Below are 55,770 nucleotides of genomic sequence, written 5' to 3' on the forward strand. Positions count from 1 at the left end.
TGTGCAGTGGGTGTCGACAAGCCGGGGAAGGAGTGTATCGAAGGCTTGCTGCCAGACTCCATACTTAAAGCCGTCTATTCGGAGAATGTAGATGATGTTGCAGCACTTGGGTCAACACATAGCGGCGCAAAAAAATCGGCAAAGAGCAACCTGAAGAAAGCCGCTCTTGCGAAGTTTCGCGCCACTGATTTGGAGGAAGCCGACCTTGCTGAAATGAAAAAGCTAATGAGCAAGATTGCTAAAGCGTTCACGCGATCTTGAACTTATCAATCGCTGCCTTGAGTTGTACCAAAGTGTAGCCCTCTCGGAAATAGACTTCCTGCGTCACGCCTGAGCGTTCATGGCCGACAATGCACTTCACAAGCGGTTCGGCTTCCCCGGCTTGGCTCAGGCGGGTCACCATCGTATGGCGGAAGCTATGGAACACCAATTCCCGGCTCTTGATCCCCAGCTTTGGAAGGAACGTGTTTTCGTTGAACCACCGGCTCAGGCTGCGCCCATAACCGCCATTGCGGTTATACTCGAAGTCGAAAAATAGGCGGTCATGTTGAGCGCGGCTTTCGACAAAGTCTAGAAAGCCAAGGTGAATCAGCTCCGGGTGTATCGGCACCTTGCGCTTGCTGGCCCGTGTTTTAACCCGCTTCCGTTCATCGCCTTCGTCGTCAATGTTCAAGAAATGTATGCCTTGGTCCTGTTGAATGTCGGAAACCAACAGTTGGCAAATCTCGTTCAAGCGAGCCCCGGTGAACATGCCGAGCAAAGCGCCCCACCTGTGGCTATCCTTGCGCACAAGGCCAGAGGTGTTTTCCGTCAACTCCCGATACATGAGTTGGGTTTGCGCCGGGCTGAACGGCTTTCTGTTGGTCTCGCTTGCCTTGGCCTTTGCCATCTTCATGCCCTCAAACAAAGCGTGGGGCGTGTAGTCATTGTTCTTCGCCCACTTAAAGAAGCGTATGAAGTTCGAGATGTGGTTGTTGACGGTTGTAATCGAAATCTTGGGGTGCCCAGCGACCTGTATCACTTCGCACAAAGAAAGGCTTTTCAGTTCGGGTTTGACATGCCGGTTCTGTGGCAATGCTCGAACAACTTTCTTGATTTCCTGCGCGTCTTGCTTGGTGATCGTCGCAAGCTGGCGATCTGCCCCGCAGTATTCGATAAGAATATTCAGGAAGGCCTGTATCTGGTCGGTGTATTTTTCGTCCCAGCGGTGGGCGTGCTCGTCCATGTAATCCGCGATAGCTTGCTCTAGCGTGACGCTGGGAGCGGCTGGAAGCGCCTCTAGAGCGGCAGGAGCAATGGCCGGGGCGTCGTCATAGGAATAACGCTCAAGGCCCTCAGCGGCTTCCAGAACGCGCCTGAGCATGTCCCGGCGGCCTTTGCGTAGCTGGTAGGTGATGCGGGGCTGGCTTGCGTCCCATTGTTCGTCTGACACGTCCATGACCCGCTTGAACCGGGAGATCGGCAACCACATCGGGGAGGTTGTTTCCAACTCAAGCAGGCTTTCATGGTCTAGCATTTCTTCGCGGGCATCGGTCAGGGCGTTCTTCGACAGTCCGCGCTGGTCCAGCCAGTCTAGGTACTGGTCCAGTTGGGCCTTGAAGTAAGCCTGCACCTTCTCGCGTATCTCGGTTTGCCTAAGTCCAGCCAAGGCGTTGCTATCCCTTACTATTCTACCATGTGCAGCCAAGCATCTTGCTAAGTCAGCCGCCCGATGTGGGCATCTTGTTCTTAACGATACCTTAACCGTGCTTCGCTTTTCCCGCCCGGAATGGGGCAGAGGCCAACGAAAGTAGAATATACCGTGTCTTGAGGGACTTAGGTAGGCTGACAACTTCATGGATGTGTTCCACCGTCGTGTCCCACTTGGTAGCCATGAAGCTAAGTCACTGATTTAGAATGAAATGGAGGCGAGTACCGGAATCGAACCGGTGTACACGGATTTGCAATCCGATACCCATGAATGTCATGGGTGAACATACGATCAACTAACACATTAAAATTATTGAGTTTAGACGAAAATCCGTGTATAGATGAACATACCAGCGCGTCCTTATGCGCAAGATTTCTGAGCCTAAAATGAGCCTAAGATGCGAGTTCGACTGACAGACTTGGCCGTAAAAAAGCTGCCCCTTTCCGAGAACGGGCAGGTCACCTATTGGGACGAGTTGACCCCCAATTTCGGTATCCGGTGTTCCACGCGTAGCAAGTCATACATCGTGCTCCTGGGTGAAAAACGGCGTCGGAAAACGCTTGGGCGCTATCCGGACCTTTCCCTTGCTGATGCGAGGAAACAAGCCAAGCAATTGCTTTCCGCCAATGCTATGGGTGAGGGGCAGGTTACGCCTCATGCTCCAGTGGTGGCCTTTGAAGAAGCCAAGGCTCGCTTTCTCAAGGACTGCGAAGGTCGCAACAAGCCCCGCACTGTTGCCGACTATCGCCGATTGCTCAACAGGCATTTCAACTTCAAAGGCGATGTTCGAGAAGTCTATCGCCAGCAGGTGATGAGGGTTGTTTCAGGCCTTTCCGCAACACCTTCGGAACAGTCCCATGCCTATGTTGCCATACGAACTATGATGAACTGGTGTGTCCGCCACGGTTTGGTTGATCACTCTGTCGTCCCGCCGATGAAGCAGAAGACCAGTGAGCGAGACCGGGTATTATCCGAAGACGAATTGCGGAAAGTCTATCTGCGAGCACAAGAAACACCGTTTGCATTCGGACCCATTGTCCAACTCCTGATTTTGACCGGGCAGCGTCGGACCGAGATCGGCCAGATGCGCCGGTCTTGGATATCACATGGCGAAGTCGCCTTTCCGAAAGGTTTCGCCAAAAACAAGCGCGAGCATCGGTTTCCACTGTCACCTCTATCCCAGCAAGTCGTGGCAGACTTGCCCAACACCGGCGACTTGCTTTTCCCGGCTGCAACGGATTTCGAGAAAGCGTTCACCACTTGGGCGTGGCACAAAAAGCGGTTCGATGAAGGGCTTGAAGCGGTCGAGCCGTACACACTGCATGATCTAAGGCGGACGTTCGCGACCATCCATGCCAAGATCGGAACACCAATCCACGTCACCGAGAAGCTATTGAACCACGTTTCAGGGACGATCAGCGGCGTGGCGGCAGTTTACAACCGGCATTCCTACGCAGATGAGATGCGTCATGCGGCTTCGCAATTTGACACATACTTGACAGAGTTGGCTCTTACACCAACCTAGGATCCGGTAGAGAGAAAAGAAGTATTGAGCACGCCAGGCAGCAGAAACTGAAACAGGCAGGTCTTCAGAAAACTGGGTCACGTCACTCGGCACGCCCAGCCTTTCTTGTTCTCCCCGCTGCAACAACCTTGACATCCATGACATTATTCACATTCACAACATTCTCGTCAAAAGACCAAACTTTGACCTCAAAAGGCTTGAGGAACTCAAAAATGTCGACTTCCTTGACCAAGTCTCCAACCACAATGATCTTGTGAACGAACACTTCTTGGCTGCTCTGCGAATATGCAGTTAGTGTCAATCTCTTCGCACTCGAATGTGAGTCAAAGTCATAAACAAACTTGGCCCGGCGGTACACGCTACGGATGAAAACAAATGTTGACAGAAGAGCGGCGTAAAGTGCTACTGCTAGCCTGAAGTCGATATCAGGAATATGCATCGAATGAACCCTCTAAGTGACAAACGCAGGTACCGTCTTTCTGACAGACTCTCTGGAACACTTCCAGCGAAATTCGAGGGGCTTTTAGACCGACGCTTCTACCCATACTTCGACTACCTTCTCGATTCTCAGCACTCTCCAGAGGAACAGTCCGACTTCTATGAAGTGTACGTTAACAACCCGGAGATTGAGGAAAAACTGCGTCGCCGCGTCTCTTCACCGACAACCCACATAACCGCCCTAACAGGCGCACGCGGAATCGGGAAGAGTACTACGCTCCGATACTTCTTTGGCGTTAGCACACAGCCAAAACTTAAATCTCTAAAAGAGATCTTTCCTGGACAAACCGGCCGTGGTGTTAAAACAGTGATTGTTCCCTTTTACCTGGACACCTACGGTGTGCCGGAAGGTGGTAAACTTTCTGATGCCAAAATAAGATCAATACTGACGTCTCAAATTCAGGCGGCAGCGGAGCTCATTTATCGGACCTACAACGTTGAGGTGTCCGATGAGGAGCTTTTTGATTTTATCAACACACACAAAAGCCAACTCGTGACTTTTCCAGAGCTCGGTCTGAAACCAACACCCAGAGCACGAATTGAACGGTTCCGAAGTGCCGATGTGTACGCTTACACGACCGAATTACTGAAATTCGGATTGCATAATTCGGATATAGAAAGAGTCATCCTAATTGTTGATGATATCGAGAGTTGTTCTTTTGAATCTCAGAAGAACATCGTAAAAGGAATAATGCGACTAAGAGATTGTCTAAAGAATTTCGGCGATCTCCCGCGGACGTATGTGCCAGACTATATCTTCACATGCCGTCCTGCGACGTTTAATCTTTTGAAGTCGCATCCAGAAGTTGATGGTTACAGTATTGGCCACTCTATCAATTTCAACAAACCCGCGTCCATCGCAGAGGTTGTAAGCCGCCGATTCGACTACGCGAAAAAGGTTCTGGGTGAAGGGCGCGCTCCAAACGCCATGGGTACTTTAGGGAACGTAAAGAACCTCGAGACATGGCGAGAAGCTTATCGCGCGTTTGAGGCTATCATCAACAGCGTGGCTAGCGTTAACGAGGCCTTCATAGCCAACCTTTGTAATCATGATCTCAGAAGAGCGCTCATCGATTTGCAAGGCGCGCTAAGAAACTCTCGATGGTACGAGAGAGAAACCCATAGTCAGGGTGCCTTCAAAATCACTGAGGACAAATACAACTTTTCTACCGCAGGGATAATTCGTGCGTTCGTATTAAGGGAAAATGAGTATTACTCCGAAGAGGTTGATACCGTCCTTCCAAATCTGTTTTTCAATCATGAGCGAGACGAAATCGACCTAATGGTTCTTCATATTTTGAAGTTCTGCTTTGAACAAACACGTTCCAAAAGAATCACAGCGATTCCTCTTTCCAGAATATCAGATGCGCTGAAAATACCATACCGAGTAGAAGTTGTTAAAAACCATTTCGACGAAGTCTTGGACTATATGATTTCAACGGAAATAGTTCGGCAGGAAATGGTAAAAATGCCCGGTGACCGCACTAGAATGCGGTATATCATTCCGATGAACAAGGGCTTTGCCCTTTGGCGAGCTTGTAGGAGTACGAGTGTCTTTCTTGAGTTTTTCCGGGACAACACATTCATGTTTCACAATTCGGTAGGCACTTTCCAAAAGGGGAGAACGATCGGAACTTCTAGACTTGATAGCGAGCACAAGTTTATTTTTACCGCGGAATTCATCTCCGAGGTTGCCGGGTCTGAGAGTAAGATTTATCGCTTCATAAATAAATATCGTGATATGCAGAAATACAGGGAGGTTTTTGGAACTAGGTTTATCTCCAGGCCTTTGCTCTGGGGCTTTCGCGATTCCTTGCGTCGTCACTATGGTTTGGCGAGGTACAATAGCGATCTACCCACGGACGTGAAGATCGCACTGTCTCGAGCCGAGCGCGACGTGAGCCGAGTGAAAAGATAGTATGCTCAAAAAAGCAGAGCCAAAACGTGACTGGACGCATGGCTCAAAGTCTGGCTTCCTTCATTTGTCAAACTATTTGAGGCTCTGCAGACACGCCAGTCGCGATCTATATTCTTCAACGCGCCCGAAGAGCTGTGACGGCAACACAAGGAACTTATTTTTGCAGCCAGTGCACGTTTTTTCTTTTGGCCAGCTTACACCGTTTTCCCAACCACAGTGAGGGCAATCCGCCCATAGACCGTCGTGCGTTTCGTCTTCTCGAGGCAAGACACCTTTCGTCATTTTGGTTATCTCCCGCAACCCCCAACCAGCCCATTGCTGATTCATCGAAGGGTTCACGAGAGACAAAGAATCTGACTTTTCCGGTTGCGAGATCATGTTGCCATTGTGCTTTTGCACGAAACTGAAACCTCAAACAGCGACCTCTCGAGAGCCTGAAGCCCAGCAGACTGAGATCACTTGCGGAAGTAAACCATACATTGGAGGGAATTGCAAATATTGCAGCTGGAAACCTTTGGAGGTGAGCTGGTAGTTGCTGGTGCGCATGATGTTGCCTAACATGTTTGTTACGCTGTGAATTGGAAACACATTCTGCGGCAAATCAAGATACCCTCCATTCCAGATGCTGCATATTGTTCGAAGAGTTGTTCGGGTAAGCCCGCCTTATGGGACGGGCAGTCTCAAAATCGCGATTATACGGCTCTGTTGAGCCGTGTTTTGCGGTTCGAACTTGGTGTTTTCGGCTTGCTGTCGAATTTCGTCGAAACCAAGAGAAAACGGCTCCGCTGAGCCGTATTACAAAGTTCGAATTCTTGTTTGGTTATGTGCTGGATTATCCCGTCGAAAGAGGGTCAGGGCATAACATCCACTACAGCATGCATGACGCGAACACCCTCCAGAATTGCCTGTGGTGCGCTGTGGCTTTTCTCATCGGTCTTGGGGCTTTTTCGCAGCGAGACCAGCCAATCAGCAGGATGCGAGACCAATTGCCCATCCATGACACAAGGCGCGACGAGGCAATTTCTGATCAATTCGCGCTTCTTGGGTGGCGGCGCCGCGTCGTACAAGGATGAAAGATCGGCAGCCAATGCAAGCAGCGCTTTCAGATCCTTCTCCTCTGCGCGGCTGCGCTCCAATGCGTCGAGTTCTTCGCGCAGCTGCTGTTTCTCGAATTCCACGTTCTGCTTGCGCAGTTCGTAGGCGGGTTTGTCGATTGCCCCATCGACCAGCAAGTCAGTCAGTCTATCCAGACGGGCAGTTGCATCCGATATTCTAAGCCGCAACGACTTTTCGATGTCTTTGACACCATCCTTGTTAAGCCACGCGCGGATGTCGGATTCGAGTGTGACTTGATCCTCTGGAGAGATTTCCAGTCTGGCCAGTTTCTCTCGCAAGGTTTCTTCCAGGCGGTCTTCTCGGATAGCACCGCGTCCACATCTCGGAGTATGGCAGCGGTAATAGACATGGGCTTTCTGGCGCTCACCGGTCAAGACTTGACCGCAGGCACCACAGGTGAACAGACCTCGGAACAACAGCTCGTGCTTGGTCGATTTCTTGACGAAACGCTGTGCTTTGATTGCGGCGACGCGTCGATACTGGGCCGTTGAAATCAGCGGCTCATGCGCTCCGTCGTAAAGTTTGCCGCGAACGAGCATCTTGCCACAATAAAAGGGATTACGGAGGATGCTTTCGATGTTGCGCCTGACCACCGGTCGCTCGCCGACGCCTTTGAGACCGCGCCGCTGCATTTCCTCGGTTAGACTGGTGATCGAATAGTCGCCGCTGCAATAAAGTTCAAAGACCTGGCTCACCAAGGGTGCCTTGATCGGATCGATGGCTTTGACATTGCCACCGCCGGTATCGAGGTATCCGAGTGGTGCGCGGAACGGATAGACGCCGTTCTTGATACGCCCGTAGATGCCTTTTTTCACTTCCTGGCTGAGGTTGCGGCTGTAGTCGGCAGCAAGGGCCATCTGAATGTCGGCCAGCAATTGCCCGCCGCGCGTGCCAAAATCCAGACTGTCTGCGGCGAAGTACACATCTATGCCCAACTTGGCCACTTCGTGCAGTCGGGACCAATCCGAGAAGTTGCGGGCGGTCCTGTCTACCTTATGAAGAATTAGCCCTTCGGCAGCTCCCGACACCAAGGCATTCATCATCTCGCCGAAAATCGGACGACCGGTTTTCGAGGCCGTTTCCCGCTCTTCGAACCACCGGACGATCTCTAGGTTGTTCTGACTCGCAAAGCCCGTGATTGCGTCTTTCTGGGCTTCGAGAGAGGCACCGTCACCTTGCCGCTCCGTTGAAACCCGGATGTATCCGAAACAGGGCTTCATGGGTTTTCTTTGTTATCATCCGACTCTACCAAATCCTCAGGAAATTGCGAATCCGGCCATGGCCATTGGCCGGTTTTCTTGAGGTGCTCATAGACTGCCTTGCAGAGGTTGAGATGTCGTTGAAGATGTTCGTCCTTGTTCATGTTCCCATTCTACGAGCCATGGAACGCAGGCATAGACGGTGGCAAAACCTGTCAACCAATACCGTATCGCCATCGAAAATGCGGCCCAGGGATGGGCCGCATAGAGTGCGCATTATTGCGCCGCCAGTTCAGCGCTGACTGTAGCATTGCCATTGAGGCACGTCGCATCGATCACATCGTGCAACCGGCTCGTGAGCGCCGGTTGTTCGGCAATCCTGCCCTCCAACGCGTGCGTCACACAGTTGAAGAGCCGCCAAGCTGTCTTCACGCCCCAATCGTGAGGCGGGTTCTCCCAGCGTTCCATAACAGCTGCGATGCGCGTCACAGTGATGACCTCGGCGCGGTAGAGCTCCAGAACTGCGTGATCGACCAGCGACTGCGACAGGTTCGCCGCGCGGTAGCGCGAGATCACCCGATGTTGAGCTTCACGCTGATCCGCCAGTGGTTCGATCAGATCGCCGACAAGGCCCGGAAGATCACGTTTGGCTTGCGCCGTGTGTTTGCGACGCACGACATGATCGGCGATGAAGGCTAGGTTGTCGCATACGAAAACCCGTGAACCGAACGAGATGCCGATCGGAAAGGTCTTGTCGTGGCTGTTCCGCAGGCCCACCGTGTCGGTGTAGTCGCCGTAGGTACTCCGAAGCGACAGAACCCCGAAATACCGCATCCCGTCGGGTGTCACCCCGTGGTGTTCTTCTTCCACGGTGTGGCCGTAGAAGCCGAGGGTGAGCCGGACCACGTCCACCAGGCGGTGGTGTGGGATCGGCACATGGGTTGATGTTGCCTCCGGGGTTTCCAACTGGCGAAGGCCGTCATAGTCGAGCGGGCTTGCGCCCGCGTGCAGCATGAGCGTCATGGCTTGTCTCCATTGATGTTTGGGAAAGGAACGATGTCCGGAACCCATTCTACGCCTGTGCCGCCACGGTCCTAGGCGCATGGATATCGCTGCATCCGATTATTGCAGTGGCGGATCCATCGTGGCCGAGAAAGTGCCGACCCGCTCACCGCGCACCATCAGTTGAATGAAGGCGCGATAATTTGGGAGATTGACTAAGTCAGGGATTTCCACGGTTCCAAGTTGCCGGTGGAATGTCGGGGCGTCCTGCGCGCCAACACGAAACACAACCAAGCTCCCGGCGTTGCCGATGACTGCCTCGAAAACCTCTCGATCGGTTTGCACGATATGCTGATGCGCCAGGACAAGGCCGAGCCCATACTTCCGGGCTTCGGCCAGCATCCCGGCAAAGACCGATGTGGTGAAAGAATGGAACTCGTCGATGTACAGGAAGAAGGGGCGACGCTCATGCTCCGGAACGGTGTGCCGGGTAAAGGCGGCGTTGAGGACGCTGCTGACGATCAAGCCACCCATGACATTGGCGTTGTCGCTTCCAAGGCGCCCTTTGGCAAGGTTGACGATCAGGCACTGCCCGTCATCCATGATCCGGCGAAAACGCAGCGGTTCCTCCGGCTCGCAAATCGCCCGGCGCAGGGTCGGATTGGCCAGGAATGCCCCGAGCTTGTTGGCAATCGGAGCGACGCCATCGACGGCGGTCTGGTAGTTCATATTGGGGTATTCCTTGGTCCAGAAAGCAAAGACCTGCGGATCGGTGACGCGCGCCACCACCGAGCGGCGGAAATCCTTCTCGACGAAAAGCCGGACGATATCGCGGATATCGGCCGAGGGCTGTTCCAAGAGCGCCAGGACAGCATAGCGCAGCAGGTGCTCCATGCGGGCGCCCCAGGCATCCTTCCACTGCTTCTTCAGGCTCTCGATGAAACCTGACGCCACAAGAGGCCGGTGATCAGTGCCGACGCGGGTCAGCGGATTGTATCCGTAGGGGCTGACGGGATCAGCGACGTTCCAGTAGATGCCCGGGGTATCGAGCATTTCTACTAGCCCTGCGGCCAAGTCGCCGTGGGGATCGACAAGGCAGAAGCCGATGCCGTTCTTGGCGTCCTGCCGCGCCAGATTGGCAAGTAGGGTGGATTTACCGGTGCCGGTCTGGCCGATGATGTACAGGTGCATGAGCCGATCGGCGAGGCGGATGCCAAAGGGAAAATCGCCATAGCGGTAGTGCGCCTGGCCGAGCGTGGTGACGTGATCCGGATGGAAATGCATCCGCTCATTGTCCGATGCGAAGTCATGCGACCCTAGTTCACCAACCAGCTCTCATCCGGATATCGCTTCCCCCGATGCCCCGGCTCCTAGCTGGAAATCCGTGCCGGACTATCATGACACCAGATTGTTCTTTCCCGGATCGCCTCTCTCCGGGTGGCGCGGGTCATCCCGACCTGCGCACCCGAAAAGGAGGTGATCATGGGAATTCTGCAAGATGATGATGTCGGCGATATCGGCGCTGTACCGGTCTGCAAGAGCTGTGGCTCGGAACGGGTGGCGCTGGATGCCTGGGCCTGCTGGAACCCGGACTCCGGGCTCTGGGAGTTGGAGAACGTCTTCGACGACGCGCATTGCCACGCCTGCGAGGGCGAGACGACGATGGTCTGGAAACGTCTCGACGGGGCTGCGCCGCGCCAGGCAATCCGCGAGCTCAACGACCGGTTCCGGCGCGAAGGGCTGGGCAACGGCTCGGTCATGGTGACAAGCGGGGTGCAGGCAATCGGCGCGGAGTTCGTGCTGAAAGCCGTCCAGACGGTCCGGACCTTTGACCAGTTTTCCGAGGACAACGATCCCTGGGGTGAGCACGACTTCGGTGCGGTTGAAGTCGACGGCGAGCGGGTGTTCTGGAAGGTCGATTGCTACGACCCGACGCTGACGCAAGGGTCCGAGAACCCCGCGAACGAAGCCGTGACCCATCGCGTGCTCACTATCATGCTTGCTGGTGAATACTGATCCAGCCGCCCTACGGGGCGGCTTCTCTACTGGACAGTCCCGGCGGTTAAGTTCTTTGGGCGTACAACTTTTTGTGGTAAAGAAAAGTTAGAAGAACGTTTATCGCAATAGGAGCTTCAACTTGTTTCGTTCGATTGCATTGTTTTCCTTTTTTATGGCGTTGGTTACGACGCAAGGGTGTTCTGAGGATATCTCAAACTCGGAAACGCACAATTCCGCGTCTCCTATGTCAAACAGCCAATCCGGAAAGTTCTCTTTGAGCAACAACGGCAAAGTCGGCTGCACTATTGAATTCAACGGCGAAATTGAGCTCGGTGAAACCGATCGAATGATGGCATTTTTCAAAAGCCTTGCTGACGATAACCCCTTCGATGCGTCGTTCTTTAACGGCGCGGGTTTTTCTAACCCTAGCCGCTACTCAGAGATGAAGACGGAATATGGGTTCGAGTTTTTCTGGGAAGACGGCGAGCTAACACTACTAAATCAGTCAGGTTTGAGTATCTGCCTCAATAGTTCGGGCGGCAGCTTTTCTGAGGCGGTGCAGATGTATGACGCAATAAAGGGGCTGGGGTTAGGAACCGTTGTTCCCGAACGCGCCCGATGCCTATCAGCGTGCGCGGTTGTGTTTCTAGGTGGGCGAATGAAACACTGGACGACCATGGGTGGAAACTTAGTCACTCAGAAGCGACGGAGCTTGCACGCCACTGCCGAACTAGGTGTGCACGCTCCTAGTATCGAATTTGAACTGGATGAGCTGGATGAAGCCTTGCCGCCGGAAGTCCTTTCAGAGTTGATAACATCCTCGTATTCTGCCGCCGTCAACGAGAACGCTCAGTTGATCAGCAGGCTAAGCGATAACGAGCTACCTATTTTGCGACGGATTTTGGCTACTTCACCTGAAACAATGTATCTTTTCAATACAGTGGAAAGGACTCTTGAAGTAGAAATGGAAATCCTAGGGATACGGGTCCCCAAATCTGTTGTTGCCAATCATGTGAAATCGTCATGTGAGAATGCCGCTCTAGCCTTTATCGGTATTGCATCAAACTATGAGCAACTCGGGCACCCAAGAAATGTTGGGCCTTGGCATTGGCAATGTGAGAAACCTAGCCTCGACACATATTCCGTTAAGAGTGCGAGGGTTCTAGAAACCGCTCGTACGAATTCCGGGCTAATTGCAGGAATAATGGATATGCCCTCGATCGAATGCTGGGAGCCTGGCCACAGGAACTATTGTATTGCGGTGTATTCAGAAATCCTGAACGAAGAATCACCCCCGGCGCTTGAAGGTTATGGCGTTTCGGTTGGTTTCTGGTTTCAAGAGAATGGAAGGCCAACGTCATTGGCAGATTTCGTAGAAAGTTCGCAGGCGGAATCCGAGGACACTGCCGCCCCGTTTTTTGTTTGGGATGGTGGCAGTGAATTACTCTATTCGCCAAGCACCCAATTGAGAAAAGTTTCGGAGTAGAGAGGATGAAGTATTGGATGAGTGCAGTAACAGTAACGTTCGCCTTTTTGGTTTCCCAGTTTGTTTTTTCATCTCAGGTTGCTGCCGTTGAATTGAAGGCCACACGGGCAGAGTTGAACTGCCTTCTGACCCACAGACAACAAATAGATCGCGTTTCCACGCCTTTGGTTATTGTGGCGCCGAGCTTATGCCCTGAAATTCCCTTCAAGAACTATGACCCAGTTTTGCTTTCGAAAAACTCAACTGGCAGAATGAGAGGAGTGCGTGTTTACACGAAAAGCCGTGCGAGCTGTATTGTTTCTAAAATCCCGCATGTCTCTGGAGGCGAACGAAGTGGTGGTCCCTCCGAAGTTTTGGAGCTGAAAATTGACTGTTGACTGGCGCAAAGACTTTGAGCTCGCCCTAAAGACGATTGGCGCTTTAGCGGTGATTTGGGGTGTTGTTAAGTACTTTTGGGAGGTTGATGCTGCAAGCCTACGAACTGCACAAGAAGCAGCGATGTCCGTCGTGAACATGTATGACCACGATATTGCAGAAAGCGTCGAGGATGTTGAGTTCTTTCTCAATCCAATCGTTTCTGCAAAAGTTGGAGGACAAAGAGACAGGTTTGCGGCAAGCCTAGAACCCGAAGAAGTGGACGACATTTTTTCCACGTATTTCCTAGGCGAGAACTGGGAAAACGCGCATCCCATTGCCCCCAAATGGCTAGACATCCTCCGCTACTACGAAAATGCGACACTGTGCGTCGAAAGCGGCGTCTGTGACGCCGATTACTTGGAAAAATACCTTTGCCGTCGTGCTGTTCGGTTTTCCGAAGTGAACACACCTTTTATAGTAAAGTACGATTTGCTGTTCCAACCAGGTGGAAGTTCGTCAGACAGCATCGGGTTTGGATTGGCTAGTTTTGTTAGACAGTGCCAATCTTAACGATTAATCGATCTGAAAGATTTATCTTGGTTCCCCGTCATCACCAATAACGGTCAGATATCCTTAGCCTGGATCGCTCACCGTCTAGCATTCAGTATGGAGAATTCGATATCCTGGGTTCCGACATGAACAGCATAGAAAACCACCCTAGACGCACCACCAGAGCGGTATGGCGATCACCGGAAAGGTTTCACCTTTCCGGCGTTGAGCACGGCTATACCGCTCTGGTGGTTTTGTTGTCTATGAAGGTGGTGAAATATAGAAAATGGGGATACTGCGCCTCCTAGTTGGGGGCGCGCATCTTTCCTAGACTGAGGCTCTATCAGTAACCAAGTAATTCATATGACAACAGAATTCGCACTCGACCTCAGCCTGGCGCGGCGCAAGGCGGGGTTTGTGCAGAGCGATATCGCTCATTTAATGGCGTCGCATCAATCACGGGTTTCCGAGCTGGAGCATGGTGGCAAGCTGCCGACCCTGACGGAGATCGTGACATTGTCTCTGATCTATGGCCGGTCGTTCGAGAGCCTGTTCTCGATGATCATGGCGGATGCACGACAAGATCTTCAAAAACGGGTTGGGACGCTGCCCAAGGATGTCCGGAATTTCGTGGGGACGTTCAACCGGTCGGCATCGATCGAACGCTTGCGGGATCGTTTAGCAGCTGAAGAAACCGAACATGGCGGGCCTTAGGATGCTGTCGGTGGCGGCAGCATCCGGGCGGGTTGGATATGTCTATCTGGTCGGTGGCAGTCTCATGGATTGGCGGACGTCCAGCAAGGCGGCGGAATCGCCGAGCGCAGCAGCCGAGCAGACCCAGAAATGGATCAACCGCCTGAAGCCTGAAGTGGTCGTCACCGAGAAGCCCGAGGCAGCGGCCAAGAAGGGCGAGAAGACCAAGGAGATCATCGGGGCCATCGCCCGCACCGCCGAACACAACTATGTGCTCGATGTGTCCGTAAAGCGGGAGCACGATTTTGCCAACAAATACGAGGAAGCCGAAGCTCTGGCAGAACGCTACCCCGAGATCGAGGCATGGCTGCCCAAACGGCGGAGGTTCTTCGACAACGAACCGCGCAATACCGTTCTTTTCGAAGCTCTTTCCCTGGCAGACGCCGTCATGCGCGGCGGTCCAACTGCACTTGGACGGGCTATGGGCTAGATGGCTCAGCTCTAGCGCACCAGCCGCAACGATATGTTGCGGCTTTCTTGGTTTCCTACCGATGATTGAGCGGGTCGTCACACAGCGCTCTGAAAAGTTGACAGGCCACAACCCTTACCTGCAAGCTGCCCGTAAAAGCTATTGGAGGGGGAAATGCGAAACTACGAAACCGCACGAGGTATTTTTTCGTTTATGGAACTCGTTGGTTGGGCGACGGTCATTGGTGGTATCATTCTTGCAGTCTCGATGGGAAACGCTGTAAGCAGATATGCGCGGCCGGATGCATTGGTTTCAGCGATATTGCCGGGACTGATAGTAGCTCTGGCTGGGCTCTTGTTCGTCGGTGCGGTGCAAGCGTGGCGCGCATCCGTAGATACCGCTGAATACACCCAGCAAATGCTCAAGATTGCGCGTGATCAGTTGGAAGTATCGCGCCAGGGGTTAACTGGCAGAAAGATCGATGTGCCAACTTTCGCGTCTCAAACCGATGCCGACGAAAGCCAGCCCGGTGCTAGTTTTGCGGATGCCGCCTCTTCAGAAGCAGGCGCGTCGTACACTTTGAGGCCTTCTAATGAAACCTCGGCAGAAAAACCGATGATCCCGCTTCGAACGGACGAAAACGGTTTTTCTATTCTCAACGAGCAAGGCACGCTCCTAGAATTTCGCGGGCGTCAGTTCGCTTTTGATGGAAAAAAATATGATTACGAGGGGCAAGGATTTGCCAGCGCCAAAATGATCAAACGGCACCTCACGAACTTGAAAGATCTGAGTTAATGCAACCCATACGCGACCCCCAAGCTGACCCCCAACCTCTATGGGTATCCGGTATGGGGAAACATAGCTGAACATCCGGCTTCATCGCAGAAGAAAAAAGGCACATTCGAACCCGTGACTTTAAAGCTATTTCAAATAGAGAAACGCACCCCTCCGACAAGCTACGGGGATGCAACAGGCTATCGAGTCTGATCGGCCATGCGGGCTGCGATCTCTCATCATACAGTTCGTAAAGGTCTTCTGTTGAAGACGACCTATTACGAAGTTCATCTGTCGGTTGCCTTTACCCATGAAGAAAAGCAAATCATCCGACAGAGAGGCCTCTTGAAGACCAAGCTCCTTGATCGAAGGCCAGCCAATGCAAAGAACGATGCGAGAGACGACAAGTTCGAGCTCCGCGTCGGCCACTTGATGGATGAAAGAACCGACCGATTTCTTTGTGCGACGCCAAGCCAGGCCAAGATCTACGAGGAAAACTTGCTCGATGTACTTGGCCAGATGAAGGTCTGGCTTGATGATAACGCCGAGACCGGCACGCGCACCGTGGTTGAATTCTGATGGTGCGCGGACCGGTCGAAGAGTTCGGCGGGCTGTTTCTCGTCTTCGCAATTGTCGGCACGCTCTTGATGATCACGGTGTTCGTGACGCCGATTGCGATTGCGGGCATCGTCGCTTACGTCGGCTATCGCCTCTACACAGAAAGCCCCGCGCGGCTCGAACGGATCGCCCGCCAGGAAACAGAAACGCTGTACAATCACGCGCTCGCAGGCACTGTGCAGCTTTCGGATGCAGAGATCGACGCCGCGCTCGGGCAGCACTGGCCGGTCGATCTTCCTGCCTCGCTTCGCATCCAGCTTCTCGATGTCGGTCGTGCGATCTTCGAACAGGAAGGCCTGATGCCGGACGTGCCGCCACCTCCGGCGCTCTGCAACACCGTCGAGGGCGCGCGCTATCGCGACATGCTGGCGAGGGCTGGCCAGGCCCGGTCGGATCGAGTGATGGTCATGACGGCGCTGGAGATCGTCTCGGCCGCGCTGGCGCCGATCGCGAACGCCGTTCCGCCGATCGAGGGCGATGTGCTCGTCGAGGTTACGCAGTTCACCCATCCGCTCGGACAGGCCGTGCAGAACGTCATCGCACCGTTCTTCCGGGACAACGACTACATGCACTTCAAGGCGCTCCGCCAACGGCTCGACGCCAACCTGACCGCCACCCATCGGACCAATCCGGTTTTCCCGGTCGACTACAAGGGCGATGACATCGTCGACACCTATCTGCGCGGCACCTACCTGAAGGAGCTCTTCAGCCTCAAGACCCCCTTTACCATCCCCGAGGACCGGCGCTTCGAGCACACCCACATCGTCGCCGGGTCCGGCCACGGCAAGACCCAGACACTGCAATACTTCATTGCCAAGGACCTGGAAGCGGTTAGCCGGGGCGACAAATCGGTTGTTGTCATCGACAGCCAGGGCGATCTTCTGAGCACGATCCTGATGGCGAAAACCCTGCCACCGGACCGGATCGTGCTGATCGACCCTGAAGACATCCAGTTTCCGGTTAGTCTGAACCTGTTCTCGGTCGGTCAGGACCGGTTGGAGAATTACGATCCCCTCGAACGCGAGCGACTGACCAACTCAATCATCGAGCTCTACGATTTCGTGCTGGGCTCGCTCTTGTCTGCCGGGATGACCGCAAAGCAGAGCGTCGTCTTCCGCTATGTCACCCGGCTGATGTTCCATATCCCGGACGCCACCATCCATACCCTGCGCGAGTTGCTGGAACCGGACGGCACCGACACATACCGCAAGCATATCGAAAAGCTAGAAGGCACGCCGCGGCGGTTCTTCGAGACCGAGTTCGACAGCAAGGAGTTTGCCAACACCAAAACCCAGGTTCTGCGCCGCCTCTACGGCGTCCTCGAAAACCAGACGTTTGAGCGGATGTTCTCCCACCCGGTCTCGAAGTTCGACATGTTCACCGAGATGAACGCGGGCAAGCTCATCCTGGTCAACACCTCGAAAAGCCTCCTCAAGGAACAAGGCACCGAAATATTCGGGCGGTTCTTCATTGCCCTCATAGCCCAGGCCGCGCAGGAGCGGGCCACGTTGCCCGACTATGACCGCCTGCCGGTGATGGTCTATGTCGACGAGGCCCAGGATTACTTCGACCAGAATATCGGCATCATCCTGAGCCAGGCCCGCAAGTACAAGGTCGGCATGGTGATGGCACACCAATATCTCGGCCAACTCACCCAAGGCCTGCAGGAGGCCTTCGAGGCCAATACCTCGATCAAGCTGGCCGGGGGCGTTTCGGCGCGCGATGCTCGCGCCTTGGCCGGGCAGATGTCCTGCGACCCGGATACGATCCAGCGCCAACCCAAGGGCACGTTTGCCACCTATGTGCGCGGCTTGACCGAACGCGCCGTGCCGATCAGCTTCCCGTTCTTCGTGCTCGAAAAGATGAAGAAGCGCTCTTCGGAGGAACTTGGTGCGATCCGCGATGCCAGCCGCGCCGCCTATGCCGAACCGGTAAGCGGAACCAAATCCCGGGATCAGGATGCCCCCGGTGATGATGGCGACGGCTATGGACCGGGCGCGGAGCCAATGTCCAATGCGCAGGAAGACGACGTTGGAGATGAGACGGAGTACAACCCTTCCTACGGCACCCTGGGAGGCACCGATCCTCAAAATCGGAAACCCGAGCAATCCTCGCAGAACGAGGACGACGGGGACCAAGGTGACATCGGCTGGGATGAGCTCAGAAAGGCCATGGGACCGAGCTTTGGCAAACCGAACGACAAAAGTGGCCTGAAAACGGCGCCGCTCGATCCGGATGACCCCGCAAATCCAGTTGACAAACTCTGAGCCCGAGAACCCAGGTTCGGACGTTTCCAGCCCGCGAATACGATGTGGCCCAGCCGTTGCATACGCATGAATCGCTTGTCTGTGGTATCAGTGCAACTCGGTCTTTTCGGCTCTGTCGACACATGGCTGCGCATCGGTTTTCGCCGCTGAACACGCGCCTAAGCACACAGGTTCGCGCGCTGCGAAAAATGTCTGCCCGGGCGGTAGCTTGCTCGCGACAGGGTATTTGAACCTGTACCTTCGCAGTCATGGTACAGCCTGCAACAGACCGCCTTGGACGCGCGACTTTCCGCCACATCGCCCCGAAGGAAGATGTGCGACCCAACACTCGCGAGGTTCGCTGGCTCAAGCATATCGAGCGCCACGGGCCGCAGGGCTCGCACTATCTTTACGAGCTCACCCGCGACACGCATCGCTGCAAGGACACGACGCTGCGGCAGATGCAAAAGCTTCGGGCAGGCGGATATTTATCGCTGCCGCATCAGCAACGGGCTACCGAACGCGCCGAATTCAACCCATACATCTACGATCTCACCCAGAAAGCGGAAGACCATCTCTTCGATCTCGGCATCGATGAGCCGACCGTTCGCCCGACCGGACACTGGTGGCACAGCTACATGACGTCCTGCGTCACCAGCGCAATCGACATCGCCGCCCTTCGCGCAGGCGTCCGCTTCATCCCGGCCCATGAAATCCTGGCGATCAAGGATGTTGATCTCGCCATTCCGATCGGACGTGCCCACCTGATCCCAGACCAGCTATTCGCGCTGGACTACGGGGGCCGCTACCGTGCCTTCGCGCTGGAGGTAGATCGCGGCACGGAACCGAAAACCTCGCCTGCGAAACGCAAGAGCTGGAAACGCTCAATCGAGCAGTACCGGCAAATCATCGAAAAGCAGCGCTACAAACGCCACTATGGGCTAAACACCAATTTGTTGGTGCTCTGGGTGTTCAACAGCAGGACGAAGGAAGCGAGGTTTCTGGAGCTCATGCATCAAAAGCCTTGCGCTGCGGATCGGGCGTTCTTGACGCAATCCATTTACGACGACACCGGCCCGTCAACCGAGCGCAATTTGCCAACGCATTTGTTCGACCGCCCATGGAAACGTGCGGATGGATCGGCGGTATCGATTAGGGGCGTGTAACGGAGCGCGGCGGCAGTCGCTTTAGGCGGCAGGAGTGCCACTCTTGATTTCCAGATCGTCCAGGGTCCTACCGGCTTCGAGGGCTTCCACCACCCACACCGGGCGGCGTCCGCGTCCCGTCCAGGTTTGCGATTTGTCCGCCGGGTTGGCGTATTTCGGCGGTACCTTCTTGCGTGGCTTCTGCTGTTTCGCAGGCTTGGCGACCGCCCCGGTCAACTCGCTCAGCGAAAACCCCAGCTTTTTCGCCTGGGCCTTCAGTGCGACCAAAGCCTGCTTCTTCTCAAGCTCCTCGAATTTCGCGATGGCCCTGGCCACCTTCTTTTCGAGAGACTTGAGCTCAGCGAGGGACATCGAGTTGAGATTGGACATCGAGACTTTGGTAGGTTTGGCCAAGGTATGTTCCTTTTCTGTATCGTTTCCAGCATACTAAACGCGCAGGAGGTAGCTATTCGTTTTCAGGGATTCCTTGTGCGCGCTCCTTGCTGACGACAAAGAACAAAGTCGGCCCTTACTTGCCTTTGACATAAGAGCTATTGCCGCTGCGCAGCATTCCCAATCCAGACATTCGATCAGACGGCATGCGGATGCGCCAAATTCCATTGTCCAAAGAAGCCAGCTAAGAAAGCTACAACTGAGGTTCTTTTCAGAACGAGAAACAAGTCGGCGTTTCTAATCGAGGCCCAAAGAATTTTACCTGTCTGACTTAGCATGCCAGCCCTGCTGGATAAAGATCGGTGCACATATTGAGGTATTGCCAGACTCGCCTTGTAGTAGCAGTGTACAATCTAGAGCTCCGCATTGATTGGCTTCCAATTGTTCTCGTTACCAAATTGGCTGCGCGCCAAACCAAGGCAGATACCTGAACCGGAAACACATGGGTCCGATGCCTCGTCGCAAAGGACAGCTTCTGACTTCGCGACCAACATTGATCGGCCGGTGATCGACCTCTACCGACCGCACATTTTGTCCGGCAATTGTTTGATCGTCACTGGCTATCAAGATTTCCTGTCGTCGCTAGCCATCTTGATGAATGAAGTGCCTGAGCTGAGGACCGCAGAGGCCGCTAGCGAAACTCGAATCCGGATTGCATTTGGGATCGATACGGGAAATGCAAAACGCCTCGGCAAACCGAGCCCTGTTTCCGAAGAGATGAAGCTGTTCTGGCTCGAGCGTTCGGGACTTCAGGTGGATGACGACGAAGATCTGCTTGCAGTTCTCGCACAGCACGCGATCTCTGAAGGAAACATCCAGCTAAGGGTTTTCGATCCAGGCCTTGCTCAGGAGAAACTGGGCATTTCAGGCGAGCGTCGGCTTCATTCAAAAATCGTGAGCTCTCCTAAAGGAGCAGTTGCTGGCTCTGCCAACTTTTCAAAATCAGGCCTCTATCGAAACATCGAATATGCGGACGGTCTAGATACGGGTAGCCATGATCTTCAGCTGGAAAGGACCCAAGCGGCTGAGCAGGTCTGGGATGTTTCTGTTGATTGGAACACAGAAGCACTGGAGATACTCGACAAGCTCATCAAACCGGTCACTGCTGAAGATGCGATGGCGCGGATGATCTCCGAGCAAAAGGGATTTGAGCCCTGGCTCACCGGACAACGACAATCGATTACAGGCCACACCCTCTTTGGCTACCAACAAGAGCTGACCTACGAAGCCTGCTCCATAGCCTACGACCACGGCATCGCATTCGTCGAGGCACCAACGGGATCAGGAAAGACAGAAATCGGATGTCATCTAGCCGAGGCCCTGTCCGAAACCTTTTCGAGGGTCATTCCGAAGTCGCCAGTTCACGGTGTCTCAAGGAAAAACACTGCGGTGATTGCACCGCCAAAAGTGATCCCCAGTTGGGAAAGGCATTCAACCAACTCACTGACGGCGATTGCGAACAGCAAGCTATCAAAACAGAAGCTCAGAGGAGCCGGAGATCACGCGAGATCAGGTCTCCGCCTCGATCAGTTTGGTGTTCTGATCATTGATGAAAGTCACACGGTCACACCTGGGTTTGAACAGGCTTCGCAAATGGCGGCTGCGATTGAGCTGGCTCCGCCAAGCTGGAACGTGTGTCTTTCAGCAACGCTGCTTGGCAATCGTGACGTCGACTGGCTCGCGCATATGCAAGAGAAACGCGCATCTATCTTCATGACCCCAGACTATATCCAGGACATGGGCGAGCTCTTTCAAAGAGAGATGCAAAAGCCTATGGACATCTTTGATCACGGCGCTCCGCTAGCTGTCCTCACGGAGCCAGATACAGCCCTCTCAAGGGAGGCGAGGTCAGAGCTAGCCGCACTGATTTCACCATTCCTAACGCGTCGGCAGCGTCACTGCATCGGAGAAAGTCAGGATCGGACCAAACACGGCTATCCAGTGCTAGCCAACCACGGACGCCCAACCTCGCTCAAAGTGACGAAGAGGCATGAACAGCTGCTGGAAGACATCGTCGAACTCTGCCGTGAGCTTGCACCAGGAGGAAGAGTAACTGCTGTTGAGAAGAGCCGGTTCGGACACGTGCGAACCCAGCAGAGCACCCAAGATCAGCTCCACATCCGGAATTTGTTGAACATCCTTCGTGTCAATTCGGCACAAGCAAGCTGGGAGATGTCCCACGGTGTCATCGGCAAATGGTTGCGGGAGTTCGAAGGTGGCTCAAGAGCGCGCAAGAGCAAGTCACACGCGAACCAGTCAGACATGTTCTCGCTCTTGGGCATCGACCAACCTGGACCAACGAACACATGTGATGCGCTTGGCAAGAAGCTCGAAGCAAAACCGTTCAAAGAGTTGGACGAGCGCCGTTATCAAGCTTGCCTCGACATACAAGCAACCAAAGATCGGGTCGTGTTCTTAGCGGAGCGAACCGACACGCTCGAGATTTTTGCAGAGGCGCTTTCTCGCAAAGGCCAACACACGAACTTCGTCGTTGGAAACCAAACGAAGGGTGAAGATCGCGCGGTGAAGGCCATCTTTGGCGATGGCCCTGATGGCTTCAAGCGTATCGTGACCGGTAAGTCGGTTGAGCAGTTCTTTCGGCCGGGAGGAAGAAAGGCACCAAAGGGACCGGCCTCTGTCTTCATGACCTACAAGATGGCCGAAGGCATCAACCTGCAATCAGCAGATACACTGGTGCTACTCGGAGTAACCTCCAACCTCAAGGAACTCATCCAGGGCCTAGGCAGGATAGACAGGATCGACAGCCAGTTTGAGATAGTGAACTACCACCTCGTTGACGTGCCTGTTGGACAGTTTGCGTCCGATGAGAAGATTGCACAAAGGATTGAGAACTACAAAACCCTTTCTGGTGAGGAGTTGATCGACGCGGTTCAGGAAGAAGGCTCGGAGGACGCCGAGGTGATCTTGGAAAGCGTGGTTGAATACCTTAGAGCGCCCCGGCGGCTTCGCAGCAATAACCTCCATGACGTTCTCTCTCGCACAAGGCTGGCGATCACCCCGGCAAGGTATGAACTGATCACCAAAGCAAGGATCGAGGGCACGTGGGGCGCGGAGCTGGCGCTGTTATCTGCAAGGGAAAGCTTCACTGCTCTGCATCTGAAGGGCACTGACAAACCAACCAGTTTTTTGCCCCCTCGCCTTATCATACTTGAGCACGACAAAGATGGTATCCAGCTAGTAAGGGGACAGGTGCGCTGTGCACGGACGTTGAACGCAGCATATGAGCGGACGAAAAGCCTCTGCCAGGAAAACGCTCACATGTCCATGGATCAGCTCACCGACGCATTAGAAGTCGTATCTAGCCAGCTCGGAGAGCTAACGGAATGGGACCTTCGACCTGCGCGAGTGGAAAGCCTAATGAAGGCTTGTGCTGAGTTCATGAACCGGTTGGATCGAACCGGTCTTGACGATCAACAGCGTTTTGGGCATCTCTCGTTGCCCGCTATCGAGATGATCTGCGAGAGCTGGAGTAGGCTTCTGGACCCATACTGGGAGCAAGCTAAGCAAGAGGTGCGTGATAGTTTCGCCTACGAGGACTTACCCAAGGGGTACATTGCACTCCAAGAGGTCCTCACCAAGCTTGAGCAAGACAGCCTTCGCTCGCCCAAGGTTCATGACCTGATGTCCGACGTGATTAAGGAGGCGGAACTTTTATCGCGAGACCACGAGTACGAAATTGGTCGGCGTGTATCTGTGGTGTTCTTTTCGAAAGGCAGCGGCGAACACTAGCAACGGTAAGAAGGACAAAGCCTAACGGCCCATATCGGACGCTCAACACCTCGCTCTAATGCTGCAACTGCGGCCCGCTTTGCCGACATTCGCTGCAATCTCGTCATACGGAATCGGGTGAAGGTGCAACCGTGAACGAAGCAGTATTATGGCGCTGACCAAAAAGATTGCGGTGGTGGCTCGAGCCGCGAATCCGTTACCTAAACCATGATCTGCAGAAAACAGACGCATGTTGTAGAGGTTGCGAGGCACAACCCAAAGTAGGAGTTCCTCCTCGGCAATCGCCAAAACCAAGCATTGCATTTGGCGCGCGCCGAAGGCTAAAGATAACCAAGAGGAGAGGCGGTACATTTGCTCGTTTACCATGACATGTCCGATGACCAGTTTGAGCAAGTAGCCGTTGCGTTGGGCCAGCGCTTGTTTGGCCCGGGTCTAATTGGCTTTGCCAAGGGTAAGGATGGTGGACGCGATGCGAAGTTTCGCGGGACCGCTCAGGCCTACCCATCAACGGCATCACCATGGAATGGTGGCACCATCATCCAAGCTAAGCATACTACCGGGATCAATGCTTCGTTTAGTGACAAAGCGTTCTTCAATCCTGAGACAGAAACCGGCATCCTGGCGGACGAACTTGCGCGTATTAAAGCCCTGATCGCTTCGGGCGAACTTGACAATTACCTTGTGATTTCAAACAGGAAGCTAACTGGTATCACTCAGGGCAAATTGGAAACGTACCTGCACAAAGAAACGGGGTTAAAAAAGGACCAATTAGGCTTTCTTGGAACAAGTCAGCTCGACGACCTCTTTAAACTCTACCCGGATGCTCTTAAGAGCCTGGACTTTCGGCCATTGGAGCGTCCGCTCATCGTCCGGTCTGATGAGTTGGCCGAGACCATTGAGGCCTTCGGTGACGCCTTAGGCGATTTGGAAGTCCCAGAGACGAAGGACCTACCCGAGCCGCGAACCCCGTTAGACAAAAAGAACCGTCTCAATAACATGAGTGACGAGTACGCAAAGAAGCTACGCAGTTTATACCTCCCGGTGACAAGACAAATTGACGTTTTCCTTGGCGACCCCAAAAATGATCAGTTTTTAGAGAAGTACCATGACGCAACCGAAGAATTCTCACTAAAGATAATTGAGTTCCAAGGCGCCGAAGACACCTTTGACAGTGTCTTTAACTATCTACTCGATATGCTTATCGACCGTTCGTCAGTTTTGAGGGGCAACAAACGCCTTACACGGGCGATGTTGTTTTATATGTACTGGACTTGCGACATCGGGAAGAATGCCGATGCTTAGGCCGTCCAAACACTCCCATCCAGACCTCACCGTTATGAACATGGCTTACCTTCTGCTCGCTCGGCTGAAGAAGACCCGAAGTGAGGAGTATTCTGCTCTTCTGCGATATGCGACTAGATCGTACAAAGGTGGCGAGGCGCTGTTCCTTCCTTCGTTGAGCTTTCTGTTTCTGCTTGGGTTGGTGAAGTATCATGCCAAAGGTGACCGGTTTGAATACGTAGGTGCGACATGAAGCTTGAGCGCCTCTATTCTAACCTCGACCACTATTTTACGCCGATTGAATTCAATTCTGGCTTCAACGCAATCGTTGCAGAAATCCGGCTACCTGAGAACCGTAGCAAAAGCTCCCATAACCTTGGGAAATCCACACTGGCCCGAGTTATTGATTTCTGTTTGTTGGGCAAAGTCGACAAGAACCACTTCTTCAAGAAGCGCGAAGACCTGTTTTCAGAGTTCGTTTTTTTCCTCGAGGTCCAATTGTTCGACGATAATTATCTGACCATTAGGCGGGCTGTTGACACCCCGACGAAGATTTCTTTTCGGAGATCTGACCTGGACGAACCTGATCTGACATCTCTAGAAGACGAGGATTGGACGCACGCGAACCTACCCCTTTCCAAAGCCCAAGGACTCCTTGATGGCTATTTGAATTTTTCCGATATTAGCCCATGGAAATACCGCGAAGCGCTGGGGTATTTCCTCCGCCGTCAGTCAGATTACGACGATGTCTTCAAGCTACAGCGCCATCTGGGGCCGGACATCTATTGGAAGCCAGTCCTTGCCCGCGTGCTCGGCCTTGATGCGGAGCTGTTCCAAAAGCGCTATACGATGCGCAACGACATCGATCAAAAAGAAGCAGATCTGCAAACGTTTGAACGCCAAAGCGGCGCCTCAGACGAACAACTTGAAAACGCCGATGCTTTGCTGCAACTCCGTGAAGCCGACGTCGAACGCATGCAAGCCGAGCTTGATCAGTTTGACTTTGCGGGCGCCGACACCGACGTGACTGAACGACTGGTCGAAGACATCGATCGGGCAATTGCTGAACTAAATGAGCGTCGCTACACGCTAACTTACAACTTGAGCGAGATAAGAAATGCGCTGAAAGACGACAAGATCAGGTTTGACCCGAATAAGGCAAAGTCCTTATTCGAAGAGGCTGGCATCTTGTTCCCCGATCAAATTGTGGCCGACTTTGAGCAGCTGATTGCATTTAACCGTGCGATTACCGAAGAACGTCAGCAGTATCTGCTAGAAGAACTGCAGGAAATCAGCGCCGAGTCGGCTTCCATTGGTCGCGAGTTGGCGCGGTTGAATTTGCAACGACGCTCCGCGCTGGCGTTTTTGCGATCAGAGGATGTTTTTGCGAAATACAAAGAGATGTCAGCACGTATTTCCGAGATCAACGCCGAAATCAGGATATTGCGGAAACAACAAGAATTCAGAACCAGCCTCCAAGACAAACGGGAAGAGCTCCGTGCGCTGAAGTCCGACTATTCTATCCAGCAGGGAACGGCAGAACGACACGTTCGGTCCGTTAGTCTCGATTCCCAGAGCCTTTTGGCGGAAACCCGTAAGCACTTCAGTTCAATTATCGAACGAGTATTGGGGCGCAAGGCGCTGTTGATTGTCCGCGTGAACTCGGAGGGCAATCTCGAATTTCGTGCCGATTTCGTTGACGCGAATGAGCTGTCGACCAGTGAAGGTGAAGGTACTTCGTACCGCAAACTCATGTGTGTTGCATTCGATCTGGCAGTTCTCCGAGCCCACCTGAAAGGGAACTTCCCCCGCTTTGTTTGCCACGATGGAGTATTCGAGTCCTTAGACCCGCGCCCCAAGCAGAACCTATTGGACGTCATCCGCGAGTACAGCGACCTGGGCATCCAAACGGTGATCACACTAATCAGTTCGGATGCACCCCCGCCAGAAGACGGTAAGACGAGCGCATTCGAGCCTGGCGAAGTGATCGTTGAGCTTCATGACGACGGTGCTGACGGGCGGCTCTTCAAGTTCGAAAGCTGGTGAACTTAAGTCCGACTTCCTGATTTGACTGCATCAGTTTGTTTCGGGGTTGCAAGGCTTTGATGACTTGACCGCCCCCAACGGCATCTTTGTGCCAAGGTGGGTTTGTATAGATCCACGAAGGAGAGCGGTCATGTCGGAGATTATTACGGTCGGGCTCGATCTTTACCAAGGGTCGTAACAGCAAACGATGTTTTCAGTTTGCGTCAAAAATTGAAAGGACACGTCTTGATTATTCGAAGTGCCGTTGCATGCGAAACCTGCAGTCAGGTTACGACTGTCAGAATTGGAATGGGACAAGGTATTCGTCAGGAGCACACGATACAATGCTCCAAGTGTAGCGAACCAATTTCGTTCGGAATGAACGTTGATTACGAAAACCTAGGTACGGAAGTCTTTGCCATCGAAAACTGCAGCATTGTCCCAAGTCCGGCTCCGGGTACAGGGCCGGTGGTAAACGTCGACGCGAATTTCGCTATTCCCGAAAACATGGCGGATCAGGACTTCACGTTTCACCGTCTTAATCAGATGCAGGAGATGGTTGAAGCGGCAAAAGCATTTGGTCCTCTTCCGACGGCCAAGTTCGACCCAAACGCCCCGAGACGCCCGTACAGCGATTTTTCTTCGGAATGGAAGCAACTGAAGAAAGCGGCATCACTCATGGCAAACGGGCACAGCAAGTTGGCGCTTCGCAGAATGAAGGAAGCCAGCGAAGAACATTACTCTAATCAACCGCTCGACAGTGTTTCCGATTGGTTCATCCGCTTCACAATGAAACTGCTCGGTAGGAAATACCAATCCCGGTTCAAGGCAGTTCTGAAAGAGTTTAGCGAGATTCGGGAAAATCACGATGTCGGACCGCTATTTGAGCACTACGAAGCCAACATGGTCGAGGACAGATTCGTCCGATATCGTGAAATTTTCACAGACTTCTTTTCCAGATATGAGCAATTCTCCCAAGTGATCTTCCGAGCGGCATTGGATCTCAAGCTATCGGATGACTTAGTCGCGAGTTCGGTCCAATTCGATGCTGTGAAGTCCTTCTACGGGGACGCGTTTGAGGTATTTGCCGGAAACGTCGACCTACTGGCGATGATGAATAACGTGAAGAGCGGGAGAGACTATGACCAATTCAAAGAGTTGACGTTGGACAAGTACTTAAAGCTGGATAACTCTAGCAAATTCAATCCTTTCGCAGACAACGCCGTCTTTGCTGAGCTATGTGAAGAGCGAGACAACCAACTGAGGAATGCCTCCCACCACAAAGGTTTCAGAATTGACGGGGAAGGACGAAAGATCACTTACCGAGCGGGCAAAGGGGGAACCGGCGAAACGCAAGAGATTTCTTATGCAGAATACCTCTTCCGATCGGTCAACTTGTTCCTTCAAATTTGCGTTTTGGTTTGTATCGAGTTGGCGGTCTGCTCAGGAAGTGGAATCAAATTACCCTTTGACTGATTTCATTGCTGAGCAGCCTTCGATGTCGTCTGTTCTCGATATCAATCGACGGGACCCTAGGTTTGTCATGTTGGTTACTACGCGGGTGAAAAAGCGACCAAAGATCGACTGGTAGGAAAACTCAAATTTCTCACAAAGTCCGCTTTGAAGCAGATTTGATTTTCCCCAAGCATTTGCAGCGAATGATGAATTTCCGCCGTTCGCCCATACGGCAATGGTCGTTTTCTAACTTAGCATTTAATTAAGGCGTGCCGGTCCACACGTCTTCTCGAACCAAAGTGGCCTCATCGGCGTTGACCACGAGCAACATAGCTCCTTCTGACGCAACTGATCGAGTGACGCTCGCCGCCGGATGTTGCCAGTTTTTCACTGCATCTGCAGTAACTGGGCAAAAGCTGGGTTTCGTTGCGGTCAATAGCTTCTGATTGAAGTCTGCTGCAGCACCGTGATGCGGCAAAGTTAGTGTCGATACCTTGGCCAAATGGTCCTTGAAGTGTTCTAGCAAGGCATCACATTTGGCATCCTTCGAGAGCTTGGCATCCCCAGTTGCTATCCATGCGATTCGTGGGTGGCCCAAGTTGGAAACCCAAGGGCCATGCTGCACCTGACAACGATGATCGACTGCGACCGAACCTACGGGACCTGAGTAAAGGCAAAGGGAGGTGCGATTAAGATCTCCGTGGCAAGATATGTAGGCAGACTGGAGCTTGTCCGCTTGATTGGTCACAAGATCGAGAACGAAAGAAGTGCTTGAGAGACGGCCCTCAAGTTCTGCAACCTTTATACGCAATTCACTGGCCAGGTTGCTTATGAACAGGTCATTCTTGGCTGTGATTTCTTCATCAACGTAAGGAGCGATCAACCACGCGTCTTGCCAGTTGCGAAACTCAAAGACCCTTAGGGCTGAAGTGTCTGGTATTTTTGCAATCTGGGGGCGGCCAGCATCCGGTGACAGGAAGTCTGCGATGCCTTGCCCAACCAGTTTCCATGTGTACCCACGGCCTTCACCAGAAAGATCGGACCCGCCATCCAATGGGCTGTCGCCGGGTGATCCACTGCCCGGTGCCCCTCCATCCCCACGCCCAACAAGCAGTATGTTTCTTGGGTCAAAACGCGAAACAGCAGCGACCGGGTCGACTATAAACTCTCTGTAGAAATCAGACTCGGCTGATGCTGGATCGTCATGGGCGGTTGTCGCGAAGGAAAGCAACCGTTCTTTCATCTCAATCATAGGCAGCATGATGGTGTCGACTTGGAGTTTACCGTCTGTCACGAGTGCCTCTACGCCGTTCACATGATCCGCATGCATATGTGAGATCACCAACAGATCGAGCCGCGCACCTTCACCAACATATGCGTGGAGCTTTTTGATTTCCCGATTTCGCGCGGTCGCAAACTTGTTCATGGCGCCGCAATCGTAGACGTAGAAGAACTTCTCTTCTGCCTCTGGAAAACCAACCCAACCCGCGTGGAAAAAACCCTGCCCCACAGGCATTTGAATTCTGGTATTTTCAATTTTCAAAGGAATAAGGCTCCAGATCATGGCTTCCAATAATTTTAGAGTGCTAGCACATTTGTAAGAAGTGGTACTTAGAAACTCGCTTTGTCGTGCAATTTTGGCAGGGTGTTGGCTGATCAGATGTCCGCTTCATTCAACCCTGTGACTGCATATCGCTCTCGCAGCGAACTTCCGTTTCCCGCCCTCTTGATGGGTGGCCAAGCTGTGCACGCCTGGCCACCCGGCTCCTGTATCAGGAGTGTCGGTTGGACTCTTCGCGGCCATCCAGCCGTTGCTGAAGCCAGTCCAGCACTTCGTCCTCAACCCATCCCACTCTGTTCGGGCCCAGCTGTACCCGCTTGGGGAATTGGCCTGCCTTTTCCAGCCGCGCGACGTGTTGCGGCGAGTAGAGGACCAGCTCCTTGAGCTGGCGCTTTGAAAGTATCCTCATCACGATGTCTCCATGATTGAAGAGCATCGCGATGCCCTAGGGTTGACAAAGCCTAGGCTCCCGAAACCTACGCTGAAACCCTGTCTCCGGTCTACCGCCTGGTGATGGTCTGACGTGGTCATCAGCGATCTGCGGTTCAGCAAGGCGGATCGAGCTGCACATACATGAACAATGGAACGCACCGGGAAACGCCGAGATTTCTGAGCCTAAAATGAGCCTAAACCCTAGTGCGGGCCTTGGTATTTCCTGCTAAGCCATTGATTTTGTTTGGAGGCGAGTACCGGAATCGAACCGGTGTACACGGATTTGCAATCCGCTGCGTCACCACTCCGCCAACTCGCCTTCTCAAGTAAAATCAATCACTTGCCGTGGTGTGGAGCGGGTTCTACCAGCTTTGCCTGGGCGCGTCCAGATGGCAAGTGCAGAATCTGCGTCAATTCTCGCCGGGCAATCGGGCCACCCAAGCGGGGTTTTGCCGCGATGGGACGTTGCCGGGGCGGTGCGGTTGTGGCAAAAGCCGGTAAGCGATCTACAAGTGAGCCAGACCATGACCGATTTCGCCACCCGCCGCCGCATGATGGTGGACACCCAGGTCCGCCCTTCGGACGTCACCAAGTTTCCGATCATCCAGGCGATGTTGACCGTCCCGCGCGAGGCCTTTGTGCCCGATCCGCAGCGCGACGTGGCCTATGCCGATGCGATGATCGATCTGGGCGAGGGGCGGGCGATGCTTGAACCGCGCACGCTGGCCAAGATGCTCGATGCCGCCGCGATCGGCGGCGACGAGATGGTGCTGGATGTGGGGTCGGGGCTGGGCTATTCCGCAGCGGTTGCGGCGCGGATGGCCGAGCTGGTCGTGGCGGTCGAAGAGGCCGCAGAACTGGCCGACGAGGCGCAGACGCTGCTGATGGACAATGGCGCCGACAATGCGGTGCTGCATCAGGGGCCGCTGGCGCAGGGCGCTGCCGAACATGGCCCTTATGACGTGATCCTGATTCAGGGCGGGGTCGAGCAGGTGCCCGAGACGCTGGTCGAACAGCTGAAAGAGGGCGGGCGCATTGTCGCGGTCTTCATGGAAGGCGCCCTGGGCACCGTCCGGATCGGGCGCAAGACCGCTGCCGGGCTGTCCTGGCGGCAGGCGTTCAACGCCACTGCTCCGGTTCTGCCGGGGTTCGAGCGGGAGCGCGCGTTCAGCCTCTGAAGCAGGAGCGACGCCACGTGCGCGCTTGCGTTTCCAAGGGTAAGCGCGTCTTCTGCACAAGGGCAAAGACTGATTTGAGCATTTGGAGGCAGGGAAACATGTTGCGGACGCTTACGGGACGACTGTCGAGGATGGCGGTGCTGGCTGCGGGGGTTGCGGTCATAGCCATCGCGCCCAGACCGGCAGTTGCGGATAACCTCGCCGATGCGCTGATCGGGGCCTACAACACCAGCGGCCTGTTGGAACAGAACCGCGCGCTGCTGCGCGCCGCGGACGAAGATGTCGCCATCGCCCTGTCGGCGTTGCGCCCGATCGTGAACTGGACCGCCCGGATACAGACCACCTACAACCGGAGCGGCAATGCGATCGCCTCGACCACGGCAACACCCGACACGTTTTTTGCCGGCCTTGAACTGACGCAGCTGCTCTATGATGGCGGTGCGGCCCGGCTGGGCAGGCAGGCCGCTCAAGAGACGGTGCTGGCCACCCGTCAGGCGCTGGTTCAGATCGAACAACAGGTCTTGTTCCGCGCGGTCACCGCCTATCTCAACGTGTTGCTGCAAGAGGAAACAGTCGGCATCCGCCAGAACAACGTGCGGCTGCTGGGCGAAGAACTGCGCGCCTCGCAGGACCGGTTCGAGGTCGGCGAGGTGACCCGCACCGACGTGGCCCTGTCGGAATCGCGGCTTGCCAACGCCCGCGCCAATCTGGCCGATGCCAATGGCGCGCTGACCACCGCGCATGCCGAATATATCAACGCGGTCGGGCGCCATCCGGGCCGTACCACTGGGCAGCCGGCGATGCCGGGCCTGCCGCGCAGCGAGGATGACGCGGCGGCCCTGGCCCTGCGCAACCACCCCTCGTTGATCGGAGCGCAGCACCAGGTGCGTGCGCTTGATCTGGTGGTCGGGCAGCAACGCGCCAATCTGGGGCCCAATGTACGGTTTCAGGCCGAACTTGGCTTTACCGATGATTTCGGCGGCACCACCTTCAACGATTCTGCCTCTGCCAGCGTGATCTATTCGCAGCCGCTCTATGCGGGCGGTCGTCTGAACGCCTCTGTGCGCCGGGCCATGGCCCAGCGCGATGCCTCGCGGGCCAACCTGCTGAACGTGCAGCGCAATGTGACCCAGGATGTCAGCAACGCCTATGTCCGTTTTCAGACCGCGAATGCCAGCCTGACCGCCTCGGCCGAACGGGTGCGCGCCGCGCAGGTCGCCTTTGACGGGATCCGCGAAGAGGCCACGCTGGGCGCCCGTACCACACTGGACGTCCTGACCGCCGAGCAGGACCTGCTGGATGCGCAGCTGGCGCGGATTTCGGCCCGTACAGAACGTTCGCTTGCGGCCTATCAGCTGCTGGCCTCGCAGGGCCTGCTGACGGCCGAGCGGCTGGGGCTGGCGGTGCAGATCTACGACCCGACCCTCTATTACAACATGGTCAAGGACGCGCCGGCGGCGATCTCGAAACGCAGCCGCGATCTGGACCGTGTTCTGGAAGCCCTCGGCAAGAAGTGACAATTCGCACCGTCTGTTGCTCGATTGGCGGATATTCGCTACACTTCTGGCCGAGGCCAAGAGTGGTAAAACCAGATGTCTGATCCTGCAAAGAATGTAGAGATCGAGGATGTACTATCCTCGATCCGTAGGTTGGTAAGCGAAGAGGGGCGTGCGACCGCACGGCCCGAGGCGCCCGCCGCCGCGCCGAAACCGGGCAAGCTGGTGCTGACACCTGCATTGCGGGTCGCCGAAACGATCGAGCCGGCAGAGGCTGCGCCCTTGTCCCTGGCCGAACCGGTCGAGGGTACGGAGGAATCTGCGCCCTGGACGGATCCCGATGCGACATTGTTCTCGGCCGCCGCCGCTGCGGGTGCGTTGCCTGTCGAGGCAGAGGCAGAACCGGATGACGAGGTGAGTTCCGAGGCAGAGCCGATCGTGCTTGCGCCCGAGGATCTGGTCGAAGAGATTGCCGAAGATGTTGACGAGGCCGAGGATGAGCCGCCCTCGGAGGAGGACGCCGATCATGACACGGCAGAACCCGAGGAGGCCGAGGCTGAACCCGAGCCTGAGCTTGAGCCTCAGCCGGAGACCGAAGAGCCCGACTGGCTGTCCGAGATCGAGCTTGAGGTCGAGGCCGAGACGGAGAAACCAACCGAAGACAGCCTGACCGCGCGAATCGAAGTGCTGGAAACCATGATCAGCCAGGTCGACGAGGATTGGGAACCCGACGGGTTGAGCGCGGATGCCTATTCCGGCACCCCGGGTGACGCGATGGCCTGGCAGGATCATGACAGCGAGCGGCTGGATGCGGCCCCCGAGCCCGACGAGGACCCGATGGACGACGATCACGCGATTCTGTCGCCCGACGAGGCCTTTCTGGACGAGGAAAGCCTGCGTGAACTGGTCGCCGATATCGTGCGCGAGGAATTGCAGGGTGCCCTGGGCGAGCGGATCACCCGCAACGTGCGCAAGCTGGTCCGGCGTGAGATCCACAGGGCGCTGACCGCGCAGGAACTGGACTGATCAGCGCCGCCGCGGCGGCTCTGCCAGGGACAAGAGCAGGTCAAGGTCCAGATGGGCCTCGACATGATCGGCCAGTGCCTCCAGCACCTGTTCAACCCCGTCTTCGTAGCCCACAAGCGCCTCGTGCCCCAGCTCACCCAGATAGCGGGCGCGGAAGGCGTCCGAGGCGAAGAGGCCATGCAGATAGCTGCCGCGAATGCGCCCATCGGGCGTGGCCGCCCCCTCGGGCCTGCCGTCGATCTCCAGCCAGGCGCGCGCGCAATCGGGGCCATCGGTGCGTCCGATATGGATCTCGTACCCGGTGACCGGTTCGCGGCCGGGCAGGGCGGTGGCATGGCGCAGGGTGACCTGCTTGTCGCCGGTCATCACCGTATGCACGTCGAGCAGGCCCAGCCCCTCGGTCCGGCCGGGGCGACCCTCGATCCCCTCGGGGTCGTCAATGCTGTGCCCCAGCATCTGATAGCCGCCGCACAGGCCCAGCACATGCCCGCCGCGCCGCACATGTGCATAAAGGTCGATGTCCCAACCCTGGGCGCGGAAATAGGCCAGGTCGCCCACGGTGGACTTGCTGCCGGGCAGCAGGACCAGATCGGCATCACCAGGCAGGGGGCGGCCCGCCGGTATGATCTCGACACTGACTCCCGGTTCGGCTGCCAGCGGATCGAGGTCGTCGAAATTCGCCATCCGCTCCAGCTGTGGCACCACCACCTTGCAAGCGCCACCGGGGGCCGAGCGAATGTCCATCATATCCTCGGCGGGCAGGCGCCAGGCGTCGTTGAACCAGGGCACCACGCCCAGACAGGGCCAGCCGGTGCGCCGGGCGATGTCGTCTCGGCCCTCGTCAAACAGCGTGATGTCGCCCTTGAAGCGGTTCACCGCAAAGCCGCGAATCTGGGCCAGGTCGCCCGGTTCCAGCACCGCCTGGGTGCCGACGATCTGGGCGATTACGCCGCCGCGATGGATGTCGCCCACCAGCACCACGGGCACCCCCGCCGCGCAGGCAAAGCCCATATTGGCGATGTCGCCCGCGCGCAGGTTGGTTTCGGCCGGGCTGCCGGCCCCCTCGATCAGCACCAGATCGGCATCGCCGCAAAGCCGGTCAAAGCTTTCCAGCGCCTTTTCAAGCAGATGCGCCTTGTTCTTGCGGTAATCGCCCGCGCGCATGGTGCCCGCGCGCTTGCCCTGAACCACGATCTGGGCGCCGGTATCGGTCTCGGGCTTCAGCAGGATCGGGTTCATGTCGGTATGGGTCGCCCGCCGCGCGGCGCGGGCCTGCAAGGCCTGCGCCCGCCCGATCTCGCCACCGTTTTCGGTGGCGGCGGCATTGTTGGACATGTTCTGGGGCTTGAACGGCGCCACCCGCAGCCCGCGCCGCGTGAACGCGCGGGCCAGCCCCGCCACCAGCATCGACTTGCCGACATTGCTGCCGGTGCCCTGGATCATGATCGCCCGAACCATGCGCGGCCCCTTCCGTTTGGCTCAGATGACCCGAATCCGGGTCGGCTGGATAGTCCCCGCGCGGCAGGTCGTGGCCGGTCTGCGGCGTGGATGAAAGCATCAACAAACGTGCCCGGAAGCGGGCAACAAAAGCGTGCCCGGCAGCGGGCAACAAAAAACGCGCCCGGCAGCGGGGCGCGTCTTTGCATGCGGCAAGGCCGGTCTCAGGCGGCTTCGGCCTGGGCGGCGTTGCGGCGCTCGCTTTCCTCGCGCGACAGCGCGACCGAGGTGCGCACACCGCGCCCCACGAATTCCATCAGGCCGCGCACAACCCGCTCGTTCGGGTCGATTCCGGCACAGCTCAGCACTTCGCGCCCGTCGCGCGACCGTGCCCAGCGGGCGATCTGCTCGGGACCGTTGCCATATTTCTTGTCGTCGGCGATGGCATCGTCGAGCGCGGCCAACACAACGGCCGCGAAGAGTTTACGTGCACGGTTGCCTTGCTCGTTGTTAAAGGCGGTGCCGTCAACGAAATCTTTCATCTCGTCTTCCTTGTTGTTCTTGCTCTTGCAATTTTCGGCGTGGCGTTCCTTATGACGGATCGGGCACGATTCGGGTACCTTTAATTTGCATGGGTGCACTGCAAATTTTGCATGGCTCGCTGCAGATGCAGCACTAGGTGTCGTTGTCTTGCCTGGGGCCGTCCCGCCAGATATAGGGGCGCAAATGGGTGCATCAACCGTCGTGTGAAGGAAATATGTCATGCCCAAGATCAACGGAAATGAAATTCGCCCCGGCAATGTGCTGGAGCATAATGGTGGGCTTTGGGCGGCTGTGAAGGTCGATCACGTCAAGCCCGGCAAGGGCGGTGCCTTTGCCCAGGTCGAGCTGCGCAACCTGCGCAACGGCTCGAAGCTGAACGAGCGCTTTCGCAGCGCCGACAAGGTCGAGCGCGTGCGTCTCGAGCAGAAGGATCAGCAATTTCTCTATGAATCCGATGGGATGCTGGTCTTTATGGATGCAGAGACCTACGAGCAGATCGAACTGCCCGCCGACCTGCTGGGCGAGCGTCGCCCCTTCCTTCAGGATGGCATGACCATCCTGGTCGAGTTCTACGAGAGCGAGGCGCTGAACGCTACGCTGCCGCAGAAGGTGACCTGCAAGATCGTCGAGACCGAGCCGGTGGTGAAGGGTCAGACCGCCGCCAACTCGTTCAAGCCGGCGGTGCTGGACAACGGGGTCAAGGTGATGGTGCCACCCTTCGTCGGACAGGACGAAATGATCGTGGTGAACACCGAGACCATGGAATATTCCGAGCGCGCATGACGTCGCGTCGCTTGTGATTTACGGGCCGTCCCCAGGGGGCGGCCCGTTGCTTTTGGGGGGTGTGCGGGGCCTCAGCCCCGGTCGGCGAACAGGTCGCGCAGCAACTCGAACTTGATGCGGTTGGCGCTGACCTGCCGGTAAAAGGCGATCAGGAACGCGGTTGGCGCCTGGATGCGACTCAGCCCGGTCACCGCCGCCACCACCGTGCCCACATCGGTGCGGCCCTGCAGCACCAGCCAGCCGCCCAGCATCAGCACCGCCACGGTGCCGGCACCGTTGATCGCGCTGATCACGAATTTGGTCGACAGTTTCCACAGGAACATGCTGCGCCGGGTGGCATAGATCTGGTCGAACGTCTGTTCCAGCTCGCTGACGGCCGCGGCGATATCTTCCTCGCTCAACCGGTTACCGGCGGCGCGCAGCAGTTTCACCCGCTCTGCCACATGGCGGTTCACCTGGCGTTGCGACAGCAGCACGATGGCGATCTGTGGCAGGATCATCGACAGGGCGATCAGCCCCAGCCCCGGCTGCGTGGATGAGATATAGCCGATCACGCTGACCAGCGTACCGATCTGCACCACCGGGTCGGCAAAGGCGCCACCGGCGAACTTGCCCAGTTCCTCGGCCTCGGCACTGACGGCGGTGGTCAGGGTGCCCTGGTGCAAGGTATGACCGCCCTCGGCGGCGCGGGTGACCAGGCGCATGCGGATCAGGCGGATCACATGTTCGCCGAGCGTGCCCGACAGGAAACTGGTCAGGAATTTCAATGCCAGGCTGGCCAGGATGGCCGCGCCCATGCCCGCGCCCAGCAAGAACAGGTGTTGCAGGTCGACGGCCTGTTCGGTCAGCAGGTTGACGATGTCGCGCTGAAATTCCAGCGGCACCGCCGCCAGCGCGGCGATGGCCAGCGACAGCACGATCAGCATCACTTGCCTGCGCCCGCTGACCCGCCAGATCGCGGCGTAAAGTTGCACCATGTCCTGTCCCTCGTGGTTTTGCACCAAGACTGCCTTGGCGCCGGGACAAGATCAATCAGAGCCTGCGCAAGCGCGCCTCGCCCGCCGACATCTCGCCGCCCGCCCGGTCAAAGCGCAAGTAAGCGATGGCGTGATCGCCCGCGCGGGTATGCAGCACGCCAACCGGCTTGCCATCGGCGGTGATCTCGGTGCCCGGCTCGGCGGCGCCCTCGATCGCGACGCGGGCCAGGCCCTTGCGCAACTCGGTCTTGTGTTTCATGCGCGCGGTCACTTCCTGACCGACATAACACCCCTTGCGGAAATCGAGGCCGTTCAGCGCCTCGAAGCCCGATTCCAGCAGATAGCTGTCGGGGGTCAGTTCGATCCCGGTCTCGGGGATGCAATGGGCGACCCGGATCGCGTCCCAGTCACTGCCGTCATCGCTCTCGGGGGCTGGTGTATAGGCGCGCCAACCCAGCGTCGGATGGCGCGGGTCGGGCAGGGCGCCCGCCGGGGCGGGGCCGGTGCCGCGTTGCAGGTTCAGCCCGCTATCCCCGATTTCGACCGCGGCGCGCAGCTTGTACATGCTGAGCCGCTTGAGGGTTGCGTCGGCCAGGCTCTCGGCGATGTCGAGCAAGACACCCTCGTCGTCGCGGCACAGGAAGAAATCGGCCAGATACTTGCCCTGCGGCGTCAGCAGCGCGGCATAGACCAGCCCCTGATCCAGCTTGCGGATGTCATTGCTGACCAACCCCTGAAGGAAACTGTCGGTGTCGGCACCACTCAGGCGCAGAATGCGGCGGCTGGGCATTTGGGGTCCTCGTCATCATGTCCGACCCCGTGATATAGGAGAAGCGCACCGCCTGACCAGAGGCCGTAGGAGACCACCCGTGCCCGCACCGCTCAGCATCGTGATCCCGACCTTGCAGGCCGAAAGCAGCCTGCCGCGCCTGCTGGAGGCGCTGATCGAGGGGTTGCCGAACGGACTGATCCGCGAGGTGATCGTCAGCGATGGCGGCTCGCAGGACGCGACCCGCGCGATTGCCGAGGCGGCGGGGGCGCAGGTGCTGAACGGCCCGCCCTCGCGCGGGGGGCAGTTGCGGCACGGCTGCGACGCGGCGCGGGGCGACTGGTTGTTGGTGCTGCATGCCGATACGCTGCCCGATCCCGGCTGGGCCGGGGTGGTGGCCGATCACATCGCGGCCCGCGAGGATGCGGCCTGTTTCCGGCTTGCCTTTCGCGCCCGCGGGCCGGGGGCGGCCTGGGTGGCGGGCTGGGCCAATCTGCGCACGCGGCTGTTTGGTTTGCCCTATGGCGATCAGGGGCTGCTGATACGGCGGCGCGATTACCAGACGGCCGGGGGCTATCCCGACCAGCTGCTGATGGAGGATGTGCATCTGGTGCGCGCGCTGTCCCGTGCGCCGGTGTTGTTGCCGCATCGGGCGCTGACCGGGGCCGAACGCTATCTGCGGAGCGGCTGGCTGCGCCGGGGTGCGCGCAACCTCTGGACGTTGATGCGCTATTTTGCCGGCACCGATCCCGAGGCGTTGGCTCGGGCTTACCGGAGATAGCACTTGCCCTAGCCGCCCGATGGGCAAGAATGCCGATGCAACGCCGGGACCCAACGGGATGACTGACGCGGACAGGAAAGCAGAGGAACAGGCCGCCTGGGCGGCGCTGTTCGCGCGCGATCCGGACGGGGTGATCGCCTGTCCCGCCTGCGACCGGCTGCATGTGGCCGCGCCAGTGGCACCGGGCCAGATTGCCCGCTGCACCCGCTGCCATTTCACCCTGATCGCGCCGCGCCGCGACACGTTGAACCGGACGCTGGCGCTGGCACTGACCTCGGCGGTGCTGATGGTGGCGATGCTGAGCTTTCCCTTTCTGACCCTGTCGCGTCAGGGGCTCAGCCACGAGGTGTCGATCCTGGGCATGGTCACCGGGCTGGCCCATGGCTGGTACCTGTTGCTGGCGCTGGTGGTGGGGCTGTTCGTGATCGCCCTGCCGATGCTGCGGGCGGCGGCGCTGGTCTATGTGGTCTGGTCGTTGCGTCGGGCGCGGCTGGCGCCCGCCTCGCGCCGGATGTTCCGCCTGGCCGAGGCGGTGGCGCCCTGGGCAATGACCGAGGTGTTCATCATCGGAACCGGGGTGGCGCTGGTCAAGGTGGCAGGCCTGGCACGGGTCGATTTCGGCACCGCCTTCTGGCTCTTCTGCGTCATGGTGCTGGTGCTGGCACTGAAAAACGCCTCGGTCTGCCGCTGGACCATCTGGGCGCTGATGCGCGAGAAAAGCCGATGACCCGCGCCGCCGACATGGGCTGGATCGGCTGCCACAACTGCGGCGCGGTGCACGCGCCGGGGCCGTCGCGCTGCCGGACCTGCGGCGCGGCGCTCTATGCACGCCTGCCCAACAGCCTGCAAAAGGTCTGGGCCTGGCTGTTGACCGGGGTTCTGTTCCTGATTCCCGCCAACCTCTATCCGCTGCTCAGCAACGAGATTTTCGGCCATGAAGAGGGGCATACGATCCTGGAAGGGATCGTGCTGTTCGCGCGCTCGGGCGATCTGCTGGTGGCCGGGGTGATCTTTCTGGCCAGTTTCGTGATCCCGGTGGTCAAGGTGGCGGTGATCGCCCTGCTGGCCTGCTCGGTGCGATATGACTGGCAGATGAACCGGCGCAGGCGGCTGTTGCTCTATGAATTCGTCGAGTTCATCGGCCGCTGGTCGATGATCGACGTGTTTGTGGTGGCGCTGCTGACCGGGCTGGTCCATCTGGGGGCGATCCTGTCCTTTCTGCCGGGATTGGGGGCGGTGTGTTTTGCGCTCTCTGTGATATGTACCATGCTGTCGGCGCAGGCCATGGACGCCAAATTGATTTGGGATGACGATCGGGATGAGTGACGCTCCGCAGCTGCGGCAACCGGATATCGAAACGCGCGTGGCCCGCGGCTGGCGCGGCCTGTCGCTGGTCTGGCTGGTGCCGGTGGTTGCCGTGGCCGGCGCGCTGGCGCTGGTCTGGCAGAGCTATTCCAACCGCGACATCCCCATCCGCATCGAATTTGCCGACGCCACCGGGATCGAGGTCGACAAGACCGAGATCCGCTTTCGCGAGGTCTCGGTGGGCCGGGTCAGCGGCATGCGGTTCAGCGAGGATCTGAGCCGGGTCATCGTCGAGGCAGAGATTCACCGCGAGCTGGAACGCTATCTGGACAGCGATGCCCGGTTCTGGCGGGTCACCGCCCGGGTGGGGCCCGGGGGCATCAGCGGGCTGAACACGCTGCTTTCGGGCGCCTATATCGCCGCCGACTGGGATGCGGTCGAGGGAGAGGCGGCCCGCGATTTCGTGGCCGAGGCCGAGGCGCCCGCGGTGCCACCGGGCACCAAAGGGCTGGCGGTGGTGCTGATCGCGCCCGACAGCGGGTCGGTCTCGGTCGGGGCCCCGATCCTGCACAAGGGCGTGCAGATGGGCAAGATCGCCGCCGTGCGCTATGACGCGCTCAGCGGTTCGGTCCTGCTGACCGGGTTCATCGAGGCCCCCAATGACAAGCTGATCAACTCGGCGACCCGGTTCTGGAACGTGTCCGGTGCCGGTCTGGAACTGGGCGAGGGCGGCATCCAGCTCAAGGTCGACAGCCTCGCCTCGCTGTTGCAGGGGGGCGTCGCCTTCGACACCGCCATGTCGGGCGGCGAGGCGCTGGGCAAGCGCCCGATCTTCGACCTCTATGCCACCGAGGACTCCGCCCGCGACAGCCTGTTGGGCGACAGCCTGCAGGCGACGGTCGAGGTGATGTCGAGCTTTGACGGTTCGGTGCGCGGGCTCAAGCTCGGCTCCGAGGTGGTGTTCCGGGGCGTCAAGGTGGGGCAGGTGCGGCATCTGTCGGCCGAGATCGACGAGAGCGTAGAGGGCAAGCCCGATATCCGCATGCAGGTGATCTATACGATCGAACCGGGGCGGCTGGGCCTGCACGATGTCTCGACCCCCGATGACACCCTGTCGCTGCTGGCCACCATGGTCGCGCGCGGCGGTGTGCGGGCACAGCTGATGCCGGCCTCGTTCTTCTCGGGCGGGCTGGTGGTGCAGTTGCAGGAAAACCCCGATGCGCCCGCTGCCACGTTGGATCGCGAGGCGACGCCATTCCCGATCATGCCCTCGCTGCCGACCCCGGCCGACACGCTGGCGGTGGCCTCGCAGAATGTGCTGGACCGGGTGGCAGCGCTGCCGGTCGAGGAGCTGATGCAGCGCGCCATCGAGACGCTGGAGAACGTCAATACCATCCTGGCCGATGGCGACACCCGGCGTATCCCGGCCGATCTGCGCGACATGCTGGGCAATGTGAACGCGGTGGCGGGGTCGGAAAGCCTGCGAAACCTGCCCGAGGACCTGCGCCAGGCGCTGGCCTCGGTCAATGCGGTGCTGGCGCATTTCGAAGAGGAGGAGGGCGCGCAGAAACTGGTTGCCGCGCTCGAGGAGTTGCGGACTGCCGCCACCGGTATCTCGGCGGCCAGTGCGGATCTGCCCGCGCTGGTCCGCGATATCGACGCGCTGGTGGCCAAGGCCGATGCGCTGCCGCTGGAACAGGTCGTGACCTCGGCCGACCAGGTGCTGCAAACCGCCGACACGCTGTTGCGCAGCGATGACGTGGAACGGGTGCCCGCCGCGCTGAATGCCGCGCTGGCGCAGGCCGAACAGACGCTGGTGTCGATCCGCGAGGCCGCCGGCTCGGTCAACAGCACGCTCTCCACCTTTGAAGAGAAAAAGGTCGCCCAGACCCTGGTCGATGCGCTGGGCGATATGCGCACCGCTGCCGCCAATGTGGAAACTGCCAGCGCCGAGCTGCCGCAGCTGGTCGCCGATATCGACCGGCTGATCGCGACCGCCAATGCACTGCCGCTGGCCGATGTGACCGCCTCGGCCGACAGGGTGCTGCAATCGGCCGATGCCTTCCTGCGCAACGAGGATATGGACAAGGTGCCCGGCGCGCTGGCCGGGGCGCTGGAAGAGGCCCAGCGCGCGCTGGAGGAGTTGCGGCAGGGCGGGGCGGTCGAGAACCTAAACCGCACGCTGCAAACCGCCAGCACGGCGGCGGATTCGGTGGCCCTGGCGGTGCAGACCCTGCCGGACCTGGCGGCCCGCCTCGATGCGCTGGCCGACAGCGCCGAGGCGACCATCGGCGCCTATGGCCCCGGCTCGCCCGTCAACCGCGAGGTCCAGGCCGCCATCGGCGATCTGCGCGCCACCGTACGCTCGCTCAACGCGCTGGTTCAGGCGATCCGGCGCAAACCCAATTCCCTGCTCGTAGGACGCTGACGCATGAGACGACTGTTTGCCCTTTCCCTTCTGGCACTGGCCGCCTGCGCAGGCCCCGAGGAACGCTATCTGCTGCCCGAGATCACCGGGGTCGAGACCTATCGCACCAGCGCCCGCACCATCCAGGTGACGCGCATGGATCTGCCCGCCTATGTCAGCGACAGCGAGATCACGCTGCTGGGAGAGGATGGCGTGTTGCGTCCCACCAAGACCGGGTTCTGGGCGGATGAGCCCGAACGCGCCCTGACCGAGATGCTGGCGGCGGGGCTGGATCAGGCGTTGAACGCCTCGGTCGCCGCCGACCCCTGGCCGTTCGAGGGGCTGGCCGATATCCAGGTCGCGGTCAAGGTGCACCGCCTGTCGGGGGTGCCGGGGCAGGCGCTGGCCTTTTCCGGGCAATACTTCCTGACCTCGCCCGCCCATGGCCACCTGGAACGCGCCCGGCGCTTCTCCTATGCGGTGCCGATGAGCGGCGAGACAATCCCCGCCTTTGCCGCCGCCCAGACCGAGGCGCTGCGCCTGCTGGTCAACGATATCGCCAAGTCGATCGCGCGGGGCTAGCGAAGCTCGATGATGGATTTGCCCAGCCGGAAGGGCGCGGCAAAACTGACCAGACCCAGCGCCAGCACCTGGATCAGCAGGATATGGGCATTTTCCTGCAGGAACTCCCATTCCGTCTTCAGCTTGCCGACCTGCGCGATCAGATCCTCATAGGCGCGGGCAAGGATCTGGAAATCGCCCGCGATCAGCGGCACCTTGCGGCGCATCGCCTCCAGCGCCGCCTCGGTTGGGGCGTCGAGCGTGGCAAAGACCAGGAATTCATCGACGGCAAAGGCCTCGACCTGATCGGACATGTCGCGCATGCCGGGACCGGCAAACAACAGATGCAGACCGGCCAGCGGCGCCACCTCGCCGGTGACCGCGATGAACAGGGGCAACTCGCTGTTGCTGGCGGTCGAGGCGGACAGGAACTCGATCTTCTCGCACAGAACCGCGATGTCGGGGTCAAACGGCGGGTCGCAAAAGCGCAGCCGGAACCGCGCCGCATCGCGGTCGAACGCGGCGGTGGCGGCATAGGCAATGTCGATCTGACGGTCAAGGCGCGAGTGATCGGCCTTGTACAACCCCGCCAGCACCGCCACCAGCGCGCCGACACCGCCCAGTACGACCCAGACCAGATCGGCCAGCCGCCAGGCCCGATGCCCCGCCGGCTTGCGCAACAAGAGCCAGCCGGTGCCAAGCGACCCGGCAAGGAAACAGAACAGGATCAGCGGCAGCTGGTTTGCGATGACAAGACTCATGGGGCCGAGTGTATGCATCCCGACCGCCGCCGCAAACGGTGATCACGCAAGTTGTGACCGGCCCCGGCCAGGGGAAGGCCGGTGGACAGGCGGGGCGGATGGGGCCGACCCACCCAAAGGCGGCCGGGCGCTGGGGGTTACTTGGCCTTGTCGCGGGTGTTCAGCACGGTCGGCTTGTTCATGCCCGCGGTGGCCAGAATCTTGGGCTTCACCTTTTTGGGCTTCTTGGCCTCGCGGTTACCGCGGCTCTTTTCCTTTGACATGGGTGTTGTCTCCTGACGAATGCCCGGCGGGCACCATGCCGGCCGGGTGGGGTCGTGTGGTCGTTGCTCTGGGTGTCAGGGTTGCCTGACCCGAGGGGATCAGGGCGATGAGACTTTCGACGCAGCAGGGGCGCGGGTCCTTGCGGTCAACCGCCGCCTGCATAAAGGAGTCTATGTGCCGGCCTGGGACGCCGCAAGGGGGAGGCGGGGGTGGGGGAGGTATTTTTTGTCGGGATGTGTGGGCGGTGGGCAGGACTGCCCACCCTACGCTGGCTCCTCGTCGGTATTTGGCTTGACTATTATATAATAGCTTATTATATAACAGGTATCGGGTCAGTTGTTGACCCGATCTGACCAGACCCGACGTAGCTCGGAATGCGTCAGTTCAATCTGAAAATGGAGGCTATAAAATGCAATCACCACCTAGTTTCATCTCTGGATCGGTTCGACAGGACCGGTTTTGAGATGTGGGCCGTTGGGCCCTTTCAAGAAGAAGTAATCCAAGCGGTCTACTCGCTTGGAGCAAACGCTTACGGGATGAATGTCCGAAACTTCTTGGAAGAAAAGCAAAAAAGGGAGGTCCACGTACCTCAAGTTTATGCAGCGCTTAGTCGGCTAGAGTCGCTTGGCCTTGTAAACTCACAAGTGGATCTTCAAGGTTCTGCAGGTCGGAGAGGCCGAACACGTCGCGTTTATGAAGTCACCGCGCGCGGCCTGCAGTTGATCGAAGCACGTGTTCGGTCATCTCATGGCGCTGGGGCGAAGGAGCCCAATCGACATGCAGGTGAAAAAGCGGCCGCCCCGGCCTAAAAGGTGGACAATGGTTGTTGTTGGAAGCTGCAAGTTTCTCCATGACGACCGTGAAGAAATCCTTCTGAACTTCCGCAGGGAGTATAGGGAGAAACTTGGAAGCTCTGGTCGGCGTTATGCTGATAATTTCGCTCGCGCCGAAGCGTTTAGAATGCTGCTTGCTGTAGCACAAGAGATTGTGGTCCGGCTTGGCATCATCGGCAAGAAAATCTTGCTTGAGTAGTTCTTATCGAGGCAAGAAAACTAGAGTTGAGAAAAGGACCGAGCAAGAAGCTCGGTCTCTTTTTTCACACATCCAACTCCTCCACGAACCGCGCGTTCTCCTGGATGTACTGGAACCGCAATTCGGGTTTCTTGCCCATCAGCCGTTCCACCAGGTCGCCGGTCTCGCCGGGTTCGTCCTCGTCGATGGTGACGCGGATCAGCTTGCGGGTTTCGGGGTTCATGGTGGTGTCCTTCAGGTCCTTGGCGTCCATTTCGCCCAGGCCCTTGAAGCGGCTCACGTCGATCTTGCCCTTGCCGCCCAGACCCTTGGCCAGCCATTCATCGCGCTCGGCCTCGTCCAGGCAATAGACCCGCTTGGCGCCTTGCGTCAGCCGGTAGAGCGGCGGGCAGGCCAGGTACAGGTGCCCGGTGTCGATCATCGGGCGCATCTGGGTGAAGAAGAAGGTCATCAGCAGCGCGGCGATATGGGCGCCGTCAACATCGGCGTCGGTCATGATGATGATCTTGTCATAGCGCAGGTCATCGACGTTGAACCGTGTCCCCAGCCCGACTCCCAGCGCCTGGGTCAGGTCGCTGATTTCCTGGTTGGAGCCGAGTTTCGAGCTGGCCGCGCCCAGCACGTTCAGGATCTTGCCCCTGAGCGGCAAGAGCGCCTGTGTCTTGCGGTCGCGTGCCATCTTGGCCGAGCCGCCGGCGCTGTCGCCTTCGACGATGAACAGTTCCGTGCCCTCGCGCGAGGTGGCGGAACAATCGACCAGCTTGCCGGGCAGGCGGAGCTTCTTGGTGGCGGTCTTGCGCTGGGTTTCCTTTTCCTGACGGCGGCGGATGCGTTCCTCGGCGCGCAGCACCAGGAAGTCGAGGATGGCGCCCGCGGATTTGGTATCGGCGGCCAGCCAGTTGTCGAAATGGTCGCGCACGGCGCCCTCGACCAGGCGCTGCGCCTCGACCGTGGCGAGGCGGTCCTTGGTCTGGCCGACAAATTCGGGCTCGCGGATGAAACACGAGACCAGCGCGCAGCCGCCGGTCAGCAGATCGTCGCGGGTGATCTGGGCGGCCTTCTTGTTGCTGATCAGCTCGCCATAGGCGCGGATGCCCTTGAGGATGGCCGACCAGAACCCGGCCTCATGCGTGCCGCCCTCGGGCGTGGGGACGGTGTTACAATAGGACTGGATGAAGCCGTCGCGGGACGGCGTCCAGTTGATCGCCCATTCGACCTTGCCGGGCGTGTTGAATTTCTCGGTGAAGTCGACGGTACCGGCAAAGGGCTGCTCGGCATAGGTCGAGGCCTTGCCCAGCGTTTCCTTGAGATAGTCGGCCAGGCCGCCGGGGAAGTGGAATGTGGCCTCGGTCGGGGTTTCGCCGTCGTCGATGGCGGATTTCCAGCGAATCTCGACACCCGAGAACAGATAGGCCTTGGAGCGGATCGACTTGAACAGGCGCGCGGGCTTGAAACGGTGGTGGCCAAAGATCTCTTCGTCGGCGTGGAAGGTGACCGTGGTGCCGCGCCGGTTGGGGGCGGCGCCGATCTGCTGGATCGGGCCAAGGGGGAGGCCGCGCGAGAAGCGCTGTTCATAAAGCAGCTTGTCGCGCGCCACCTGCACCACCATGGAATCCGACAGCGCGTTGACGACCGAGGCGCCGACGCCGTGCAGGCCGCCCGAGGTCTGATAGGCTTTTCCCGAGAACTTGCCGCCCGCGTGCAGGGTGCAGAGAATGACCTCGAGCGCTGATTTTCCCGGGAATTTCGGGTGCGGGTCCACGGGGATGCCGCGCCCGTTGTCGCGCACGGTCAGCGCGTAATCGGCGTGCAGCTCCACCTCGATCCGGTTGGCGAATCCGGCGACCGCCTCGTCCATCGAGTTGTCGAGGACTTCGGCCACCATATGGTGCAGCGCCCGCTCGTCGGTGCCGCCGATATACATGCCGGGACGTTTGCGGACGGGTTCCAGCCCTTCGAGCACCTCGATCGAGGAAGCGTCGTAGGTGGCGGTCTGGGCTCCGCTGAGAAGATCTTCTGGCATGGGGCTGCTCATTTTGGTCGGCTTTTGATTGGCCGCCATTATGGCAGGTGATGTGGTCGGGGGGAAGAGGAACGCGAAGTCTTGTGGATAACACCGGCCCGCCGGGCCGGTGTCACGCTTCGGGCCCTTGGGATCAGCTTGGGTTGGTCAGCTGAATACGGAAGTTTTCCTCGATCGAGGTGATCTCCTGCCGCCAGATATCGACCTTCAGATCAAGGGAGACGCCGCCGGTATCCCTGTAGTCCTTGCTCCAGGCCGAGGAACGCCCATCATTGAGCAGGTCAAGGGTCTTTGGCTTGCCTTCGTTCTCGTAATTCTTGGTCGTGATTTCAGCGGTATAATGCGGCATCGCGCCGTCCCAATAGATCAGGTTGCCGATCACCAGAAAGGCGTCGGTCTCGGTTCCCTGATCCCAGAGCTGATAGATCACCGCGCCGAAACAGCCATCGAGCCCCTTGGACTGCATGCCCCAGACGCGCCCCCAACCTGCCAGCAGGTCGTCAGTGGGTTCCATGAAGTTGCCCTGCCAGCGATAGTTGCAGACATGGCGGAGGTCATAGCGGGTTTCGTTGAGCAGTTCGACGACCACGGCCGTCGACGGGGTCTGAAATGCGCGCCAGGCGCGACTTGCCAGTTGGTCGATCTGCTCGATTGCCTTGTTAGCGTCGAGCTTGACTTGCCAGTTTCCCATGAGATGAACCCTTTCGTTAGTTCCCGGTTGTATCATGTCGGCTGTCGCTACCTTTGGCTGTGCGCCAGATCACAGTAAACGGGGTTGTCTCTTGGGGCGATCCGGGTGCACGTTCGGCCCGTGCAAATGGGACAGCGAGGGCAAAGCGGGATGAGTTGGATCAGGACAGTGCCGTTCGAAGAGGCCACCGGCAAGCTGAGGAAGCTTTACGACCGGGTGACCGGGCCGGGGGGCAATGTGGACAATATCATGATGGTCCATTCGCTCAGGCCCCATTCGATGGAAGGGCATATGGCGCTCTACAAGAATGTGCTGCATCACACCGGCAACGCCATCCCGAAATGGTTTCTCGAGGTGCTCGGGGTCTGGGTCAGTGCACTCAATGGCTGCGCCTATTGTGTCGAGCATCATTTCGCGGGGCTGACGCGGCTCTTGGGAGATCGGGCTCGCAGCGATGCAATCCGCGCGGCGATCGAGGCGGGCGCGCCCGAACAAGCGCCGCTTGAGGCGCGCGAGAGGGCCGCGATGGCCTATGTGCGCAAACTGACCGAGACGCCGGCGGACATGGTCGAGGCGGATGTCACCGCCTTGCGCGCGGCGGGCTGGGAGGATGGCGAGATTCTCGAGATCAACCAGGTCTGCGCCTATTTCGCCTATGCCAACCGCACGGTGCTGGGGCTGGGCTGCTCGACGGCGGGCGATGTTCTGGGCCTGTCGCCGGGCAATTCCGAAGACCCCGACGACTGGGGCCACCGCTAGGGGGCGCAGCCCCCCCGGCACAAAATTCGCAGAATTTTGTCACCTCCCCCGGAGGACTTGCAGCAAAGTGAAGGGGCGGAGGTGCCTCGGTCATCGAAAGATCTGCCAATTTGTAACGTTTTCTTGACACGGATCAACGCGGGCGCGCTGCGGGGCGGCTAGAGTCGCGCCCAGATCGGAACGAACGGAAAACGAGGAGACAGAACTCTTGGAGACAGCAAAGCCCATCGCCCCGCAAAAAGACAGCAAAGCCAACGGGGTGGATGCCACCGACCCCGTCGTCAAGGTGGCCAGCCCGCAAGACCCGGCTGGCGATGCCAAGGTTGAAGACGCGACTGCCCCGGTAGCGGAGGTGGAACCGCGCACCCCGCGCAACCGGCGGCTGCCGACCCCGGAAAACGTGCGCCATGCCTTCGAAAGCGGCAAGTATCCCTATAGCCGCAAGATGTCCCGCCGCCCCTACGAGGCGGAAAAGGCGATGTTGCAGGCCGAGCTGTTGAAGGTTCAGCTTTGGGCGCAGGAGACCGGCGAACGCTTCGTTCTGTTGTTCGAGGGCCGCGATGCCGCCGGCAAGGGGGGCACCATCAAGCGGTTCATGGAGCACCTGAACCCGCGCCAGGCCCGTGTCGTCGCCCTGAACAAACCCACCTGGGAGGAGAAAGGCCAGTGGTATTACCAGCGCTATGTGCAGGAACTGCCCACGGTGGGGGAAATGGTGTTCTATGACCGCTCGTGGTACAACCGCGCCGGGGTCGAGCGGGTGATGGGCTTTTGCACCCCCAACGAATACCTGGAATTCATGCGCCAGACGCCTGACTTGGAGCGGATGCTGGTACGCTCTGGTATCCGGCTTTACAAATACTGGTTCTCGGTCACCCAAGAAGAACAGCAGCGCCGGTTCAAGAGCCGCGAGACCGATCCGCTGAAACAGTGGAAACTGTCGCCCATCGACAAGGCGAGCCTGGACAAGTGGGATGATTATACCGAGGCCAAGGAGGCGATGTTCTTTTACACCGACACCGCCGATGCGCCCTGGACCATCATCAAGTCGAACGACAAGAAACGCGCGCGGCTGAACTGCATGCGCCATTTCCTGTCGACCATCGACTATCCCGGCAAGGACAAGCATGTGGTGGGCGAGCCCGATCCGCTGATCGTGGGCCGCGCCCATCACGTGATCCAGAAATCCGAACATATCCTGGGTACCGCCCTGCATCCCGACCAGCGGGCCAGGCAGGACTGATCTCAGTCACCGCCGCCTGCGGCCAGCGCGCGCTGGAAGGCCGGGCGCGCGGCCATGGTGGCGGCGAACTCGGCGAGCCCGGGAAACTCACCCGCGCGGCCCAGCCGCGCCACCACCCCTGCCGGGAAGCTGAGCAGGATGTCGGCGGCGCTGAGCCCATCCAGCACGAAATGGCCCGAGGGGCGCAGGCTGTCCTCCATGAAGCGGAAATGGCTGGTCAGTTCCGACTGGATGCGCGGATGCAGCGGCGCGCCCGCCTCGCCCAGAAGGCCGACATAAAGGTTCAGCAGGATCGGTGTCATCACCGAGCCTTCGGCGAAATGCATCAGTTCCAGATGCTCGGCCCAGGCGGCGCTGTCCTGCGGCGGCATCATCTGGGGCGCGTGGCGGGTACAGAGGTAATCGACGATGGCGCCGGATTCGGCCAGCCGAATGCCGTCTGTCTCGATCACCGGCGATTTGCCCAGCGGATGGATGGCGCGCAGTTCGGGTGGGGCGAGGCGGGTCTTGGGGTCACGCTCATAGCGGATGACCTCATAAGGCAGCCCCAGCTCCTCGAGCAGCCAGAGGATGCGCAGCGAGCGCGATTGCGCCAGGTGGTGAACGGTGATCATCGGGCGGTCTCCGGTTGGGGCATCCAGTCCAGGATGGCGGCGGCGACCCGGTCGGGCGCCTGATGGCACAGCCAGTGGTCGGTGCCGGGGATGGTGATGCGGGTCAGGTCGGGGGCGAAATCCTCGAGCCCCTCGGTCGCCTCGGGCAACAGTGCGCGGTCGTCCGGCCCCCAGAGCAGCAGATGCGGGCAGCGCACGCGCAGCCGGTCAAGCGGCAGGTCGGGCAGGTCGGTGCGGGGTTGTCCGGGGGCAGCGATCACCAGCGGCGAGGCGCGGTACCAGTTCAGCATCGCATCGAGCCGTCCGGGCCGCGCCCATTCGGCCTTGTATTCGGCCAGTCGCGCGGGGCTGAGCCAGTCATGGCCTCCCATGTGGCGGGTGAAGAAATCGGTCAGTGCCTTGTAATCATTGGCGGCGAAATGCTCCGTCGCCTCGGGCGCGCGCAGGGCGTTCATGTATTGCGAGGCCGCCGATTGCGCCCCGCCCGCCGCCATCGCGCGCTGGAAGGGCACCGGGTGCACGCCATTGGCGATGATCAGGCGGTCGACCAGTTCGGGGCGGAACATCGCCAGCCCATAGGCCACCGCCGCGCCCCAGTCATGCCCCAGCACGGTGAGCGGCGTGCCGAGAGTTCCGACCAGCGCTGCCATGTCCGCGACCAGATGCGAGGTGGCGTAATGCGCGACGCCCTCGGGCGCCCAGCTTTGGCCATAGCCGCGCTGATCGGGGGCGATGCAGTGAAAGCGGTGGGCCAGATGCGGAGCGAGGTCAGCCCAGGCACCGCCATATTCTGGAAAGCCGTGCAACATCAGCAGCGGCGGCAGCGCCGGATCGCCCCAGCGGCGCAGAAAGAACGGGTTGCCGTTCAGATCAATGGTCTCGGTTTGCATGCTCATGCGCCTTTCTCCAGCAACTGGGACAGTGCCGATTGCATCGGGCGCAGGCGTTCAAACGCCGTCAGGATGCGCCCGGGCAGGTCCTCCCCGTCGGGCGGCAGGTCGATCCAGGCGGTCAGCGACTTGCGCCGCGCCAGATCGGCCAGCGCATCCCCGGGCGCGACCGGCGGGGCGGGGCGCTTCAGCTCCGGCTCGGACAGGCGCAGGCCCTGATCCGCCAGCGCCGCCAGCGCCGCGCGCAGCCCCTCGCCTTGCTGGGGCAGGCTGGCGCGATAGCGGGCCAGCGTGGCCGCGTCGAACCCCATCCGCCCGCCGCCCGCGGTGACATAGTCGGGCGAGACGCCAAAGAACCATTGCGCCCCCTCCGGCGTGGTCCAGAGCAGGTGCAGATGGGTGTTATAGGGTGTCTTGTCCTTGGAAAACCGCACGTCGCGCTGCGCTCGGAACAGTTTGGTCGCTGTGCCCGGCCCCAGCCGCGCCGCCACCTGATCCAGCAACAGCTCTGCAGGGCGTTTCAGCTCTGTGTCGTAACGTGCTTTCTGCGCCGTGAACCAGTCGCGGCTGTTATTGGCCGCCAACTCGGCCAAAAAGGCGCGGGCTTCGGGGATCAATCGGTCGAACGGGTCTGGCATCGCACCCTCTTTGGTTGAGGAACCTCTGTCAGGCTATCAGGACAGGACGGTGGCGCAAACGGCGAAGATGGTACTTGCCCTCACGTCGGGCCGCACCTAAGCGTGGGCGAATGACCAAGGTGATGACATATCGCGGCCATGCAAGGGCGATCGCGGTGCTGGGCCTACCGCTGATCGGCGGGCATCTGGCGCAATTCGCCATCGGGCTGACCGATACGGTCATGCTGGGCTGGTACGGGGTCGAGGCGCTGGCGGCGGTGACGCTGGGCAGCAGCTATTTCTTCGTGCTGTTCCTGATGGGCGCGGGCTTTGGCTGGGCGGTGATGCCGATGGTGGCCGCCGCTGCCGCCGAGCGGGACGAGACCAGCATCCGGCGGGCGACGCGGATGGGGCTTTGGGCCTCGCTGATCTTTGCCATGCTGGCGATGCCGCTGCTGATCTGGTCGCAGCCGATTCTGCTGGCTTTGGGGCAGGAGCCCGAGATTGCCACCATGGCGGCAGAGTATCTGCGGGTCGCTGGCTGGGGTATGATCCCGGCGCTGACGGTGATGGTGGTGAAATCCTATCTGGCGGCTCTGGAGCGGACTCAGGTCGTGTTCTGGGTAACGGTTGGAGCGGTCTTTGCCAATGCCGCAGCGAACTATGCGCTGATCTTCGGCAATTGGGGGGCACCGGAACTGGGAATAACCGGGGCGGCGATCGCCTCGATCTGCACGCAGATGGTGTCGCTGGTGGCGGTGCTGGCCTATGCCTTGTGGGTCCTGCCGCAACACACGCTGTTCCGCCGCTTCTGGCGCCCGGATAGCGAGATGTTCCGGCGCGTGGTGCGGCTGGGGGTGCCGATTGCCCTGACCAACCTGGCCGAGGTGAGCCTGTTTTCCGCCTCCGCCGTGATGATGGGCTGGCTGGGGGCGGTGCCCCTGGCCGCGCATGGGATCGCGATCCAGCTGGCTGCAGCCACGTTCATGGTGCATCTGGGCCTGTCGAATGCCGCGACCATCCGGGCGGGCAATGCCTATGGCCGGCGCGACAGAGAGCATATGGCGCGCGGCGGCAAGGTGGTGATCGCGATGTCGCTGATGATGTCCCTGGTGACGATCGCGCTGTTCTTGACCTGCGCCGAACCGCTGATCTCGCTCTTCATGGAGCCGGACGACCCGAACCGGCCCGAGATCCTGGCCATTGGGGTCGGGCTGCTGGCGATGGCGGCGTTGTTCCAGCTGGTCGATGGTGCACAGGTGATGGCGCTGGGCCTGTTGCGCGGGGTGCAGGATACGACGGTGCCGATGATCATGGCCGCGGTCAGTTACTGGCTGGTCGGCATCCCGGCCTCTTATGTGCTGGGATTCGTGCTGCGCTGGGAAGGGATCGGCGTCTGGGCCGGCCTTTCCGTGGGGCTCGCCTGCGCGGGAAGCTTGCTGATGACCCGGTTCTGGCGCCGCTCGATCCGGTTGATCGACTAGCCGCGCGCGCGGATCCGGCCCATTTTCTTGCAAAGAAAATGTCCAAAGAAAATGAGATTTTCTTTGTCAGAATTTCTTTGAAATTCTGCATGCCCGAAAAGAGATATCTGCCTTGACTGTCTTAGCACTCGATTTATGTGACTCGATCACATAAATCGTTTTGGAGGGCGGCATGTGGACAGGAAAGACCGGTAACATGCTGGGAGCCCTGGCGCTCACGTTGACCGACAGGATCCGGGCAGAGGTGAATGTCTCGCTCGATGCCGGCGGCGAGACGGCGGCGGCGCTGGTTCTGCTGGGCGCGAACCCTGCGCTGACAGTGGCCGAGATCGCCGAGGCTCTGGGGCTGACCCATAGCGGCGCGGTACGGCTGGTTGACCGGCTGTGCGTTTCCGGTCTTGCCGAGCGTCAGAGCGGGCCGGATGCGCGCGCGGTGCATGTCCGGCTGACCTCTGCCGGTGCGCGGCAGCGCAGGCGGGCGCTGCTGCGTCGTCAGGCAGTTCTGGATCACGCCTTGCAGGCATTGTCCCCATCCGAGGAAGCGGCGTTTGCACAAATGCTGGACAAGCTCCTGCGCCGGATGCTGGATTTCCCCGACCAGGGGCATCGGTTCTGCCGTTTGTGCGATGAAGACCTCTGTGTTCCCCACGGGTGTCCGGTTGAAGAGCGTCTGGTCGAGCTTCTTGAGCGGCAGGCGCGGGAAACGGGGCTTTGACGACCTCGGGCGAACGACGCGTCGCGGGGCTGGCGATGATCGGCTCGGCTGCCTGTTGGGGTTCGGCCACCGTGATGTCGCGGGACCTTCTGGTCTCGATGACGTCCATCCAGCTGCTTCTGGTGCAGCTCATGGCTAGCGTCTGCGTCTTGCTGGCACTCGCGGCGCCACGCTTTCCCTGGACCTACCGGTCGCGGGAGATGACCAAGGGCGCGCTTTGCGGCGTGCTTGAGCCGGGACTGGCTTATGTGGTCGGGCTGGCCGGTCTGGCGCAGACCACGGCGGGACGGGCATCAATAATCAGTGCAAGCGAACCGGTTCTGATCGTGCTGGTTGCCTGGGTGCTGTTTAACCAAAGACCAGGGCTGCGTCTGATGGCGGCGATCGCGATTGCCGTGGGCGGGCTGGTGTTGGTGTCCTGGTCTCCGGTTGTCGAGGATCGGGGCGGGGCGTTCAGGGGCGATATGATGGTTGTTCTCGCGACCCTGTTCGCGGCCGGTTATGTGGTGATCTCCAGTCGCATCGTCGGCAGCTTCCCTGCGGCCTCGCTTGCGTCGGGACAACAGATGGTGGGGCTTGCCTTTGCGATGCTGGTTTATGCGGGGGCGATGGCGCACGGGGATGATATGGGCGGGTTTGGCGCGATACCCGGTGGTACGCTCGCTTATGCGGCCCTGTCCGGTGTCGTGCAATATGCGCTGGCGTTCTGGTTGTATCTGATCGGCCTGCGGTATCTTTCGGCCGGCGCCGCCGGGCTGTGGCTGACGCTGATCCCTGTGTTCGGTCTTGCCGGGGCCTGGCTCTGGCTGGGCGAACGTCCAGGCTTGCTGACCGTGCTGGGGGCAATTGTCATCGTCTCGGCGGTCGTGCTGGGAAATCGCGGGGGAACGGAGTAGGTGCCGACCTTCCGGAACCTGTAGGAGTTGTTCCGGACGCTGAGGGAGCATTTTCTTGCAAAGAAAATGTCCAAAGAAAATTTCAATTTTCTTTGGCAGAATTTCTTTGAAATTCTGTCTACCGCAAGGGGCGACCTTCAGCCCTTCATCAGCCGGTCCGCCTTCTTGCGGACCAGCACCGAACGCAGGTCGTGCATGGCCAGCAACAGCGCGTCGGTGACCTCTTCAAGCTGTGCGTCGCTGGCCTTGGACTGCACCCAATGCGTGGTCAGGTTCAG

At 58.6% G+C, this 55,770-nt stretch carries 55 protein-coding genes and 1 tRNA gene (2 of these 56 cut by a window edge); 34 read left to right on the forward strand and 22 right to left on the reverse strand.

Annotated features, from left to right (window positions below; all coding sequences use genetic code 11):
• On the forward strand, positions 1-261 hold the 3' portion of the coding sequence (locus SPO_RS06185; RefSeq protein WP_158454162.1) for an ATP-dependent nuclease. It extends 624 nt beyond the left edge of the window; 261 of the gene's 885 nt are visible here — the last part of the coding sequence; its start codon lies beyond the left edge, outside the window; its stop codon occupies positions 259-261.
• Here the strand turns inward: SPO_RS06185 and SPO_RS06190 are convergent.
• A complete protein-coding gene (locus SPO_RS06190; protein WP_230981778.1) occupies positions 248-1,648 on the reverse strand; it encodes a site-specific integrase in 1,401 nt (466 codons plus the stop codon). The genes SPO_RS06185 and SPO_RS06190 overlap by 14 nt on opposite strands.
• 439 nt (positions 1,649-2,087) lie before the next feature.
• Here SPO_RS06190 and SPO_RS06195 point away from each other — a divergent pair, with 439 nt between their 5' ends.
• Entirely contained in the window at positions 2,088-3,215 is a 1,128-nt protein-coding gene (locus tag SPO_RS06195) for a tyrosine-type recombinase/integrase (protein WP_011046962.1), read from the forward strand.
• Positions 3,216-3,297: 82 nt separating this feature from the next.
• Here the strand turns inward: SPO_RS06195 and SPO_RS06200 are convergent, their stop codons facing one another.
• Complete coding sequence (locus SPO_RS06200) at positions 3,298-3,654, reverse strand: hypothetical protein (RefSeq protein WP_011046963.1); 357 nt, start codon at positions 3,652-3,654, stop codon at positions 3,298-3,300.
• A gap of 3 nt (positions 3,655-3,657) precedes the next feature.
• On the opposite strand from SPO_RS06200, the gene SPO_RS22805 reads away from it, so the two are divergent.
• Positions 3,658-5,631 carry a hypothetical protein gene (locus SPO_RS22805; protein WP_144083967.1) on the forward strand — a complete coding sequence of 658 codons (1,974 nt, stop codon included), beginning with the start codon at positions 3,658-3,660 and terminating at the stop codon, positions 5,629-5,631.
• Between the two features lie 851 nt (positions 5,632-6,482).
• Here the strand turns inward: SPO_RS22805 and SPO_RS06210 are convergent.
• From SPO_RS06210 to SPO_RS06220, 4 genes are all read right to left on the reverse strand, one after another.
• Complete coding sequence (locus SPO_RS06210) at positions 6,483-7,967, reverse strand: recombinase family protein (RefSeq protein WP_011046965.1); 1,485 nt, start codon at positions 7,965-7,967, stop codon at positions 6,483-6,485.
• Positions 7,964-8,110: a hypothetical protein gene (locus tag SPO_RS23075; RefSeq protein ID WP_158454163.1), complete on the reverse strand. Its 147-nt coding sequence runs from the start codon at positions 8,108-8,110 to the stop codon at positions 7,964-7,966. Before SPO_RS23075 ends, SPO_RS06210 begins: the two co-directional genes overlap by 4 nt.
• A 112-nt stretch (positions 8,111-8,222) precedes the next feature.
• Positions 8,223-8,969 carry a DUF932 domain-containing protein gene (locus SPO_RS06215; protein ID WP_202807076.1) on the reverse strand — a complete coding sequence of 249 codons (747 nt, stop codon included), beginning with the start codon at positions 8,967-8,969 and terminating at the stop codon, positions 8,223-8,225.
• Between the two features lie 99 nt (positions 8,970-9,068).
• Positions 9,069-10,232, reverse strand: a complete 1,164-nt coding sequence (locus tag SPO_RS06220) for a type IV secretory system conjugative DNA transfer family protein (protein ID WP_011046967.1) — start codon at positions 10,230-10,232, stop codon at positions 9,069-9,071.
• Between the two features lie 198 nt (positions 10,233-10,430).
• Between SPO_RS06220 and SPO_RS22810 the strand changes: the two genes are divergently transcribed.
• The 10 genes from SPO_RS22810 to SPO_RS06260 all read left to right on the forward strand — a co-directional run bounded on the left by SPO_RS22810 (position 10,431) and on the right by SPO_RS06260 (position 19,304).
• Positions 10,431-10,964 (forward strand): DUF3768 domain-containing protein, encoded by a 534-nt coding sequence (locus SPO_RS22810; protein ID WP_230981779.1) that lies wholly within the window; start codon positions 10,431-10,433, stop codon positions 10,962-10,964.
• Between the two features lie 121 nt (positions 10,965-11,085).
• Positions 11,086-12,432, forward strand: coding sequence for a lipoprotein (locus SPO_RS22815; RefSeq protein ID WP_011046969.1), 1,347 nt, complete (start codon positions 11,086-11,088; stop codon positions 12,430-12,432).
• Positions 12,433-12,437: 5 nt separating this feature from the next.
• Positions 12,438-12,809, forward strand: coding sequence for a hypothetical protein (locus SPO_RS22820; RefSeq protein ID WP_144083968.1), 372 nt, complete (start codon positions 12,438-12,440; stop codon positions 12,807-12,809).
• Positions 12,799-13,359, forward strand: coding sequence for a hypothetical protein (locus SPO_RS06230; RefSeq protein WP_044028021.1), 561 nt, complete (start codon positions 12,799-12,801; stop codon positions 13,357-13,359). Before SPO_RS22820 ends, SPO_RS06230 begins: the two co-directional genes overlap by 11 nt.
• A gap of 342 nt (positions 13,360-13,701) precedes the next feature.
• Positions 13,702-14,052 carry a helix-turn-helix domain-containing protein gene (locus SPO_RS06235; RefSeq protein WP_011046970.1) on the forward strand — a complete coding sequence of 117 codons (351 nt, stop codon included), beginning with the start codon at positions 13,702-13,704 and terminating at the stop codon, positions 14,050-14,052.
• A 1-nt stretch (position 14,053) separates the two neighbouring features.
• Positions 14,054-14,521 carry a hypothetical protein gene (locus SPO_RS06240; protein WP_230981780.1) on the forward strand — a complete coding sequence of 156 codons (468 nt, stop codon included), beginning with the start codon at positions 14,054-14,056 and terminating at the stop codon, positions 14,519-14,521.
• 153 nt (positions 14,522-14,674) lie between these two features.
• Positions 14,675-15,295, forward strand: coding sequence for a hypothetical protein (locus SPO_RS06245; protein WP_144083969.1), 621 nt, complete (start codon positions 14,675-14,677; stop codon positions 15,293-15,295).
• A gap of 243 nt (positions 15,296-15,538) precedes the next feature.
• Positions 15,539-15,853 (forward strand): hypothetical protein, encoded by a 315-nt coding sequence (locus SPO_RS06250; RefSeq protein ID WP_230981781.1) that lies wholly within the window; start codon positions 15,539-15,541, stop codon positions 15,851-15,853.
• Complete coding sequence (locus SPO_RS22145; RefSeq protein WP_011046973.1) at positions 15,853-18,159, forward strand: type IV secretory system conjugative DNA transfer family protein; 2,307 nt, start codon at positions 15,853-15,855, stop codon at positions 18,157-18,159. Before SPO_RS06250 ends, SPO_RS22145 begins: the two co-directional genes overlap by 1 nt.
• A gap of 248 nt (positions 18,160-18,407) precedes the next feature.
• On the forward strand, positions 18,408-19,304 hold the full coding sequence (locus tag SPO_RS06260) for a replication-relaxation family protein (RefSeq protein ID WP_011046974.1): 897 nt from the start codon (positions 18,408-18,410) through the stop codon (positions 19,302-19,304).
• A 21-nt stretch (positions 19,305-19,325) separates the two neighbouring features.
• Here SPO_RS06260 and SPO_RS06265 read toward each other — a convergent pair whose 3' ends face one another.
• Positions 19,326-19,673 (reverse strand): H-NS family nucleoid-associated regulatory protein, encoded by a 348-nt coding sequence (locus SPO_RS06265; protein ID WP_011046975.1) that lies wholly within the window; start codon positions 19,671-19,673, stop codon positions 19,326-19,328.
• 567 nt (positions 19,674-20,240) lie between these two features.
• Between SPO_RS06265 and SPO_RS06270 the strand changes: the two genes are divergently transcribed.
• The 5 genes from SPO_RS06270 (at position 20,241) to SPO_RS06290 (ending at position 28,268) form a co-directional block, all read left to right on the forward strand.
• Positions 20,241-23,486 (forward strand): DEAD/DEAH box helicase family protein, encoded by a 3,246-nt coding sequence (locus SPO_RS06270; protein ID WP_230981782.1) that lies wholly within the window; start codon positions 20,241-20,243, stop codon positions 23,484-23,486.
• Positions 23,487-23,855: 369 nt separating this feature from the next.
• A complete protein-coding gene (locus SPO_RS06275; protein WP_044028024.1) occupies positions 23,856-24,788 on the forward strand; it encodes an ABC-three component system protein in 933 nt (310 codons plus the stop codon).
• Positions 24,789-24,828: 40 nt separating this feature from the next.
• On the forward strand, positions 24,829-25,020 hold the full coding sequence (locus SPO_RS23460) for an ABC-three component system middle component 8 (RefSeq protein WP_322786980.1): 192 nt from the start codon (positions 24,829-24,831) through the stop codon (positions 25,018-25,020).
• The gene (locus SPO_RS06285) at positions 25,017-26,813 is read left to right on the forward strand and encodes a DUF2326 domain-containing protein (RefSeq protein ID WP_011046978.1); all 1,797 of its coding nucleotides are present in this window, start codon (positions 25,017-25,019) and stop codon (positions 26,811-26,813) included. The genes SPO_RS23460 and SPO_RS06285 overlap by 4 nt, the downstream gene beginning before the upstream one ends.
• Before the next feature lie 357 nt (positions 26,814-27,170).
• On the forward strand, positions 27,171-28,268 hold the full coding sequence (locus SPO_RS06290; RefSeq protein WP_044028026.1) for a hypothetical protein: 1,098 nt from the start codon (positions 27,171-27,173) through the stop codon (positions 28,266-28,268).
• A gap of 241 nt (positions 28,269-28,509) precedes the next feature.
• On the opposite strand, the gene SPO_RS06295 is transcribed toward SPO_RS06290, so the two are convergent.
• The 3 genes from SPO_RS06295 to SPO_RS06305 all read right to left on the reverse strand — a co-directional run bounded on the left by SPO_RS06295 (position 28,510) and on the right by SPO_RS06305 (position 30,559).
• Positions 28,510-29,811: an MBL fold metallo-hydrolase gene (locus tag SPO_RS06295; RefSeq protein WP_144083970.1), complete on the reverse strand. Its 1,302-nt coding sequence runs from the start codon at positions 29,809-29,811 to the stop codon at positions 28,510-28,512.
• A gap of 208 nt (positions 29,812-30,019) precedes the next feature.
• Positions 30,020-30,217, reverse strand: a complete 198-nt coding sequence (locus SPO_RS06300; RefSeq protein WP_044029096.1) for a helix-turn-helix transcriptional regulator — start codon at positions 30,215-30,217, stop codon at positions 30,020-30,022.
• Positions 30,218-30,485: 268 nt separating this feature from the next.
• Positions 30,486-30,559: transfer RNA gene (locus SPO_RS06305), tRNA-Cys, on the reverse strand.
• 205 nt (positions 30,560-30,764) lie between these two features.
• On the opposite strand from SPO_RS06305, the gene SPO_RS06310 reads away from it, so the two are divergent.
• The 3 genes from SPO_RS06310 to SPO_RS06320 all read left to right on the forward strand — a co-directional run bounded on the left by SPO_RS06310 (position 30,765) and on the right by SPO_RS06320 (position 33,940).
• Entirely contained in the window at positions 30,765-31,418 is a 654-nt protein-coding gene (locus SPO_RS06310; protein ID WP_011046981.1) for a protein-L-isoaspartate O-methyltransferase family protein, read from the forward strand.
• Positions 31,419-31,516: 98 nt separating this feature from the next.
• Positions 31,517-32,935, forward strand: coding sequence for a TolC family outer membrane protein (locus SPO_RS06315; protein ID WP_011046982.1), 1,419 nt, complete (start codon positions 31,517-31,519; stop codon positions 32,933-32,935).
• 75 nt (positions 32,936-33,010) lie between these two features.
• A complete protein-coding gene (locus SPO_RS06320; protein ID WP_011046983.1) occupies positions 33,011-33,940 on the forward strand; it encodes a hypothetical protein in 930 nt (309 codons plus the stop codon).
• Here SPO_RS06320 and SPO_RS06325 read toward each other — a convergent pair whose 3' ends face one another.
• Both SPO_RS06325 and SPO_RS06330 read right to left on the reverse strand, forming a co-directional pair.
• A complete protein-coding gene (locus SPO_RS06325; RefSeq protein WP_011046984.1) occupies positions 33,941-35,398 on the reverse strand; it encodes a cobyric acid synthase in 1,458 nt (485 codons plus the stop codon).
• A gap of 203 nt (positions 35,399-35,601) precedes the next feature.
• Positions 35,602-35,919, reverse strand: a complete 318-nt coding sequence (locus tag SPO_RS06330; RefSeq protein ID WP_044028028.1) for a DUF6280 family protein — start codon at positions 35,917-35,919, stop codon at positions 35,602-35,604.
• A gap of 220 nt (positions 35,920-36,139) precedes the next feature.
• On the opposite strand from SPO_RS06330, the gene efp reads away from it, so the two are divergent.
• On the forward strand, positions 36,140-36,703 hold the full coding sequence (gene efp / locus SPO_RS06335; protein ID WP_011046986.1) for an elongation factor P: 564 nt from the start codon (positions 36,140-36,142) through the stop codon (positions 36,701-36,703).
• A 71-nt stretch (positions 36,704-36,774) separates the two neighbouring features.
• Here the strand turns inward: efp and SPO_RS06340 are convergent, their stop codons facing one another.
• Complete coding sequence (locus tag SPO_RS06340) at positions 36,775-37,680, reverse strand: ABC transporter ATP-binding protein (RefSeq protein WP_044029098.1); 906 nt, start codon at positions 37,678-37,680, stop codon at positions 36,775-36,777.
• Between the two features lie 55 nt (positions 37,681-37,735).
• Positions 37,736-38,470: a YgfZ/GcvT domain-containing protein gene (locus SPO_RS06345; RefSeq protein WP_011046988.1), complete on the reverse strand. Its 735-nt coding sequence runs from the start codon at positions 38,468-38,470 to the stop codon at positions 37,736-37,738.
• 79 nt (positions 38,471-38,549) lie between these two features.
• Here SPO_RS06345 and SPO_RS06350 point away from each other — a divergent pair, with 79 nt between their 5' ends.
• The 5 genes from SPO_RS06350 to SPO_RS06370 are packed head-to-tail and all read left to right on the forward strand — an operon-like array spanning position 38,550 to position 43,524.
• Positions 38,550-39,230, forward strand: coding sequence for a TIGR04283 family arsenosugar biosynthesis glycosyltransferase (locus SPO_RS06350; protein WP_011046989.1), 681 nt, complete (start codon positions 38,550-38,552; stop codon positions 39,228-39,230).
• A 58-nt stretch (positions 39,231-39,288) separates the two neighbouring features.
• On the forward strand, positions 39,289-39,957 hold the full coding sequence (locus tag SPO_RS06355; RefSeq protein ID WP_158454164.1) for a paraquat-inducible protein A: 669 nt from the start codon (positions 39,289-39,291) through the stop codon (positions 39,955-39,957).
• Complete coding sequence (locus SPO_RS06360) at positions 39,954-40,556, forward strand: paraquat-inducible protein A (RefSeq protein WP_044028029.1); 603 nt, start codon at positions 39,954-39,956, stop codon at positions 40,554-40,556. Before SPO_RS06355 ends, SPO_RS06360 begins: the two co-directional genes overlap by 4 nt.
• Entirely contained in the window at positions 40,549-42,963 is a 2,415-nt protein-coding gene (locus tag SPO_RS06365) for an MlaD family protein (protein WP_011046990.1), read from the forward strand. Before SPO_RS06360 ends, SPO_RS06365 begins: the two co-directional genes overlap by 8 nt.
• Positions 42,964-42,966: 3 nt before the next feature.
• Positions 42,967-43,524 (forward strand): PqiC family protein, encoded by a 558-nt coding sequence (locus SPO_RS06370; RefSeq protein ID WP_011046991.1) that lies wholly within the window; start codon positions 42,967-42,969, stop codon positions 43,522-43,524.
• Here SPO_RS06370 and SPO_RS06375 read toward each other — a convergent pair.
• The gene (locus tag SPO_RS06375; protein ID WP_044028030.1) at positions 43,521-44,264 is read right to left on the reverse strand and encodes a hypothetical protein; all 744 of its coding nucleotides are present in this window, start codon (positions 44,262-44,264) and stop codon (positions 43,521-43,523) included. The two genes, SPO_RS06370 and SPO_RS06375, sit on opposite strands and share 4 nt — an antisense overlap.
• Positions 44,265-44,401: 137 nt before the next feature.
• On the reverse strand, positions 44,402-44,527 hold the full coding sequence (locus SPO_RS23410) for a hypothetical protein (RefSeq protein ID WP_011046993.1): 126 nt from the start codon (positions 44,525-44,527) through the stop codon (positions 44,402-44,404).
• A 537-nt stretch (positions 44,528-45,064) separates the two neighbouring features.
• Here SPO_RS23410 and SPO_RS23480 point away from each other — a divergent pair.
• Positions 45,065-45,337, forward strand: a complete 273-nt coding sequence (locus SPO_RS23480; RefSeq protein WP_413243711.1) for a helix-turn-helix transcriptional regulator — start codon at positions 45,065-45,067, stop codon at positions 45,335-45,337.
• Complete coding sequence (locus tag SPO_RS06380; protein WP_162472063.1) at positions 45,306-45,560, forward strand: hypothetical protein; 255 nt, start codon at positions 45,306-45,308, stop codon at positions 45,558-45,560. The genes SPO_RS23480 and SPO_RS06380 overlap by 32 nt, the downstream gene beginning before the upstream one ends.
• Positions 45,561-45,624: 64 nt before the next feature.
• Here the strand turns inward: SPO_RS06380 and parE are convergent, their stop codons facing one another.
• Complete coding sequence (gene parE, locus SPO_RS06385; RefSeq protein WP_011046994.1) at positions 45,625-47,583, reverse strand: DNA topoisomerase IV subunit B; 1,959 nt, start codon at positions 47,581-47,583, stop codon at positions 45,625-45,627.
• Between the two features lie 133 nt (positions 47,584-47,716).
• Entirely contained in the window at positions 47,717-48,274 is a 558-nt protein-coding gene (locus SPO_RS06390; RefSeq protein ID WP_044028034.1) for a hypothetical protein, read from the reverse strand.
• A gap of 150 nt (positions 48,275-48,424) precedes the next feature.
• Between SPO_RS06390 and SPO_RS06395 the strand changes: the two genes are divergently transcribed.
• Both SPO_RS06395 and ppk2 read left to right on the forward strand, forming a co-directional pair.
• Positions 48,425-49,033 carry a carboxymuconolactone decarboxylase family protein gene (locus SPO_RS06395; protein ID WP_044028035.1) on the forward strand — a complete coding sequence of 203 codons (609 nt, stop codon included), beginning with the start codon at positions 48,425-48,427 and terminating at the stop codon, positions 49,031-49,033.
• A gap of 208 nt (positions 49,034-49,241) precedes the next feature.
• Complete coding sequence (gene ppk2, locus SPO_RS06400; RefSeq protein WP_011046997.1) at positions 49,242-50,276, forward strand: polyphosphate kinase 2; 1,035 nt, start codon at positions 49,242-49,244, stop codon at positions 50,274-50,276.
• A gap of 2 nt (positions 50,277-50,278) precedes the next feature.
• On the opposite strand, the gene SPO_RS06405 is transcribed toward ppk2, so the two are convergent.
• Genes SPO_RS06405 through SPO_RS06415 form a run of 3 tightly spaced genes read right to left on the reverse strand, consistent with a single transcriptional unit; the run spans position 50,279 to position 52,418 of the window.
• Positions 50,279-50,890, reverse strand: a complete 612-nt coding sequence (locus tag SPO_RS06405) for a glutathione S-transferase family protein (protein WP_011046998.1) — start codon at positions 50,888-50,890, stop codon at positions 50,279-50,281.
• Complete coding sequence (locus SPO_RS06410; protein WP_011046999.1) at positions 50,887-51,786, reverse strand: alpha/beta fold hydrolase; 900 nt, start codon at positions 51,784-51,786, stop codon at positions 50,887-50,889. The genes SPO_RS06405 and SPO_RS06410 overlap by 4 nt, the downstream gene beginning before the upstream one ends.
• Positions 51,783-52,418 carry a TIGR02453 family protein gene (locus SPO_RS06415; RefSeq protein ID WP_011047000.1) on the reverse strand — a complete coding sequence of 212 codons (636 nt, stop codon included), beginning with the start codon at positions 52,416-52,418 and terminating at the stop codon, positions 51,783-51,785. The genes SPO_RS06410 and SPO_RS06415 overlap by 4 nt, the downstream gene beginning before the upstream one ends.
• Positions 52,419-52,528: 110 nt before the next feature.
• Here SPO_RS06415 and SPO_RS06420 point away from each other — a divergent pair, with 110 nt between their 5' ends.
• The 3 genes from SPO_RS06420 (at position 52,529) to SPO_RS06430 (ending at position 55,492) form a co-directional block, all read left to right on the forward strand.
• Positions 52,529-53,881: an MATE family efflux transporter gene (locus tag SPO_RS06420; RefSeq protein WP_044028038.1), complete on the forward strand. Its 1,353-nt coding sequence runs from the start codon at positions 52,529-52,531 to the stop codon at positions 53,879-53,881.
• Between the two features lie 172 nt (positions 53,882-54,053).
• Positions 54,054-54,596, forward strand: a complete 543-nt coding sequence (locus SPO_RS06425) for a MarR family winged helix-turn-helix transcriptional regulator (protein ID WP_011047002.1) — start codon at positions 54,054-54,056, stop codon at positions 54,594-54,596.
• Positions 54,593-55,492: a DMT family transporter gene (locus SPO_RS06430; RefSeq protein ID WP_011047003.1), complete on the forward strand. Its 900-nt coding sequence runs from the start codon at positions 54,593-54,595 to the stop codon at positions 55,490-55,492. Before SPO_RS06425 ends, SPO_RS06430 begins: the two co-directional genes overlap by 4 nt.
• 137 nt (positions 55,493-55,629) lie before the next feature.
• Here SPO_RS06430 and SPO_RS06435 read toward each other — a convergent pair whose 3' ends face one another.
• A protein-coding gene (locus tag SPO_RS06435) for a hypothetical protein (RefSeq protein WP_011047004.1) crosses the window boundary here: on the reverse strand, positions 55,630-55,770 show its 3' portion. 261 nt of this gene lie beyond the right edge of the window; 141 of the gene's 402 nt are visible here — the last part of the coding sequence; the start codon falls outside the window, past its right edge; its stop codon occupies positions 55,630-55,632.

The organism is Ruegeria pomeroyi DSS-3 (assembly GCF_000011965.2).
GTDB lineage: Bacteria > Pseudomonadota > Alphaproteobacteria > Rhodobacterales > Rhodobacteraceae > Ruegeria_B > Ruegeria_B pomeroyi.

What these genes read in the sequence shown, in the direction of transcription:
- SPO_RS06195 (WP_011046962.1), top strand. Translation starts at nt 2,088, where the DNA reads ATGCGAGTTCGACTGACAGACTTGGCCGTAAAAAAGCTGCCCCTTTCC.
- SPO_RS06200 (WP_011046963.1), bottom strand. Translation starts at nt 3,654, where the DNA reads ATGCATATTCCTGATATCGACTTCAGGCTAGCAGTAGCACTTTACGCC.
- SPO_RS22805 (WP_144083967.1), top strand. Translation starts at nt 3,658, where the DNA reads ATGAACCCTCTAAGTGACAAACGCAGGTACCGTCTTTCTGACAGACTC.
- SPO_RS06210 (WP_011046965.1), bottom strand. Translation starts at nt 7,967, where the DNA reads ATGAAGCCCTGTTTCGGATACATCCGGGTTTCAACGGAGCGGCAAGGT.
- SPO_RS23075 (WP_158454163.1), bottom strand. Translation starts at nt 8,110, where the DNA reads ATGAACAAGGACGAACATCTTCAACGACATCTCAACCTCTGCAAGGCA.
- SPO_RS06215 (WP_202807076.1), bottom strand. Translation starts at nt 8,969, where the DNA reads ATGACGCTCATGCTGCACGCGGGCGCAAGCCCGCTCGACTATGACGGC.
- SPO_RS06220 (WP_011046967.1), bottom strand. Translation starts at nt 10,232, where the DNA reads ATGCATTTCCATCCGGATCACGTCACCACGCTCGGCCAGGCGCACTAC.
- SPO_RS22810 (WP_230981779.1), top strand. Translation starts at nt 10,431, where the DNA reads ATGGGAATTCTGCAAGATGATGATGTCGGCGATATCGGCGCTGTACCG.
- SPO_RS22820 (WP_144083968.1), top strand. Translation starts at nt 12,438, where the DNA reads ATGAAGTATTGGATGAGTGCAGTAACAGTAACGTTCGCCTTTTTGGTT.
- SPO_RS06235 (WP_011046970.1), top strand. Translation starts at nt 13,702, where the DNA reads ATGACAACAGAATTCGCACTCGACCTCAGCCTGGCGCGGCGCAAGGCG.
- SPO_RS06240 (WP_230981780.1), top strand. Translation starts at nt 14,054, where the DNA reads ATGCTGTCGGTGGCGGCAGCATCCGGGCGGGTTGGATATGTCTATCTG.
- SPO_RS06245 (WP_144083969.1), top strand. Translation starts at nt 14,675, where the DNA reads ATGCGAAACTACGAAACCGCACGAGGTATTTTTTCGTTTATGGAACTC.
- SPO_RS22145 (WP_011046973.1), top strand. Translation starts at nt 15,853, where the DNA reads ATGGTGCGCGGACCGGTCGAAGAGTTCGGCGGGCTGTTTCTCGTCTTC.
- SPO_RS06260 (WP_011046974.1), top strand. Translation starts at nt 18,408, where the DNA reads ATGGTACAGCCTGCAACAGACCGCCTTGGACGCGCGACTTTCCGCCAC.
- SPO_RS06265 (WP_011046975.1), bottom strand. Translation starts at nt 19,673, where the DNA reads ATGTCCAATCTCAACTCGATGTCCCTCGCTGAGCTCAAGTCTCTCGAA.
- SPO_RS06275 (WP_044028024.1), top strand. Translation starts at nt 23,856, where the DNA reads ATGTCCGATGACCAGTTTGAGCAAGTAGCCGTTGCGTTGGGCCAGCGC.
- SPO_RS23460 (WP_322786980.1), top strand. Translation starts at nt 24,829, where the DNA reads ATGGCTTACCTTCTGCTCGCTCGGCTGAAGAAGACCCGAAGTGAGGAG.
- SPO_RS06285 (WP_011046978.1), top strand. Translation starts at nt 25,017, where the DNA reads ATGAAGCTTGAGCGCCTCTATTCTAACCTCGACCACTATTTTACGCCG.
- SPO_RS06290 (WP_044028026.1), top strand. Translation starts at nt 27,171, where the DNA reads ATGAACGTTGATTACGAAAACCTAGGTACGGAAGTCTTTGCCATCGAA.
- SPO_RS06295 (WP_144083970.1), bottom strand. Translation starts at nt 29,811, where the DNA reads ATGATCTGGAGCCTTATTCCTTTGAAAATTGAAAATACCAGAATTCAA.
- SPO_RS06300 (WP_044029096.1), bottom strand. Translation starts at nt 30,217, where the DNA reads ATGAGGATACTTTCAAAGCGCCAGCTCAAGGAGCTGGTCCTCTACTCG.
- SPO_RS06310 (WP_011046981.1), top strand. Translation starts at nt 30,765, where the DNA reads ATGACCGATTTCGCCACCCGCCGCCGCATGATGGTGGACACCCAGGTC.
- SPO_RS06315 (WP_011046982.1), top strand. Translation starts at nt 31,517, where the DNA reads ATGTTGCGGACGCTTACGGGACGACTGTCGAGGATGGCGGTGCTGGCT.
- SPO_RS06320 (WP_011046983.1), top strand. Translation starts at nt 33,011, where the DNA reads ATGTCTGATCCTGCAAAGAATGTAGAGATCGAGGATGTACTATCCTCG.
- SPO_RS06325 (WP_011046984.1), bottom strand. Translation starts at nt 35,398, where the DNA reads ATGGTTCGGGCGATCATGATCCAGGGCACCGGCAGCAATGTCGGCAAG.
- SPO_RS06330 (WP_044028028.1), bottom strand. Translation starts at nt 35,919, where the DNA reads ATGAAAGATTTCGTTGACGGCACCGCCTTTAACAACGAGCAAGGCAAC.
- efp (WP_011046986.1), top strand. Translation starts at nt 36,140, where the DNA reads ATGCCCAAGATCAACGGAAATGAAATTCGCCCCGGCAATGTGCTGGAG.
- SPO_RS06340 (WP_044029098.1), bottom strand. Translation starts at nt 37,680, where the DNA reads ATGGTGCAACTTTACGCCGCGATCTGGCGGGTCAGCGGGCGCAGGCAA.
- SPO_RS06345 (WP_011046988.1), bottom strand. Translation starts at nt 38,470, where the DNA reads ATGCCCAGCCGCCGCATTCTGCGCCTGAGTGGTGCCGACACCGACAGT.
- SPO_RS06355 (WP_158454164.1), top strand. Translation starts at nt 39,289, where the DNA reads ATGACTGACGCGGACAGGAAAGCAGAGGAACAGGCCGCCTGGGCGGCG.
- SPO_RS06360 (WP_044028029.1), top strand. Translation starts at nt 39,954, where the DNA reads ATGACCCGCGCCGCCGACATGGGCTGGATCGGCTGCCACAACTGCGGC.
- SPO_RS06365 (WP_011046990.1), top strand. Translation starts at nt 40,549, where the DNA reads ATGAGTGACGCTCCGCAGCTGCGGCAACCGGATATCGAAACGCGCGTG.
- SPO_RS06370 (WP_011046991.1), top strand. Translation starts at nt 42,967, where the DNA reads ATGAGACGACTGTTTGCCCTTTCCCTTCTGGCACTGGCCGCCTGCGCA.
- SPO_RS06375 (WP_044028030.1), bottom strand. Translation starts at nt 44,264, where the DNA reads ATGAGTCTTGTCATCGCAAACCAGCTGCCGCTGATCCTGTTCTGTTTC.
- SPO_RS23410 (WP_011046993.1), bottom strand. Translation starts at nt 44,527, where the DNA reads ATGTCAAAGGAAAAGAGCCGCGGTAACCGCGAGGCCAAGAAGCCCAAA.
- SPO_RS23480 (WP_413243711.1), top strand. Translation starts at nt 45,065, where the DNA reads ATGAATGTCCGAAACTTCTTGGAAGAAAAGCAAAAAAGGGAGGTCCAC.
- SPO_RS06380 (WP_162472063.1), top strand. Translation starts at nt 45,306, where the DNA reads ATGCAGGTGAAAAAGCGGCCGCCCCGGCCTAAAAGGTGGACAATGGTT.
- parE (WP_011046994.1), bottom strand. Translation starts at nt 47,583, where the DNA reads ATGCCAGAAGATCTTCTCAGCGGAGCCCAGACCGCCACCTACGACGCT.
- SPO_RS06390 (WP_044028034.1), bottom strand. Translation starts at nt 48,274, where the DNA reads ATGGGAAACTGGCAAGTCAAGCTCGACGCTAACAAGGCAATCGAGCAG.
- SPO_RS06395 (WP_044028035.1), top strand. Translation starts at nt 48,425, where the DNA reads ATGAGTTGGATCAGGACAGTGCCGTTCGAAGAGGCCACCGGCAAGCTG.
- SPO_RS06405 (WP_011046998.1), bottom strand. Translation starts at nt 50,890, where the DNA reads ATGATCACCGTTCACCACCTGGCGCAATCGCGCTCGCTGCGCATCCTC.
- SPO_RS06410 (WP_011046999.1), bottom strand. Translation starts at nt 51,786, where the DNA reads ATGAGCATGCAAACCGAGACCATTGATCTGAACGGCAACCCGTTCTTT.
- SPO_RS06415 (WP_011047000.1), bottom strand. Translation starts at nt 52,418, where the DNA reads ATGCCAGACCCGTTCGACCGATTGATCCCCGAAGCCCGCGCCTTTTTG.
- SPO_RS06420 (WP_044028038.1), top strand. Translation starts at nt 52,529, where the DNA reads ATGACCAAGGTGATGACATATCGCGGCCATGCAAGGGCGATCGCGGTG.
- SPO_RS06425 (WP_011047002.1), top strand. Translation starts at nt 54,054, where the DNA reads ATGTGGACAGGAAAGACCGGTAACATGCTGGGAGCCCTGGCGCTCACG.